This window comes from Domibacillus sp. 8LH (assembly GCF_038806185.1).
Classification (GTDB): Bacteria; Bacillota; Bacilli; order Bacillales; family Domibacillaceae; genus Domibacillus; species Domibacillus indicus_A.
In genome coordinates this window covers 57672-111733 of the sequence record NZ_JAVJNG010000013.1, presented here as the reverse complement: position 1 = coordinate 111733, position 54062 = coordinate 57672, and the positions used below count along the sequence as shown (strand labels likewise).

Annotated in this window: 48 protein-coding genes, 1 pseudogene and 1 riboswitch (1 of these 50 only partly in view); of the genes and pseudogenes, 33 read left to right on the top strand and 16 right to left on the bottom strand. The window is 45.6% G+C overall.

Annotated elements, in window-relative coordinates:
* The 7 genes and pseudogenes from RG959_RS15265 to RG959_RS15235 all read left to right on the top strand — a co-directional run.
* A pseudogene (locus RG959_RS15265) lies at positions 1 to 822 on the top strand (hypothetical protein); the annotation flags it as partial.
* A 1078-nt stretch (positions 823 to 1900) separates the two neighbouring features.
* The gene (locus tag RG959_RS15260; protein WP_342797842.1) at positions 1901 to 3652 is read left to right on the top strand and encodes an ABC transporter ATP-binding protein; all 1752 of its coding nucleotides are present in this window, start codon (positions 1901 to 1903) and stop codon (positions 3650 to 3652) included.
* The gene (locus RG959_RS15255; protein ID WP_342797841.1) at positions 3653 to 5434 is read left to right on the top strand and encodes an ABC transporter ATP-binding protein; all 1782 of its coding nucleotides are present in this window, start codon (positions 3653 to 3655) and stop codon (positions 5432 to 5434) included.
* A 135-nt stretch (positions 5435 to 5569) separates the two neighbouring features.
* Positions 5570 to 6103, top strand: coding sequence for a glycoside hydrolase family protein (locus RG959_RS15250; RefSeq protein ID WP_342797840.1), 534 nt, complete (start codon positions 5570 to 5572; stop codon positions 6101 to 6103).
* Positions 6096 to 6395, top strand: a complete 300-nt coding sequence (locus tag RG959_RS15245; protein ID WP_342797839.1) for a glycoside hydrolase family protein — start codon at positions 6096 to 6098, stop codon at positions 6393 to 6395. Before RG959_RS15250 ends, RG959_RS15245 begins: the two co-directional genes overlap by 8 nt.
* Positions 6396 to 6397: 2 nt before the next feature.
* Positions 6398 to 7258: a glycoside hydrolase family 43 protein gene (locus RG959_RS15240; RefSeq protein ID WP_342797838.1), complete on the top strand. Its 861-nt coding sequence runs from the start codon at positions 6398 to 6400 to the stop codon at positions 7256 to 7258.
* Between the two features lie 87 nt (positions 7259 to 7345).
* Positions 7346 to 7969 (top strand): SGNH/GDSL hydrolase family protein, encoded by a 624-nt coding sequence (locus RG959_RS15235; RefSeq protein ID WP_342797837.1) that lies wholly within the window; start codon positions 7346 to 7348, stop codon positions 7967 to 7969.
* Between the two features lie 38 nt (positions 7970 to 8007).
* Here RG959_RS15235 and RG959_RS15230 read toward each other — a convergent pair whose 3' ends face one another.
* Together RG959_RS15230 and RG959_RS15225 are read right to left on the bottom strand one after the other, a co-directional pair.
* Positions 8008 to 8775 carry an endonuclease/exonuclease/phosphatase family protein gene (locus tag RG959_RS15230; RefSeq protein ID WP_342797836.1) on the bottom strand — a complete coding sequence of 256 codons (768 nt, stop codon included), beginning with the start codon at positions 8773 to 8775 and terminating at the stop codon, positions 8008 to 8010.
* Positions 8776 to 8778: 3 nt separating this feature from the next.
* Positions 8779 to 10425: a PTS transporter subunit IIBC gene (locus tag RG959_RS15225; RefSeq protein ID WP_342797835.1), complete on the bottom strand. Its 1647-nt coding sequence runs from the start codon at positions 10423 to 10425 to the stop codon at positions 8779 to 8781.
* A gap of 349 nt (positions 10426 to 10774) precedes the next feature.
* Between RG959_RS15225 and RG959_RS15220 the strand changes: the two genes are divergently transcribed.
* On the top strand, positions 10775 to 12439 hold the full coding sequence (locus tag RG959_RS15220) for an alpha-glucosidase (protein WP_342797834.1): 1665 nt from the start codon (positions 10775 to 10777) through the stop codon (positions 12437 to 12439).
* 119 nt (positions 12440 to 12558) lie between these two features.
* On the opposite strand, the gene RG959_RS15215 is transcribed toward RG959_RS15220, so the two are convergent.
* The gene (locus RG959_RS15215; protein ID WP_342797833.1) at positions 12559 to 13464 is read right to left on the bottom strand and encodes a helix-turn-helix transcriptional regulator; all 906 of its coding nucleotides are present in this window, start codon (positions 13462 to 13464) and stop codon (positions 12559 to 12561) included.
* Between the two features lie 204 nt (positions 13465 to 13668).
* Here RG959_RS15215 and RG959_RS15210 point away from each other — a divergent pair, with 204 nt between their 5' ends.
* Positions 13669 to 15609, top strand: coding sequence for a glycoside hydrolase family 127 protein (locus tag RG959_RS15210; RefSeq protein ID WP_342797832.1), 1941 nt, complete (start codon positions 13669 to 13671; stop codon positions 15607 to 15609).
* Between the two features lie 64 nt (positions 15610 to 15673).
* Here RG959_RS15210 and RG959_RS15205 read toward each other — a convergent pair whose 3' ends face one another.
* Both RG959_RS15205 and RG959_RS15200 read right to left on the bottom strand, forming a co-directional pair.
* On the bottom strand, positions 15674 to 17011 hold the full coding sequence (locus RG959_RS15205; protein ID WP_342797831.1) for a 5'-deoxyadenosine deaminase: 1338 nt from the start codon (positions 17009 to 17011) through the stop codon (positions 15674 to 15676).
* A 42-nt stretch (positions 17012 to 17053) separates the two neighbouring features.
* Positions 17054 to 17153: riboswitch (purine riboswitch) on the bottom strand.
* A gap of 276 nt (positions 17154 to 17429) precedes the next feature.
* Positions 17430 to 19046: a PucR family transcriptional regulator gene (locus RG959_RS15200; RefSeq protein WP_342797830.1), complete on the bottom strand. Its 1617-nt coding sequence runs from the start codon at positions 19044 to 19046 to the stop codon at positions 17430 to 17432.
* Positions 19047 to 19243: 197 nt separating this feature from the next.
* Here RG959_RS15200 and uraD point away from each other — a divergent pair, with 197 nt between their 5' ends.
* From uraD to RG959_RS15155, 9 genes are all read left to right on the top strand, one after another.
* A complete protein-coding gene (gene uraD / locus RG959_RS15195; RefSeq protein WP_342797852.1) occupies positions 19244 to 19750 on the top strand; it encodes a 2-oxo-4-hydroxy-4-carboxy-5-ureidoimidazoline decarboxylase in 507 nt (168 codons plus the stop codon).
* Positions 19751 to 19903: 153 nt separating this feature from the next.
* The gene (locus tag RG959_RS15190) at positions 19904 to 20908 is read left to right on the top strand and encodes an XdhC family protein (protein WP_342797829.1); all 1005 of its coding nucleotides are present in this window, start codon (positions 19904 to 19906) and stop codon (positions 20906 to 20908) included.
* Positions 20905 to 21600, top strand: a complete 696-nt coding sequence (locus RG959_RS15185; protein ID WP_342797828.1) for an NTP transferase domain-containing protein — start codon at positions 20905 to 20907, stop codon at positions 21598 to 21600. Before RG959_RS15190 ends, RG959_RS15185 begins: the two co-directional genes overlap by 4 nt.
* The gene (locus RG959_RS15180; protein ID WP_342797827.1) at positions 21518 to 22372 is read left to right on the top strand and encodes an FAD binding domain-containing protein; all 855 of its coding nucleotides are present in this window, start codon (positions 21518 to 21520) and stop codon (positions 22370 to 22372) included. The genes RG959_RS15185 and RG959_RS15180 overlap by 83 nt, the downstream gene beginning before the upstream one ends.
* Before the next feature lie 21 nt (positions 22373 to 22393).
* Complete coding sequence (gene pucD, locus RG959_RS15175; RefSeq protein WP_342797826.1) at positions 22394 to 24628, top strand: xanthine dehydrogenase subunit D; 2235 nt, start codon at positions 22394 to 22396, stop codon at positions 24626 to 24628.
* Positions 24612 to 25103 (top strand): (2Fe-2S)-binding protein, encoded by a 492-nt coding sequence (locus tag RG959_RS15170; RefSeq protein WP_342797825.1) that lies wholly within the window; start codon positions 24612 to 24614, stop codon positions 25101 to 25103. Before pucD ends, RG959_RS15170 begins: the two co-directional genes overlap by 17 nt.
* A gap of 175 nt (positions 25104 to 25278) precedes the next feature.
* On the top strand, positions 25279 to 26070 hold the full coding sequence (locus tag RG959_RS15165) for an ABC transporter ATP-binding protein (RefSeq protein WP_342797824.1): 792 nt from the start codon (positions 25279 to 25281) through the stop codon (positions 26068 to 26070).
* Complete coding sequence (locus RG959_RS15160) at positions 26071 to 26931, top strand: ABC transporter permease (RefSeq protein ID WP_342797823.1); 861 nt, start codon at positions 26071 to 26073, stop codon at positions 26929 to 26931.
* 19 nt (positions 26932 to 26950) lie between these two features.
* Entirely contained in the window at positions 26951 to 27970 is a 1020-nt protein-coding gene (locus RG959_RS15155; protein ID WP_342797822.1) for an ABC transporter substrate-binding protein, read from the top strand.
* 79 nt (positions 27971 to 28049) lie between these two features.
* On the opposite strand, the gene RG959_RS15150 is transcribed toward RG959_RS15155, so the two are convergent.
* Positions 28050 to 28901: an STAS domain-containing protein gene (locus RG959_RS15150; protein WP_342797821.1), complete on the bottom strand. Its 852-nt coding sequence runs from the start codon at positions 28899 to 28901 to the stop codon at positions 28050 to 28052.
* 173 nt (positions 28902 to 29074) lie between these two features.
* Between RG959_RS15150 and RG959_RS15145 the strand changes: the two genes are divergently transcribed.
* Both RG959_RS15145 and RG959_RS15140 read left to right on the top strand, forming a co-directional pair.
* Positions 29075 to 30661, top strand: coding sequence for an ATP-binding protein (locus tag RG959_RS15145; RefSeq protein WP_342797820.1), 1587 nt, complete (start codon positions 29075 to 29077; stop codon positions 30659 to 30661).
* A gap of 20 nt (positions 30662 to 30681) precedes the next feature.
* Positions 30682 to 31377, top strand: a complete 696-nt coding sequence (locus RG959_RS15140; protein WP_251273449.1) for a response regulator — start codon at positions 30682 to 30684, stop codon at positions 31375 to 31377.
* A 32-nt stretch (positions 31378 to 31409) separates the two neighbouring features.
* Here RG959_RS15140 and RG959_RS15135 read toward each other — a convergent pair whose 3' ends face one another.
* Complete coding sequence (locus tag RG959_RS15135) at positions 31410 to 32192, bottom strand: class I SAM-dependent methyltransferase (RefSeq protein WP_342797819.1); 783 nt, start codon at positions 32190 to 32192, stop codon at positions 31410 to 31412.
* A 30-nt stretch (positions 32193 to 32222) separates the two neighbouring features.
* Entirely contained in the window at positions 32223 to 33263 is a 1041-nt protein-coding gene (locus RG959_RS15130; RefSeq protein WP_342797818.1) for a tripartite tricarboxylate transporter substrate binding protein, read from the bottom strand.
* A gap of 258 nt (positions 33264 to 33521) precedes the next feature.
* Between RG959_RS15130 and RG959_RS15125 the strand changes: the two genes are divergently transcribed.
* The 3 genes from RG959_RS15125 to RG959_RS15115 are packed head-to-tail and all read left to right on the top strand — an operon-like array spanning position 33522 to position 35779.
* The gene (locus RG959_RS15125) at positions 33522 to 33968 is read left to right on the top strand and encodes a tripartite tricarboxylate transporter TctB family protein (RefSeq protein ID WP_342797817.1); all 447 of its coding nucleotides are present in this window, start codon (positions 33522 to 33524) and stop codon (positions 33966 to 33968) included.
* A 20-nt stretch (positions 33969 to 33988) separates the two neighbouring features.
* Positions 33989 to 35515 (top strand): tripartite tricarboxylate transporter permease, encoded by a 1527-nt coding sequence (locus RG959_RS15120; RefSeq protein WP_342797816.1) that lies wholly within the window; start codon positions 33989 to 33991, stop codon positions 35513 to 35515.
* Between the two features lie 12 nt (positions 35516 to 35527).
* On the top strand, positions 35528 to 35779 hold the full coding sequence (locus RG959_RS15115) for an HPr family phosphocarrier protein (protein WP_242234835.1): 252 nt from the start codon (positions 35528 to 35530) through the stop codon (positions 35777 to 35779).
* Between the two features lie 126 nt (positions 35780 to 35905).
* On the opposite strand, the gene RG959_RS15110 is transcribed toward RG959_RS15115, so the two are convergent.
* Positions 35906 to 37048 (bottom strand): zinc-dependent alcohol dehydrogenase, encoded by a 1143-nt coding sequence (locus RG959_RS15110; RefSeq protein ID WP_342797815.1) that lies wholly within the window; start codon positions 37046 to 37048, stop codon positions 35906 to 35908.
* A gap of 154 nt (positions 37049 to 37202) precedes the next feature.
* Between RG959_RS15110 and RG959_RS15105 the strand changes: the two genes are divergently transcribed.
* Positions 37203 to 37676: a DinB family protein gene (locus tag RG959_RS15105; RefSeq protein WP_342797814.1), complete on the top strand. Its 474-nt coding sequence runs from the start codon at positions 37203 to 37205 to the stop codon at positions 37674 to 37676.
* Positions 37677 to 37717: 41 nt separating this feature from the next.
* Here RG959_RS15105 and hxlB read toward each other — a convergent pair whose 3' ends face one another.
* The 3 genes from hxlB to RG959_RS15090 form a co-directional block, all read right to left on the bottom strand.
* A complete protein-coding gene (gene hxlB, locus RG959_RS15100; RefSeq protein WP_342797813.1) occupies positions 37718 to 38263 on the bottom strand; it encodes a 6-phospho-3-hexuloisomerase in 546 nt (181 codons plus the stop codon).
* Positions 38263 to 38904, bottom strand: a complete 642-nt coding sequence (gene hxlA / locus RG959_RS15095; protein ID WP_342797812.1) for a 3-hexulose-6-phosphate synthase — start codon at positions 38902 to 38904, stop codon at positions 38263 to 38265. The genes hxlB and hxlA overlap by 1 nt, the downstream gene beginning before the upstream one ends.
* 139 nt (positions 38905 to 39043) lie before the next feature.
* Entirely contained in the window at positions 39044 to 39418 is a 375-nt protein-coding gene (locus RG959_RS15090; RefSeq protein ID WP_342797811.1) for a winged helix-turn-helix transcriptional regulator, read from the bottom strand.
* Between the two features lie 146 nt (positions 39419 to 39564).
* Between RG959_RS15090 and RG959_RS15085 the strand changes: the two genes are divergently transcribed.
* Positions 39565 to 40530, top strand: a complete 966-nt coding sequence (locus RG959_RS15085; RefSeq protein ID WP_342797810.1) for a Gfo/Idh/MocA family protein — start codon at positions 39565 to 39567, stop codon at positions 40528 to 40530.
* 12 nt (positions 40531 to 40542) lie between these two features.
* Here RG959_RS15085 and RG959_RS15080 read toward each other — a convergent pair whose 3' ends face one another.
* Complete coding sequence (locus RG959_RS15080) at positions 40543 to 41268, bottom strand: YqjF family protein (RefSeq protein WP_342797809.1); 726 nt, start codon at positions 41266 to 41268, stop codon at positions 40543 to 40545.
* A gap of 16 nt (positions 41269 to 41284) precedes the next feature.
* The gene (locus RG959_RS15075) at positions 41285 to 41749 is read right to left on the bottom strand and encodes a hypothetical protein (protein ID WP_342797808.1); all 465 of its coding nucleotides are present in this window, start codon (positions 41747 to 41749) and stop codon (positions 41285 to 41287) included.
* 119 nt (positions 41750 to 41868) lie between these two features.
* Here RG959_RS15075 and RG959_RS15070 point away from each other — a divergent pair, with 119 nt between their 5' ends.
* Positions 41869 to 42315, top strand: coding sequence for a DUF4385 domain-containing protein (locus tag RG959_RS15070; protein ID WP_342797807.1), 447 nt, complete (start codon positions 41869 to 41871; stop codon positions 42313 to 42315).
* Between the two features lie 53 nt (positions 42316 to 42368).
* Here RG959_RS15070 and alaP read toward each other — a convergent pair whose 3' ends face one another.
* The gene (gene alaP, locus RG959_RS15065) at positions 42369 to 43766 is read right to left on the bottom strand and encodes an alanine permease AlaP (protein ID WP_342797806.1); all 1398 of its coding nucleotides are present in this window, start codon (positions 43764 to 43766) and stop codon (positions 42369 to 42371) included.
* Positions 43767 to 44208: 442 nt separating this feature from the next.
* Positions 44209 to 45159 (bottom strand): magnesium/cobalt transporter CorA, encoded by a 951-nt coding sequence (corA, locus tag RG959_RS15060; RefSeq protein ID WP_342797805.1) that lies wholly within the window; start codon positions 45157 to 45159, stop codon positions 44209 to 44211.
* A 341-nt stretch (positions 45160 to 45500) separates the two neighbouring features.
* Between corA and RG959_RS15055 the strand changes: the two genes are divergently transcribed.
* From RG959_RS15055 to RG959_RS15025, 7 genes are all read left to right on the top strand, one after another.
* The gene (locus RG959_RS15055) at positions 45501 to 46850 is read left to right on the top strand and encodes an MATE family efflux transporter (RefSeq protein ID WP_342797851.1); all 1350 of its coding nucleotides are present in this window, start codon (positions 45501 to 45503) and stop codon (positions 46848 to 46850) included.
* A 50-nt stretch (positions 46851 to 46900) separates the two neighbouring features.
* Positions 46901 to 47803: a catalase family peroxidase gene (locus tag RG959_RS15050; RefSeq protein ID WP_342797804.1), complete on the top strand. Its 903-nt coding sequence runs from the start codon at positions 46901 to 46903 to the stop codon at positions 47801 to 47803.
* Positions 47804 to 47903: 100 nt separating this feature from the next.
* Complete coding sequence (locus RG959_RS15045) at positions 47904 to 49301, top strand: N-acetylmuramoyl-L-alanine amidase (protein WP_342797803.1); 1398 nt, start codon at positions 47904 to 47906, stop codon at positions 49299 to 49301.
* A 51-nt stretch (positions 49302 to 49352) separates the two neighbouring features.
* Positions 49353 to 50063 carry an MBL fold metallo-hydrolase gene (locus RG959_RS15040; protein ID WP_342797802.1) on the top strand — a complete coding sequence of 237 codons (711 nt, stop codon included), beginning with the start codon at positions 49353 to 49355 and terminating at the stop codon, positions 50061 to 50063.
* Between the two features lie 111 nt (positions 50064 to 50174).
* Positions 50175 to 52319 (top strand): type IA DNA topoisomerase, encoded by a 2145-nt coding sequence (locus RG959_RS15035; RefSeq protein ID WP_342797801.1) that lies wholly within the window; start codon positions 50175 to 50177, stop codon positions 52317 to 52319.
* A 76-nt stretch (positions 52320 to 52395) separates the two neighbouring features.
* Positions 52396 to 53457 carry a GGDEF domain-containing protein gene (locus RG959_RS15030; RefSeq protein WP_342797800.1) on the top strand — a complete coding sequence of 354 codons (1062 nt, stop codon included), beginning with the start codon at positions 52396 to 52398 and terminating at the stop codon, positions 53455 to 53457.
* A gap of 216 nt (positions 53458 to 53673) precedes the next feature.
* Positions 53674 to 54062, top strand: the 5' portion of a protein-coding gene (locus RG959_RS15025) for a class I SAM-dependent rRNA methyltransferase (RefSeq protein WP_342797799.1). It continues 811 nt past the right edge of the window; only the first 389 of its 1200 coding nucleotides appear in the window; its start codon is at positions 53674 to 53676; the stop codon falls past the right edge of the window.

The window sequence follows — 54062 nt, the reverse complement described above, 5'->3', positions numbered from 1 at the left end:
GAACAGAAAGAGGAGGAAGAAGAACCCTTCGCTCAGATGGAAGAACAGAAAGAAATAAATGAAGAGGAAGCCTTCTCTAACAGCTGGGAAGAACAGAAAGAGGAGGAAGAAGAACCTTTTGCTCAGATGGAAGAACAGAAAGAAATAAATGAAGAGGAAGCCTTCTCAAACAGCTGGGAAGAACAGAAAGAGGAGGAAGAAGAACCCTTCGCTCAGATGGAAGAACAGAAAGAAATAAATGAAGAGGAAGCCTTCTCAAACAGCTGGGAAGAACAGAAAGAGCAGGAAGAAGAACCTGTCACTCAGATGAAAAGACAAAATGAAATAAATGAAAACGAAGCATCTTTCAAAGGAAAAGAAGTTGAAGTGCAGAGAAAGAGACACCTAAAACAAATACAAGAAGCAAGAAACCCTGCAAGACAACAAATTGCTGCTAATCAGGAAGAAGAGGAAATATGGACTAGAGGAAAGACGACCAAGGATATGTCTGCCGATAAAGAAAGAGAAAACATTATTAATAGTTCTCTAGAAGATTCTTCGTTTAATCAGACGCATATTCAAAGAAACCGGGAGGGAAAGAGGTTCAAAGCAAGCAAAATAAAAAAGGAAAAATGTATTGATTCCAGACTAGGTCAGTCAAGTACTTGTCTTCCTTTGAACATTCCAATAGAAGAAAAAGAAGAAGCATGGGTGCCTGTTATTACAACTGAAGAAACAGAAAAATATCTTGAATCTCAATATTATTCTCTCATGAAGCAGGCGGAAAAAAAGTATAAAGCATTGCGGGAAAAAAGAATGGAACGGGAAATGATGAAAAAGTAATCTGCCGCTCTTTTGCAGAAAGAAAGAGCGGATATGGGGAAGACGTTTTTTATATAGCCACTTGAGGCTATTTTTGTTTTTCTATATATAAACTGGCATCAAATCAAGTTTCCTGTTTCTTACTCTAAGGATGCTTGTCCATACGAGTTCAAACTTCTACAATCGCCTGCTTCAGCTGTTAGCCCCGTCTACTTTTAAAAATCATCTTGCAAAATGAAAAGATTCTTTTACTCCATGTCATTTAATGAGCCGCTTTAAGAAAACGCCTAAAGTACAAGAGTTGTTTTCTAAGAACCCGGACCGCAGTATGTCGTTCCCAGGTGCAGACAGCCCTTTATGCAAAGAATTAATCAAAGTTAATAATTTTTATCAAAATAACGATCGGTAGATGGCTCTTTTGAAAGAGCTGTTTTTTTTTGCAGTGCTGCTGGGTTTTTCAGTGCTTCTGTCATGTTTATTGCGTGCTGAATTAAAAAAGAACAACAAAGATTTTTGCGAATGTATTGGTAAACATGCTTTTCTATTTTCTAAGATAGGTATGATACCATCTGCATATCACAATATTTAAAAAAGCCCAGCTCGGTTCTGCTGATACGGTCTTATTTGGAGGGAAACACGTGTATACCCATGCTAAAGCACATTTCTGTTAGGAAATCACTAAAAAAATAGCAGTGTGACGCTAAAAGCAGATGATTAGGACTGGCCGGATGAACCCTGCTCTGCTTAGCGGAAGGACTTCTTATTATTCTTTCATAAATGGACAGTGGCTATATGCTGGTTAAAGGAGTATTCATTTCATCAGATGAATGATAAGAATGAAGAAAACGAGTTCGTTATCTTTAGTTTTTGTGTCGAAAAACAGCAGATCTTCATCTGTTTTTTCTTGATTTTTTGAAGATTTGTTCAATAAACAGAGAATTTTTTCTTTTTAAGTAAAAAGAATGGATACGTGAGGCTCGAAGGAATAAAATGAACGTATTTCAATTCCACTGTATGGAAGGGGTCCTTATTTTCATCAAAGATCGATTGTCACCATAACAGGCCATGATGAAAATACGCGGAAAGAAGGGAATGGAACGTGCATAGTTTAAGATGGATTTGGACGTATATGAGGGACTACAAATCCGGCCTTTTTTGGGGGTTTTCACTTGTACTTCTTGTTGCAGGATTGAACATGCTGAATCCGTATTTTTCAGGACGAATTGTCGATGACGTAGTGTACGGAGGAAAGATGGAGCTGCTTTGGGTACTGCTCGGTTTTATGATAGCGGTTACGATGGTGAAAACCGTTATCCGCTACAGCTTTCAGCTCCTGTTTGAGCGTACTTCCCAGCGGGTGATTTTTACGCTTCGCGAGCAGTTGTACGCCAGACTGAATGAGCTGGATTTTCGTTTTTATGACCGGACAAAAACGGGCGACATTATGGCGCGGATGACAGGTGATATGGAAGCAGTGCGCCATTTTACTGCCTGGACAACGTATATGATTGTGGAAAACGTATGTGTACTGTTGTTTGCCATTGTTTTTATGTTTACCATTCATGCGCCGCTGACACTGGCAATGATCGCTGTAACACCGGTGATCGCCTTTTTTGCTTATCGAATGAGCAGTGAGGTCCGGCCGACATTCTCAGAAATTCGGGCACAGTTCGCGCGTTTAAACTCCGTTGTACAGGAAAACATCAGCGGCAACCGGGTTGTCAAAGCCTTCGCCAAGGAAGACCATGAGATTGGTAAGTTTTCAGCTGAAAACAAAGCTTTTAAAGAAAAGAATATTCAATCGGCACGTGTATGGGAAAAGTATCTTCCTGTGCTTGATTCGCTGGCGGGGGTGCTGCTTGTTGTCATGATCTTAGCCGGCGGGTTTATGGTCATTCAAGGGTCACTGACTATTGGGGAGCTTGTCGTGTTCAATTCTCTTATTTGGGCGCTGAACAACCCGATGCGAATGGCGGGCTGGCTGATTAATGACGTTCAGCGGTTTATCGCATCCGCTGAAAAGATTGAAGATTTGCTTAATGAGCAGCCGGGCATTGCCAATACATCATCGAAAAAGGCACCGGCTGGCAGCGAACTGTCTGTTCAGTTTCAGGATGTAACGTTCCGCTATGAAGATGAACCGGTTTTATCCAATATTACATTTGGGGTGAAGCCAGGCCAGACTGTCGCGATAGTCGGTCCAACAGGTGCTGGGAAATCGACGATCGTCAATCTGCTTTGCCGCTTTTATGATGCAGACAGCGGTGAAGTGAAAGTGGAAGGAATGAATGTGAAGGAATGGGATATCCGGTCTCTGCGCCGGCATACCGCTATGGTTATGCAGGATATCTTTTTATTCTCCGACACGATTGAAGGAAATATTGCGTATGGAATGCCAGACGCGACGATGGAGCAAGTGAAGATGGCAGCAGAAAAAGCGGAAGCACATGCGTTTATATCCAAGCTTCCGGAAGGGTACGACACGATTATCGGTGAGCGCGGCGTCGGTTTGTCAGGCGGACAGCGGCAGCGGATTTCTCTGGCGAGAGCACTGCTTTTGGATGCGCCCATTTTAATTTTAGACGATACGACGTCCGCGGTTGATTTAGAAACGGAGATGCGCATTCAAAAAACGCTCCGGTCCATTTTGCAGAAAAAAACGTGCTTTATTATCGCCCACCGCATTTCCTCCGTTAAAGAAGCAGATCTGATTTTGGTGTTAGAGGACGGGCAGATTGTAGAGCGCGGCCGGCATGAAGACTTGTTGAAGCGTAAAGGCCGTTACTTTAATGTATTCAAAAATCAATTTGGTGACTTTGACAGCCGCCAATTTGGCGAGGAAGTGATGTAAGTGGCACGTAATAAATTTGATGTAGATGAAGAGCTGGAGTCTGCCTTTGATATAAACCAGTTAAAACGGATGGTTCAGTATTTAAAGCCGTTTAAAGGAAAAATCATACTTACTGTTCTCCTGATGCTTTTGGCGAGCGGGGCAACGTTGACCGGTCCATATTTAATTAAAACGGCGATCGACGACAAAATCCCAAACGGAGACGTGGGCGGACTTGCACTGCTTGCCGGATTTTATTTAGCGGCTATCACGGTCACAGGCTTTTGCTTAAAATATCGAATCCGAATGATGTCTCAAATCGGGCAGAGTGTCATTTTACAATTGCGGAAAGACTTGTTTGCTCATTTGCAGACGCTGTCGTTTTCGTACTACGACAGCCGGCCTCACGGCAAAATTTTAGTGCGTGTCGTAAACTATGTAAACTCACTCAGCGACCTTTTATCCAACGGTATTATTAACGTTATTACAGATTTGTTCAGCGTTCTGGTCATTGTCGGCTTTATGCTGGCGATTGACGTGAAAATGACACTGGCTGCCATGGCAGGCTTCCCATTTTTGATCGGGTTTATCTTTTTTATTAAAACAGCTCAGCGTAAAGCGTGGCAGCAGCTCAGCAACAAGCAGTCTAATATGAATGCGTATATTCATGAAAGCTTAAATGGAATTAAAGTGACACAGGCCTTTGCGCGTGAGGAAGAAAACGAGCAAATATTTCGTGAAGTATCCAACAGCTACCGTTCCGCCTGGATGAAGGGAGTGAAAATTCAATTTCTTTTATGGCCTGTCATTGAAAATATTTCGGTGATTACCGTTTCGTTCGTTTATGTTACCGGTATTTTTTGGCTGAACGGAAGTGTCACAGCGGGGGAATTGGTCGCATTTGTCGGTTACATTTGGATGTTCTGGCAGCCGCTTGCGAATATCGGCAATTTCTATAATGCCATTATTAATGCGATGGCGTATTTAGAGCGCATTTTTGAGACGATCGATGAAGAACCGACCATTCAAAATGCGCCAAATGCTGGTGTACTGCCGCCTGTACGCGGTGAGGTAACGTTCGATCATGTCGTGTTCGGCTACGAAGGAGAGAAAAACATTCTTGAGGACGTGAACTTTACGGTAAATCCGGGAGACACGATCGCGCTTGTTGGGGCGACCGGCTCTGGAAAAACGACGATCATCAATTTAATCAGCCGGTTTTATGATACGAAGAGCGGCAGTGTACGAGTGGACGGAACAAACATTAAAACGGTCACGCTTTCGTCGCTGCGCAGCCAGATGGGTGTCATGCTGCAGGATTCGTTTATTTTTTCCGGCACGATCATGGACAATATCCGGTATGGCCGCCTTGATGCGACGGATGAAGAAGTGATTGAAGCATCAAAAGCGGTTCAGGCACACCGTTTTATTAGCGAAATGGAAGAAGGGTACGAAACAGAGGTGAATGAGCGCGGCACACGTCTTTCATCTGGCCAGCGCCAGCTTATTTCGTTTGCACGGGCTCTTCTGGCGGACCCGAAAATTTTAATTTTGGACGAAGCAACATCAAGCATTGATACCGAAACGGAAATGGCTCTTCAAAAAGGATTGGAGCAGCTGCTTGAAGGGCGAACTTCTTTTATTATTGCGCACCGTCTGTCCACGATTCAAAACGCTGATCGTATTTTCTTTATTGACGGCGGTCGAATTATGGAGCAGGGAACGCATAATGAACTAATGAAAAAAGGCGGCGCGTACTCAAAGCTTTATTTATCGCAGCGCCGTGCTTTAGAGGCTGGATAATACAATCAAAACGCGGGCCCGGCGATGCCGGGCTTTTTAAAGGAGGGAGACTATGCCGAAAGCGCCGCTTTTTCGTGATCCTATTTATGATGGCGCTGCAGATCCGGTTCTTATTTGGAACCGGGAAGAAAGGGAATGGTGGATCGTTTACACAAGCGGATGGCTTCAGTCGAAGGGCCGGGCGTTGCCTGGGTGCACGGCACAAACCTTGGTGTTGCTTCGTCACAGGACGGAGGAGAAACATGGACGTACCAGGGTGTTCTTCAAGGACTTGAATTTGAACAGGGTCAAAACACGTTTTGGGCACCGGAAATTCTCTGGCACGACGGCTTGTACCATATGTATGTGAGCTACATCCGGGGCGTTCCGTCTGAATGGGCTGGACACCGAAGGGATATTGTTCACTATACGAGCCGAAACCTATGGACTTGGACATTCCAATCTGTTTTGAAGCTGAGCTCTGATTACGTGATTGACGCATGCATTCATCCAATGCCCGATGGCAGATGGCGCATGTGGTATAAGGATGAAGCAGCCGATTCTGCCACATACGCCGCTGACAGTGACGATTTATACCAGTGGAAGCCTGTAGGTGCTGTTTTAGCCCATCAGCCGCATGAAGGGCCAAACGTCTTTTTCACGGAATACATACTGGCTCATTATGGATGAATGGTCGGGCCTGGCTGTTTATGAGTCAGAAAACGGTGAGGATTGGCGCCGTAACGGAAAGATTTTGCACGGGTCCGGTACGTGTGAGGATGACGGAACAATCGGTCTGCATGCGGATGTGCATGTAAGCGGTGGGGAGGCCTATATTTTTTACTTTACACATCCAGACCGCAGCCGTCATCCCCAGTCGAAAAGATCTTCTTTACAGGCAGCAAAGCTTGAGCTGCAAGACGGGGTACTTACCTGTGATCGGAATGCTTTATTTTCATTTTGCCTGCGGGAAGAAACATAAGCATGAGAACAAGTGATATTCGGATTCGGGATCCATTTGTGGTGGCGGATCAGCAAGCAAAAACTTATTATCTTTACGGAACAACGGATGAAAATGTGTGGACAGGCCCTGCTTCCGGTTTTCAAGTGTATCAAAGCGGGGATTTACAGGAGTGGAAAGGGCCGTTTCAGGCTTTTCAGCCGCCGCCCCGTTTTTGGGCGGATCAGCACTTTTGGGCGCCGGAAGTGTATGAATGGGAGAACGCTTATTATATGCTGGCTACGTTCAAATCAGATAAACGGTGCCGGGGCACACAGATTTTAAAAGCTCAATCTGCGCTCGGTCCTTTTAAGCCGCTGACGGAGGGGCCGATTACACCGAAAGAATGGGAATGCCTTGACGGAACTTTGTTTATGGATAAAAAGGGCATTCCCTGGATGGTTTTTTGCCGTGAATGGATTCAAGTAAAAGACGGAGAGATGTATGCCCTGAGGTTATTCGAAGATTTTCAGGCTGTACACGGCGAACCGGTTTTATTATTCACGGCTTCCCAGGCGCCATGGACAAAGCCGGTGAGGGAAGCCAATTACATTACAGATGGTCCGTTTCTTTACGAAACAGAAAACGGAGAGCTTGAAATGATTTGGTCGAGTTATAGTGAAAAAGGCTATGCAGTCGGTATTGCCCGGTCCCTATCAGGAGCTGTTGAGGGACCGTGGATTCATGAGGCAGAACCGCTGCTTGATCAAGACGGCGGCCATGGAATGATTTTTCGGGATTTTATCGGCAAGAGGCGGCTGGCTATTCATGCGCCGAATCAGTCACCCCATGAACGGGCTGTTTTTCTGAATATGGAAGAGCTGATGGGGGAAAGACCGGTATGAGTGGAACGGGCGAATTCAGCTCAAAGCATGCGGGCATCTTAATAAAAGTGAGCTGGAAAAAGCAGTTTTGTTAAAGGAGGAATAGAAATGTTGACGAAGGAAGACCGGATTGTATTTATTGGAGACAGCATTACCGATTCCGGACGCCGGGCAGAGCCGGAAGAGCTGGGGGATGGGTATGTAAGGATGATTCGTGATCAGCTTATTTGCGAGTCGCCTGTGAACGCACCTGTCATTATTAATAAAGGGGTTGGCGGCAATCGGGTAACCGATCTGGCAGAGCGGTGGGAGCAGGATGTGTTAAACGAACGGCCAACAGTCCTGTCCATATCAATCGGAATCAACGATGTATGGCGGCAGCTTGATTCAAAAGAAGTGAATCAAATATTACCCGGGAAATTTGAACAGGTATACCGTAGTTTACTTGAACAATCTGAGAGCATCCGGCTTGTGTTAATGGAACCGACGATTATTGAAGAAGATCTGCGCTCCGAAGGCAACGAGCTTCTAAAGCCGTATGTTGAGATTGTTCAAAAGCTGGCCGGCGAATATGGTGCTGTGCTTGTGCCGATGCACCAGGCTTTCATCGAGTATGTAAGTGCGGAAGGTGAGCATAAGCTGACGACAGACGGGGTTCACATGAACTCAACAGGAAATACACTGATGGCGCGGACCTGGCTGCAAGCCATACGCGAAAAAGGACTGTCATAAGAAAAAGGCGTTCTCCCCGCAGGAGAACGCCTTTCTTTTTAGCGGATGACCACTTCAACGCCGAAGTGATCGGATACAACCGGTTTATGGATACCATTAAAAATCACTTTGGATGATATGACCTCGATGGGCTTATTCACAAAGATATAATCAATTCGCAGATCTTTTTTGTTTCCATCCCAGCCGTCAATCTTTCCTTTAACGGTGTATCCCTCATCTTTCTCGGAAGCAAGGGTGTACGTGTCCCAAAACCCGGCTGCTAACAAATAATCGTAATTTTCATTTCGCACAGCGGTATCCCCGTTAAAGTCACCCATTAAAAAGGTAAGCTCTTTGGATGCAGCCCTGGCTAGGAGGCGGTCAAGCTGTTTTTTTGCGGGTTCCTCCTCGTCCTGCCACCAGCCGAGGTGACAGGAGAAAAAAGAGGCAGGCTCACCGTTGATATCGATCACAGCTTGAACAATTTTACGTGTTTTCCAGTTATCCATGTCGTGCTGGTCTGTAATAAAAAAAGAATCATGGCTTTTTACAGGATGCTTCGTAATAATGGCCAGGCCTTCTTCATAAATCTCATAGCCGAAGTGCGACATATCCCAAATAAATGTGTAATCCATTTCACCAAGGTCATGCAGCTTTTGCACAAGCAGCTCTGCGTAATTCGCGTGCCCGGCTTTATCCGACTTGCTTACCTCCTGAAGCGCTACAACATCGTATGATTTTTCGGCAATCGTTTGAGCGAGTTCCGTTAGCTTTTGGAGGGTGTTTTCTTCCTGCCAGGAATGACAGTTTAATGTGAGTAAATTCATGTTTTACACTCCTAAGTAATCCTGTACATCGGATTTGATTACATCAGCTTTAGGGCCGTAAATGGCCTGCACGCCTTTATCTTTTAAAATTAAACCGAGCGCCCCGGTTTTTTTCCACTCTGCTTCTCCCGATACTTTGTCCACATCTTTAACGGTCACGCGAAGCCGTGTCATACAAGCATCCACATCTTCAATGTTGTCAGTACCGCCCAGCAGCCGGATGATGGCAGCGGCCGCTGTTCCTTCTGCCGCCGGCGCAGCGCTTTCGGCTTTGGCGTTTGTTTCTTCATCATCTGTGTAATTGCCGGCCCGGCCTGGCGTCGGAAAGTTAAACTTTTTGATCAGGAAGTTCGCGATCGTAAAGTTTAAAGCGAAAAACACAGAGCATGTAATAACAAAGTTAAAAATATCACGTGTCAGTCCTGCTTTTGCCGCCATAGGCATGCGTGTTAAAAACTCTATCAGCCCGAATGAATGAAGACGAAGGTTGATCAGATCAGCCGCAGCAAAGCTCAAACCGGTTAAAATCGCATATACCACATATAAAAGAGGGGCAGCAAACATAAACATAAATTCAATCGGTTCTGTTACACCTGTTAAAAAAACAGCGAGTCCGGCAGATAAAAACATCGGCTTGTATTTAGCACGTTTGTCTTTGTCCACATTTTTATACATGGCCAGCGCAATTCCAATAAGTGAGGCAGTAGAAATAATCATTTGGCCCACTTTAAAGCGGGCAGGCGTTACCTCGTTCAACAGTGCTTGATAAGCCGTCATATCGCCAGTTGCTTTTAAATTGTTTAAATCTGCCGCCCAGGCAAGCCAAAGCGGGTCCTGTCCGGCTACAACCTGCCCGGCCGAAGAGCCGGTCAACATCGTATACGTGCCGCCAAGTGACGTGTAGTTAATCGGAACCGTCAGCATATGATGCAGGCCAAAAGGCAGAAGCAGACGTTCAAGTGTACCGAATACAAAAGGCGCAATAATCGGTGCCGTATCTTTTGAAGTGGCAATCCATTTTCCAAACTCGTTCAAGGCGCCTTGAATAAACGGCCAGACGGCCGCCAGCAAAACGGCTATGACAACGGACCAGGCAATGACCACAAAAGGCACAAACCGTTTTCCGTTGAAAAAAGCAAGAGAAGCCGGCAATTTGCTGAAGTTATAATATTTATTAAAAATCACGGCTCCGGCAAAACCGGAAATAATACCAATAAACACGCCCATATTAAGCGCTGGAGCACCGAGCACAGAAGTAAAATAATCGCTTACAATTAACTCGCTGCCAAAAAAAGATGAGACAGATGCTTTTGGATCACTAAGCATATCACTATTTAAACCAAATAAAGCACCGGTTACCCGGTTAATCAGAACAAAAGCTAAAAGGGCCGCAAATGCACCGCCGGCCCGTTCCTTTGCCCAGGAGCCTCCGATGGCAACCGCAAATAAAATATGTAAATTGCCGATAATGGCCCAGCCGATATCTTCCATCACGTGTGCTCCTGTTTGCACAAAGCTGATATCGCCGCTCATCATGGCAATCAGTTTGCCGACGGATATCATAATCCCGGCTGCGGGCATCACTGCAACGACGACGAGCAGCGCTTTTCCGAGTTTTTGCCAAAAATCAAAAGACGTTAACTTTTTCATACCCCATTCTCTCCTTGATTAGATGTAATAGTGAACTGTAACGAAAACGTTTGCATGGACCTTATTCTAATAAATGCGCTTTCATTTAGCAAGAATAATTTTTAAAGAACGAATTTCTTTTATGTATTTCGCTTGTTTTAACAGAAAGATAAGTATTCACCAAAGAATATTGAATTTATTTTTCGTGAAAACGATTGCATTGGTTTTTCGTCTAGTTTATACTAGGGCGTATCAAACAGCAAAAACAAAAAAGAAGGATCAAAGGGAAGCGGGATATTCTCACATGTTTTTCCGTTTTCCATGCTAAAATACACGTAAGAAGCATACGAGAGGATACGGGGGTCGTCATATGAACAAAGTGTGGTGGAAAGAAGCGGTCGCATATCAAATTTATCCGCGCAGCTTCATGGATTCGAACGGAGATGGAATTGGAGATATTAAAGGGGTGATCTCCAAACTGGACTACTTAAAGGATCTTGGCATTGATGTAATCTGGATCTGTCCGATGTTTGAATCGCCGAATGATGATAATGGATATGATATTAGCGATTACAAAGAAATTATGAATGAGTTTGGGACGATGGGTGATTTTGACGAGCTTCTGGAAGCTGTACATGAACGGGGAATGAAGCTGATTCTTGACCTCGTGATCAACCATACGAGTGACGAACATCCATGGTTTATTGAATCCCGTTCCTCTAAGGACAATCCAAAACGCGACTGGTACATTTGGCGCGATGGCAAAAGTGGAGGGGAGCCGAATAACTGGGAAAGTATTTTTGGCGATTCGGCGTGGGAATATGATCGGATCACAGACCAGTTTTTCCTGCACCTGTTTTCAAAAAAGCAGCCGGACTTAAACTGGGAAAATCCCGAAGTGCGCCAGGCCCTTTACGAAACTGTTAACTGGTGGCTCGACAAAGGGATCGACGGCTTCCGGGTTGACGCGATCAGCCATATTAAGAAAAAAGCAGGACTGCCTGATTTGCCGAATCCGAAGGAAATGAAGTATGTGCCTTCTTACGATTACCACATGAATGTAGAAGGCATTCAGCCGTTTCTTGAAGAATTAAAAGCCGAAACATTCGCTAAGTACGACATTATGACAGTCGGTGAAGCAAACGGTGTAACAGCGGAAGACGTCAATGAATGGGTCGGTGAAGAAAAAGGGAAATTTAATATGATTTTTCAATTTGAACATCTTGAGCTTTGGAATGCTGAAAAAGAAACGGGTCTGGATATTCCAGGGTACAAGAAAGTGATGACAAAGTGGCAAAAAGCGCTCGAAAACAAAGGCTGGAATGCGCTGTTCATTGAAAATCATGATAAAGCGCGCGTGGTTTCCACATGGGGTAACGACCGGGAATACTGGTATGAAAGTGCTACGGCTTTTGCAGCGGTGTACTTTTTAATGCAGGGAACGCCTTTTATTTACCAGGGGCAGGAAATTGGCATGACCAATGTAAAATACGAAAGCATTGAAGATTATAACGATGTTCGTACGAAAAACATGTACCGGCTTGGCACTGCAGCGGGCATTCACCATGATGAGATGATGCAAATTATTTGGAACTCAAGCCGTGACAACTCACGCACGCCGATGCAGTGGTCGGCCGAGAGCAATGCCGGCTTTACGACGGGAACGCCGTGGATCAAACTGAATGACAACTATACGCGCATTAACGTAGAAGCGCAGCAGCAGGATGAACGCTCTATTTTACATTTTTACAAACGAATGATTCGAATGAAAAAAGCGCACGACGTGTTTACGTACGGTGCTTACAAAGAAGTGATCGAGGAAAGCGAACGCTTATTTGCATACACACGCACTCTCGGAAGCGACCGGGTAATCGTGCTTGCTAACTTGTCAGATCAGCCAGTACCGGTTCCGAAGCAGGAAGGTGTCTCTTATGATGCCGCTCAGCTGCTGCTGCACAATTATAGAGTGCAGGAAGACAGTCCGGCTCGTGAATTGGTGCTGCATCCATATGAAACACGTGTGTACCGCCTCTAATAGTAATGAAAACCGGCTTAAACCTTACCGTTTAAGCCGGTTTTGTTTTTGGTGGAGCGGCAAAGAAAAATCATGGTCTGAAAGGTTTAGATTCTGCTCAAGCTGGTTCTGCCCATCTTTTATTCTTTATTGAGTTGAATACGATGGTAAGCTTTGCGGTATTCGGAGGGCGTTAGTTTTTCATATTGTTTAAACAGCCTCATAAAATACCGTTCATCTGAAATGCCAACTGTCCGGGCGATGCTTCCAATGCTTTCATCCGAAAGAGTAAGTAAATCCTTCGCTTTGGAAAGCTTCAACATATGAATGTACGACTGCACCGTCCAGCCCGTTTCTTTTTTAAAAAAGCGGCATAAATAGTCACGGTTATAGTTGAACTGATCGGCTATCATGCCGGTTGACAGCTTTTCAAGCGAATGAAGGCGGATCCATTCCAAAATAGAAGCGATTTTTCTGTCTGTACTCGTTTGTTCAGCAGTAAGGTGAAAATTTTTAACCGTCTGCTCAGACAATTCAATCAGAAGGGAGGTAGCCAGATAGTCAGCCGCCCGGCTGTGACCGTAATGTCCGTTTGCTACATCAAGAAGCTGGGTGAACAAAATGGTCAGCCGCTCAATTTGTTTGGGCGTAGAGAAAAACGGAAGAAAGATGTCTGTATCTCCGTGCTGGAGCCTTGGTTTTGTTTGACGCGTTTTAATGTGCTGGTCCAGCTCCTGCTCGTTTATCCCGGGCGCTTCTCTTTCGTCTGGAAACAAGAAGTGAAACCAGTAAAAAGAGGTTCCAGGCGGGCATTCGTGAAAGCCCTGATGTATTTTATCGGGCGGCAAAAGAAGCGCATCACCCGGCTGTACTTCAAATTGGGTGGATTCACATTCAATATACAGCGTTTCATGAAGAGCGATAATGAGCTCGTAATCGCCCATTGAGCGTTTCATATGTGTCCAGGGGATATCCGTAACAAATTTTCCGCCCAGCCTGTATCGAACTGGCTGTTGGATTGATGCATGTATATATTCCTTCAGCATTTTTATCCCTCTTTTTTGAATCGAAATATAGTCAGTTTCGTCCACAAATTATGCGCTTTCATTTACTGATTTTTATTGTATCAATATGCTATTCTTTGAACAAGATTTCTATTGAAAGCGCTTTTTAAACAAAAGGGAAGAATGGATAAGGTCAGTTTTAGCTAATCATTGAACCAAACGCGGTACAAAAATGGGGGATGAAAAATGGCGCATACAAAAATTAAAAATGATGTATCTGTTCAATTAACAGATTCGTTCTGGAAGCGGTATATGGATGTGGTCCGGAGGGAAGTTCTCCCTTATCAGTGGGAAGCATTAAACGATCGGATTCCGGGTGCTGTGCCGAGCCGCGCAATCCAAAACTTTAAAATCGCCGCGGGAGAAGCAGCGGGCGAGTTTCACGGTTTCGTTTTTCAAGACAGTGATGTAGCGAAATGGCTTGAAGCAGCAGCATTCTGTTTGGAAAATGAACGGGATGAAGCACTGGAGCAGGCGGCAGACGAGGTCATTGCTTTAATTGGCCGGGCACAGCAAAAAGATGGCTACTTGAACACATATTTTACGGTAAAGGAGCCAGATGGGCGCTGGAGCAATCTGCGGGACCAGCATGAGCTTTATTGTGCCGGCCATATGATGGAAGCAGCCGTAGCTTATTACCGGGCGACTGGAAAAAAAGCCTTTTTGGATATGATGTGCCGATTTGCCGATTATATTGACGAAACGTTTGGCCGGGAAGAGAGCAAAATCCGCGGGTACGACGGGCACCAGGAAATCGAGCTGGCGCTTGTGAAGCTGTATGATGTGACAGGTGATCAAAAGTATTTGAATTTAAGCCGCTATTTTATTGACGAACGCGGGCAGCAGCCGCACTTTTTTGATGTGGAAAGAGAAAAACGAGGGGATGATCGTCCGTTTTTTTGGAATGAAAGCTATGGTTACCATCAAGCCCATGTGCCGGTCCGGGAGCAAAAAAAAGCGGTTGGTCATGCTGTCCGGGCGATGTATATGTACACGGCGATGGCAGACCTTGCGCTCAGACTGAATGATGAAACATTAAAAAAAGCGTGTGAGGATTTATGGGAGAATGTCACGACGAAACAAATGTACATTACTGCCGGCATTGGATCAATGGAATTTGGCGAAGCATTTTCAACTGACTATGACCTGCCGAACGGAACCGCTTATACGGAAACGTGCGCGTCGATTGGCCTCGTTTTCTGGGCAAAGAGAATGCTTGAACTTCAGGCGGACGCAAAGTATGCCGATGTGATGGAGCGGGCTCTTTACAACGGAACGATCAGCGGAATGGACTTGGATGGGAAAAAGTTTTTTTATGTGAATCCGCTGGAGGTAAAGCCGGAGACAAGCCGTTATCGCCAGGATCACCATCACGTTAAAACCATCCGGCAAAAATGGTTCAGCTGTGCATGCTGTCCACCTAATTTGGCGCGCTTGCTTTCATCGATTGGCCAATATATGTATACAGTCCAGCAGGATGAATTGCACGTACACCTGTATGCAGGCAATAAAGCGGCTGTTGAACTGAATGGACAGCAGGTCGCGATCCATCAGGAAACAAGCTATCCGTGGGATGAAACCGTGAAGCTGACAGTTATGCCTGATGAGGAGGGGACTTTTACCGTTGCGCTTCGCATTCCGGGCTGGTGTAAACAAGCTGAACTCCGAGTAAATGGTGAAAAAATAGATTATGAGGCTTTTGTAAAAAGAGGTTATGCATATTTGAAGCGTAAGTGGATGCAGGGAGATCAAATTGAGCTTCTGTTTCCTATGCCGGTAGAAAAGATTCGGGCGAATCCAAAAGTAAAAGAAAACGCCGGGAAAGCCGCTTTGCAGCGTGGACCGATCGTATATTGCCTGGAGGAAGCAGATAACGGAAAAGAGCTGTCTTCGATTAAAATAAATAAGCATTCCGTGTTTTCTGCTGCGTTCAAGCCGGATGTACTGGGCGGAGTCGTTGTGATCGAGGGAGAAGGTGTCCGGGAAAGGGAAGAGTTATGGGGAGAGGCATTATATCAGCCCGTTCATAAGCACTCTGTCGGTGTTTCTATCAAAGCGATTCCTTACTTTGCCTGGTGCAACCGCGAGCCGGGTGAAATGGCCGTGTGGATTCGCGAGGAGGGCTGACTCGTTCTAACAGGCAAAAAGCGGTTCGGCCGAAATCTTTGGCTGAACCGCTTTTTGGATGAGTTTAATGCATGATTGTTGTTTTTTTGAGCAGCCGTTTAATTGATGCATCTGCTTCTCTTAGCACAGTCGTTTTGTCGATCGTTTTCATCATGCCGTTTTCCATGACAATTTGCCCGTCGACAATGGTCGTTTCCACATCTGCACGGGTAGCCGAATAAACGATGCGTGAGATGGGATCTATATCGTAAGAAGGGAAGGTATGGAAATGATTTAAGTTTAACATCACCAGGTCTGCCCTTTTTCCGGCTTCAATACTGCCAATTTCATGCCCCATTCCAACAGCCCGGGCGCCGCCGATTGTAGCTATGCGGAAAACGGTGCGGGCGTTCATGCTGGTCGGACCGTGGATCGGTTTTTGAATCAAGGCGGCAAGACGCATTTCATTGAACATATCGAGGTTGTTGTTGCACGGAGCACCGTCTGCTCCAAGGCTTACGGATGAACCGGCATCAAGCAGCTCAGGAACATCGGCAATACCGGATGCAAGCTTTAAGTTCGAGCCCGGACAATGGCTGACATGCACACCTTTCTCCCGGATAATCCGCTTTTCTTCTTCGTCCAGCCAGATGCAGTGGGCCAGGATAAGCCGTTCGTTGGCAAGACCGAGATGATCGAGATATATAACATTGCGCATCCCGGTTTCCTGCTCAACAATAGCGATTTCCCCCCTGTTTTCGGAAGCATGGGTATGCACATGGACGTTGTAGTGGACGGACAGTTTTTGTACCTCTTTCAATAATTCCTCTGTACAGGAAACGACAAAGCGCGGTGAAAAAGCATATTGGATGCGCCCGCTGTCGTACATATGCCATTTCTCCAGCAGGTCCACGCTTTCCTGGATGGATACTGCTGTGTTTTCCTGCAGGGCAAGCGGCACTTCACTGCCTTTATCCATCATAACTTTACCGGAGAGCGCACGAATACCGCTTTGAGCAATCGCACGAAATGCAGATTCGGTATGATGAACGGTTTCCATATCGACAATCGTCGTTGTGCCGCTTTGCAGAAGCTCGCCGATCCCAAGCATCGCCGAATAATAAACAGATTCTTCATCATGGGACGCTTCAAGCGGCCAAATCCGCTTTTTCAGCCAGTCCATCAATTCAAGATCATCACCTTTGCCGCGAAACAGTGTTTGGCATAGGTGCACATGAGTTTGAACAAAGCCGGGGATCACGGTTCGGCCTGAAGCGTCAATCACACGGTCAGCCGGCGTTTCGTCCAAAGCCGGCCCGACTGCTTCAATCCGGCTGTCCCTAATGAGAATATCTCCGTTTATAATCTCTTCCTGCGCATTCATCGTTACGATTTGGGCATTTTTAATAAGTAAACTTCCCATCTCCATCCCTCCCAGTCAATAAAAAAAGCCACGAAAAAACCAGCGCCCATGCTGATTTTTCGTAGCCTGGAATTTACGGTCCCAAGTAGAGACCCCCAGCCCGTATCGCTGGGGATATACGAAAAAGGTATCTTATCATTAGAATAAGAGGAAGCGGGAGACGCTTCAACTAAAGTGGAAGAAAACCTTACATTGTTTTTTTCTGTTACTCGGAAAACGTGATTCATTCAGGTGAATGATTGGGGAGGAAGTACATTCGTAAGCGGCTTTGAAAAAAGCCGGTTCCTCTATGAATGTAAAAAATCATTTAGAGAGCGTGCTCAATGCCATTGTTGTCCGGTGGATGAGTATTTCACTTTCTTTGGATGAGGTTGGAATTCCGGCATATAAAAAAGCCTGGGACAGCTCCCGGGCTTTTTTAAGCATTCAGCAGGTGTTTGATACGGAGGGCGAGGCGGACCTGCAGGGAAAAATCGGGGTCTTTCAATGAAATACCGAGCAGCTCTTCACATTTCTCCAGCCGGTACACAACTGTGTTACGGTGGACAAACAGCCGCTTGGCCGTTTCGGAAATATGGCAATGGCTTTCCATATAAACAAACAGTGTCTCCAGCAGTGACCTTTCTTCTTCTAGATTATTCAGCTTTAAGTGCTCGACTGTGTGTTTATAAAACTGGCTTAAGTCTTTTGGCGGGAGCATCCGCAGCAGCTCGTTTACATCCTTTGTCCGGTGGAAGTGAATGGAGGAGGGGCCGCTGGACAGCCGGTTTGTTTTTAAGGCATCGCGCGCTTCTTTATACCCCTGCCGGACAAATAGGAGAGACGAGCATAGATGACTGACACCAAAAGAAATGGTCATGTTATGTTCCCGACTGAGCCGGCTTTGCAGCTTTTCTAAAAAAGAAGCCGTAAATAACTGGGTGTCTTTCATATGATCGGGTACTTTTGACAGAATGATTACGGTGTCTCCTTTTGTAAATAAATCGCAGGGAATATCCATTGTGTGCAGTTCTTTTTCGAAAAAATAATAGACTTCATCCAGTTCCTTCTGGTTCGTGTAATAAGACCATTCTTCTTCCGGTGCATCGATTCGGCCAACCGCGCACACGTATTTTTGTTTTAAAGGCAGGTCGAATTCTTTTGCACGGCTGATCGTTTCCTCTTCGCTTGAAAAAGCGTCATCTAAAAAATTGGAGAAAAACTCATTGCGAATACGGCGGGTAGACTGTTTTACGGCTTCTTCTTTCAACAGCTCAAATGAGATCACATTGAGTGCCTGTTCGATCGTAAGAAGTTTCACCTGCTCTGTTGGATAAACAAAGCCTTTGAGCAAAAGCAGGGCAGCCTTTTTCTCGTGTGTGTAAACGGGAAACAGTGTGTAGCTCTCTTTCTGGTCCAGCGTGCTGAACATGGTAAAAGCAGAGCCGGCCGGCAGAAAAGAGCCGTGCTTAGACGCCCATTTCTTAAACGGCAAAAAAGCTTCGGCCAGCGAATGATCACCGGCAATGGCAGAAAAGTACACTGTCGATAAAAAAGCCTGGTGGCCGGTAAGCTCTGTTAAGTTTGCAAGCAGCGCATTTAATCCTTTTCCGCTTATGATATGGCTTGAAAACAGCTTGTGCGTTTCGATTGCGCCCCGAAGCTCGCTCGTTCTCTTATCTAAAATAATATTAAGCATTTGATTGACGGTTTCACCGAGTGACCAGTTTTCAGGAATTTCAACAATCGGAAACCCAAGCTGATCTGCGAGCTGGATTGCTTCTTTTGGAAGGCGGCCGAAAAAACGCTTTGTTTTAATAAAAAGGGCAGCGCAGTTTTTCTGGGCCATTTGCTCAATCAAGCTGATCAGCTCGCCTGGCTTATCTTTAACGTGATAACCGGTTGTCACGAGCAGGTCGTTCGACTTTAAATAAGGGAGAATATCCGGAGCATCCATCATCGTCACATTCGTAATATCATTTGCCATCCCTCTGGCGCCCGCAGCTAATGGAATATCTTGAAAAGGAGCGTGGGCAAGCAAGGTTTGTAATTTCAATTGAAACACTCCCTAAAAATTTATATTGTGTAATATTATATAACACAAATTATTAATAAATTGTGAAAAAGAAGAAAAAAATCTAATATTTTGGTCATTTAAGCCAGTGACAATACATAATTTTCCTTGTAAACTAATCATATGTTATTATTTATTACACATTTAGGTTAGGAAAGGGCGTGAGTGAAGTGCTGACTATGAAAGCAGTAAACGAAATGAAAAAAGTGATGTTCGTCCAGCACTTCGGCAGCGTATTTGAACATTCACTTTGGGTAGCGGAACAGGCGGTGCGGGATCGTCCATTTGAGTCTGTGCAGACTCTATGTGATAAGATGACCGCTGTTGTTCAGGAAGCGTCTTGTTCCGATCAGCTGGCTCTGCTTCGAAACCATCCGAATCTTGGGGCGAATATGAAAATGACCGACGCTTCTGTGAAAGAGCAGAAAGCTGCCGGGCTGACTTCTTTGTCCAAAGAGGAATTTAATCAGTTTTCTCTGTTAAATGAGGCATACACCCAAAAGTTCTCTTTTCCTTTTATCATGGCAGTGCAAGGCAAAACAAAAGAAGAAATCTGCGTTCAGATGAAGCAGCGTCTTCAAAACGATAAGGAAACGGAATTTGAAACAGCCTTAGCAGAAGTGTTTAAAATAGCCAGATTCCGAATTGAAGACATTGTCATCCAGGAAGAACCGAGCGCATGCTAGCCGTGACCATCCGGGTTTTAAATGAAACTCAAGGGCGGCTGGGCGGACCCGCTTCTTTCATCAGCCCAATTTAAGAATAGAAGAAGTGAGAAGGGGGCTGTGATTTTTTTGAACCAGTGCCCTTTTTTGGACTATACACTGGAGGGAAACGATATGGAAGATATTCATGAATTGCTTGATGCCATGGATGCCTCCACTGTTGGTGGTGTAATGGCGGCGGTCGTTAAAGTCGCAGGCTCTGCTTATAAAAAAGAAGGGGCAGCGATGCTGTTTAAACCGGATGGCACGCAGGTCGGCCTGCTTAGTGCGGGCTGCCTGGAAGAAGATTTGAATGAACGGCTGAAAACAGTGGATCAGCCGTACGGCGAATTTGTATACGATATGCGCGGTGAGGATGATTTTTCCTGGGGAGAGGGCTCGGGCTGCAACGGGGTTATTCATGTATGGACAGAACGGCTGGATGAAGAGTATACGGCCCACCTATTGCAGTTAAAAGAAGTGCTGAGGTCCGGACAGTCCGTTTTTATGATTAAAAAGCGCGGCGTCCGTCCCGGTTACCTTTTTATTCCCGATTCGGGACGTGCGTTTGGTCAGTGGGAGGGAGAAGTGCCAGACGACTGCCGGGTTATTGAGCGTGGCATGTTTTTTAGTAAAGCGCTCGACAGTGAAGTGTATGTACACAAAATTCGTCCAAAGCGAAGGCTTGTTGTATTTGGGGCAGGGCCAGATGCACGGCCGCTCGTTTCGTTCGCAGCGGCCGCTGGATTTTCAGTTACCGTTTCCGACTGGCGCCCGGCGTTTTGTTCGGCTTTTCATTTTCCTGATGCTGAAAAACACATGGTCGGTTTTCCGAACGAAGTGCTTTCTTCTATCGCTTTAAAACCAGAAGACTGTGTAGTCGTGATGACGCATAACTTTAAACGGGACCGGGAGCTGCTCGAGGCATTAAGGGAGCAGGAGCTTCGGTATTTTGGTATTCTCGGTTCCCGAAAAAGAACAGCCCGCTTGTTTGGGGCTGATGCCATTCCTTCACGGATTGCTTCTCCGGCCGGCTTGTCAATTGGAGCGCAAGGAGCCGAAGAAATTGCGATTAGTATTGTCGCTCAGCTGATTCAAGTAAGCCATTCCATTGGGCTGCGGGAAGCAGCTTGTTTATGAGCAGGCCGATTGTTGGTATTTTGCTTGCTGCCGGAAATAGTGTCCGGATGGGGTGCGATAAGCTGGCGCTGCCGCTTGGCAGTACCACGATTGGCAGTGCTTCACTGAATGCGGCTCTTTCCTCTGCGCTGGATCATGTTATTGTGGCAGGGAAAAGAGAGAGCCGGGCCGGCTGGATTGGGCCCGCTTTTTTTAAAAAAGAGAATTGGTCGTATGGCGTCTGTGATGAAGCTAGCCGCGGGCAGGCGCATACACTTTCATTTGGCTTGAGGGCCGCAGAACAAATGAATGCGCAGGCAGCGGTAATTCTTTTGGCAGACCAGCCGTTTACGAGGGTGGAATTAATCAATCAAATCGTCCGCGCATACAAAAAAACAAAGGCTCCTTTTGTGGCGGCTTGTCTGGATGGTATTCCGCGCCCGCCTGTTCTTTTCTCGAACGGCTGTTTCCCTGTGCTGCAGGAGTTAAAGGGAGACCGGGGAGCGGGCAGTTTGCTGAAGCAGCCTTCTTTTGCGCGGCACGGACGAATGATTGATTGCCAAGAATCCCGTTCTTTTTTTGATATTGATACGATGCAGGACTATAAACAAGTGGCTGGGAGGGGATGGAATGACAATGCAAATGCCGGTGCCAACATCTGTCTGGCAGCCACAGAGTCTGGAGGAAGCGAGGTCTTTAAAGAAAGAGCTTGACGGAATATCGCGGTTTATTGCGGGTGGAACACTTATGCAAATGCAGCGGGAGCAGGGCCTATCCTTTCCTCCTCATTTAATCAGCCTGGAAGGGATTCGGGAACTCGCAGACATTGAGGAAACGGTCGACGGTTCGATCAGAATAGGGGCGCTGACAGACTTGGAAACGTGCCGGAATCATCCGCTTGTAAAAGAAAAGTGCCCGGTTTTATCAGAAGCGATCAGCACCATTGCCTCGCCAGCTGTGCGTAACCGGGGTACGATCGGCGGCAATATCCTTTATGGCGTCGGTGATGCCATTCCGGTCTTACTGGCACTTGATGCGCGCCTTTCGTGGTTTTGTGAAAACGGCATTCGGTCTGAATGGATATATGATTATGTAAGTGAGCAGGAATCTCCGTCAGCATCCGCCATTTTAACGGACATTACGGTTTCTTCTCCTATAAAAGGGCGCTGTTTTTTTCGGAAAGTCGGACGGAGAGAAGCGTTTATTCCATCTGTTGTGACGGTTGCCATGTACAGAGAAATGACAGATGAGCAGACCATCAAAAAAATTCGGATGGTGGCGGGCGGCGGAGTAAACACACCGCGTCGTTTGAAGATGTGTGAGAGAGAGCTCGTTGGAAAGGAACTGACGGATGGTGTGCTGGCGTCACTGTCAGAAAGCATCAAAGAAGAATCGGCTTTGATCGGTGATGTGTTCGCCTCAGTGGATTACCGTCGCACCGTCGCAGCCAATCTGCTGTTAGCCGCTTTGCAATCTGACCAATAAAAACGGGGGAGGAGATTAGCTATGAAGAAAAAAATCCGGCCGGACGGCAAAGAGAAAGTAACAGGCCACTTAAAATATTTAACGGATCTTACATTTCCAGAGATGCTCTGGGCAAAAGTGCTAAGAAGCGCTTACCCTCATGCCCGTATCCTCTCCCTCTCCACAGAGAAAGCCTGTCAGCTGCCAGGTGTACAGGCGGTTATTACCCATGAAGACGTGCCTGCCTTAAACGGATTTGGTATCGTTACCCCGGATCAGCCGGTTTTATGTAAAGATACAGTTCGATATGTGGGAGATGCGGTTGCAGCTGTTGCTGCAGAGTCGGCAGAAATTGCTGCGCAAGCGCTTGAACTGATCGAGGTGCACTATGAACCGCTTCCTGTAGTGGACAGTCCAGAAAAAGCATTGGCCAAGTCGGCTCCTCTTCTTCATCCAGGCGGCAATATCCTTCACCGTGCCGGCTTTCAAAAAGGCGATATCCAAACAGCGTTTTCGCGATGCGTAAACATTGTAGAAGAAACATATGAAGTTCCCCGGCAGCTTCATGCTTATATGGAAACAGAAGGCGGCGTTATCGTGCCTGAAAAAGACGGGACGCTGACAGTATATGTCGGTACGCAGCACGGTTTTAAAGACCGGTTTCAATTATCTCGTATTTTAGGCATGCCGGAAGAAAAAATTCGGATTATTTCCAGTCCGATGGGCGGCTCATTCGGTGGAAAAGATGAATTGAATATTCAGCCGTATGGGGCGCTGCTTGCGCTTGCAACAGGCAGACCGGTGAAAATTCACCAAACAAGGCAGGAATCTATGCGTTCAAGCATTAAACGGCACCCGATGAGCATTACGATGAAAACCGGCGTGGATCAAAATGGGCGGCTGCTTGCTCATCAAACAACGATTACAGCCGATACAGGCGCCTACGCCACATTAGGACCGGCGATTTTAGACTTCGCTGTTGAGCACGCATGTGGCCCGTACATGATTGAGGCGGTAGATACAAAGGGTGTCTCTGTTTTTACAAACAACGGTGTTTCCGGGGAGTTTCGTGGATTTGGAGGCAATCAAATTACTTTTGCGTTGGAAGGGCAGATGGACCGGCTGGCTGCCGCAATCGGGATGGATGCCCTGGAGCTGCGGCGGCTTAATATCCGCCGTGAACAGGATCCTGGACCGCTCGGGCAGCGGATTGTCCAGACAAATGGTGCTTTAGAGGTATTAGAGTCGGCTGCTCAGGTATACCGAGTTAAAAAGCAGCAAATGCCGAAAGCGAGCGAGTGGAAGCGGACCGGCGTCGGCATGGCTGTGACGATGCACGGCGGCGGGCTTGGCTTCGGAAGAATAGATCCTGCCGGCGGTCGGCTTTCATTAAAAGAAAATGGAAAGGTTGAAATTGCCTTTGGATTTGAGGAAGCGGGGCAGGGAATTCTGGCTGTGATTGAAGCGGTGACAACAGAAGAATTAGGGTGCCAAAAAGAAGACCTTTCTATTGTGATTGGAGATACGGCTCTCGTTCCTTCGTCCGGTTCCACTACCGCTTCACGCGGAACTAGTATGGTCTGGCATTCGCTGCAGCGGCTAAAAGGGTCTTTTGTAAAGCAGGTGCTCACACGGGCCGCAAAGAAAACAGGCATAGAAGAGAAGGTGCTGTCGATTGGGTCGGGCGGTGTTTGGGGAAATGGAAAATGTGTGCTTTCCTTTGAATCTCTTGTGGCCGGCGAAGAGCCGATTGTGGTTTCCACCGAGTTTGATTTTCCGGTTTCGCCGGACGAAATTGACTCGGCTCACTACTTATACACATACAGCGGTGTAGTGGCCCAGACAGAGGTTGATCTTTTAACCGGAAGAATAAAAGTAACCGGGCTGCACCAGTCTACAGCAGCCGGCCCGGTCGTAAACGAAATGGGCTATAGGGGACAAATTGAGGGCGGCGGCGTGATGGCGCTTGGCTACACTTTAATGGAAGATGTGGTGATGACAGAAGGGCAGTATGCGACAGAAAACTTCGATTCTTATTTAGTTCCAGGCATTCAAGATGTACCGTTTGACCTGGAGCTTGAAGCGATTGAGACGCTTCCTCCTGGAGATCATTACGGCCCGCGGGGTGTTGGCGAAATTGGAACGGTAGCCGTAGCGCCGGCAATTGCCAATGCCATCTACGATGCAATCGGCTTTCGGGTCAGCCGACTGCCGGTAAAGCCGGAGGCTGTGCTGCAGTCGATGGAAAGGGGTGTCCTGTATGAGAACCAATCCTGAAAAAGCAGGCGCTGGAGTGATAGAGCTGTCCTTTCAGTTAAACGGTAAGCCTATTCAATTAACCGTTCCTCCTGTTATGAGAGCTGTTGATTTAATCCGAAATGAGCTTGGTCAAACCGGCACAAAAATTTCATGCGGCATCGGACGCTGTGGAGCCTGTTCGGTTTTGATCAATGGTAAGCTGGCTGTTTCGTGCCTGACACTCGCTTATCAGCTTGAAGGAGCTTCGGTGGAAACGATTGAAGGGCTTTCTGATCAAAATGATGTGCATCCTATTCAAGAAGCATTTCTGGAAGAAGGCGGCTTTCAATGCGGTTATTGCACACCGGGCATGGTCATGGCGGCAAAATGCCTGCTTGACTCAAATCCAAAGCCGAATGAAGCGGCGATTCAGGAAGCCTTTTCGGGCAATCTTTGCCGGTGCACAGGGTACGGCGGCATCATCCGGTCTGTTCAGCGGGCTTGTTCTTCATAAATTATGTTAGATAATCTGACGCAAAAGAGTGTAATCATATTGGGGTTACACTCTTTTTTTCTTTTATTTCTAACTAACCTTGTTAAGTTTAGTCATCATACACATTGAAATTGGCTATTTCTCTTATTATGATGTCAATAGATGTTACATGAATAGATCGAAAGGAGAGAGTGACATGGCGATGGACCAAAAGCAGGCAGTTTATTTTAAGCGTGTCAGTAAAGTGTATAACACAGGCACGGTTGCTCTTCATCATTTTGATTTTCCGGTAAAAGAAGGGGAGTTTATCAGTTTTCTCGGACCATCGGGCTGCGGTAAATCTACAGCACTGCGTATGGTGGCCGGGCTCGGTGCCCCCACCTCAGGAGAAGTATCCGTTTTCGGAAAGCCTCCAGAAGAATTGATTAAACATACAAATGACATTGCTTTTGTTTTTCAAGATGCAAACCTGCTTCCGTGGCGGAGTGTGCTGGACAATGTGCTGCTGCCTCTTGAACTGCGTGGAGGCAGCAAAAAAGAAAAAAGAGAAACCGCTCAAAGAGTGCTTGAGATGGTGGGCTTAAAAGACCATTTAACTTCTTATCCACGCCAGCTGTCAGGCGGTATGAGAATGCGCGTGTCGATTGCGCGGGCACTCGCTGCGAAGCCGAAGCTTCTTCTCATGGATGAACCGTTCGCGGCTCTTGATGAAATGACCCGCCAGACGCTTCAAATGGAATTGCTTGATATCTGGAAAAAAGAAAAGATGACTGTTTTGTTTGTGACCCACAATGTGTATGAGGCCGTTTTTTTGTCTTCTAAAATTGCCGTAATGTCCGCCCGGCCAGGCAGGCTTTCCTCTGTCATCAATGTGGATCTTCCTTACCCGCGTGAGCTTGGCATGAGAACAGACCCGGCTTTTTCAAAGTATGTGGAGACCGCTTCAGTCAGCCTTGAATCTCATGAATCCCGAAAGGAGACAGTATAAATGGCCATGCCTGAAATGGAAATAACAAAGCAGCAAAACGTGCTCGCGGCTGTGCCTAAGAGAAAGCGACCGTTTGCTTCAACCTTTAAAGAGCTTTATCTCGGGCCTATGATCGCGTTTATTTTGTTTCTTACACTCTGGCAGGCCATCCCTTTAGCGCTCGGGTTGCCGCATTATATTTTGCCGAAGCCGACGGATGTATGGGAAGCGACCGTTTCGGACTGGGCTTTGCTGTCGGAAGCCATTCGCATTACCGTTTTTGAATCCGTTATTGGCTTTTTGCTAAGTGCGGTTATTGGCATAGGGGTATCAGTGTTTTTAGCCAGCTCGAAAATATTAGAGCGGAGTATTTACCCGTACGCTATTATTTTGCAGACCATCCCGGTTGTGGCTGTTGCCCCGATCGTTGTGATCTGGTTTGGGGCCGGCTTCAATTCTATTGTGGTCATTTCTTTTTTAATCGGATTTTTCCCTGTGATCTCCAATACGTTGATGGGGCTTAATTCGGTTGATAAAAATATGGATGAGCTCTTTACTCTTTACAATGCCTCGAAATGGCAGCGTATGTGGAAGCTGCGTATTCCCGCGGCCATGCCGTATATCATGACAGGATTGAAAATTTCATGCACGCTGTCGATTGTCGGCGCCATTGTTGGAGAGTATGTAGCGGGTATTGGCGGCGGAAACGGAGGTCTTGGTTATGCGATTACAGTCGCCGCCATTCAAGTAAAGACATCCTTTTTATTTTCATGCGGCATTGCCGCTGCTATTCTTGGCATCGGATTTTACCTTGTTGTCAGCTTGTTCTCGAATATGCTTCTTGGCAGCTGGCATGAATCAGCGATGAAATCAGAAAAATAAACGGCAAGGGGGAAGAAAAATGGAGAACGTAAAATGGAAGACAAGAGGGGTTCTAGCTTCTGTATTAGCCATGGGGCTGCTGCTTTCAGCGTGCGGATCAGAGGGGGCAACCGAAACCGAGAGTGAAGCAGCCGATACAAGCGGGGGAACAGAAGATGTGAAGCTTGTTCTAAACTGGTTCCCGAAATCACAGCACGGCGGTGTATACAGCGCTCTTGAAAAAGGAACCTTTGAAGAAAACGGGCTGAATGTAGAAGTAGAACCGGGCGGACCGCAAGTATCGCCTGTTCAAATTGTTGCAGCCGGTGATGCCCAATTTGGTCTGGCCCATGCCGACCAAATGCTGATTGCCCGTAATCAAGGCATTGAGCTTGTGGCAGTGGCCGCCACCATGCAGGGCAGTCCGCAGGCATTTATGTACCATAAGGGAGAAGACATTCAGAACTTTGAAGATTTAAATGGGCGGGAAGTGTTTGTTCAGCCGGGCATTACGTATTGGGATTTCCTAAAAAACAAATATGACCTCAGCAAGGTAACTGAACTTGGCTATAACGGCCAGCATGTTAATTTTATCGACAATAAAACATCGGTGACCCAGTCGTTTGTGACGTCCGAGCCGTTTTTTATGGAACAAGAAAAAGTGCAGGTGGAAACAATGCTTGTTTCCGAGTCAGGATATGACCCCTATAACGTAGTGCTTTTTGTGACAAAAGATTATTTGGAAAGCCATAAGGAAACCGTCCAGAAATTTGTTTCCTCTTATATAAAAGGCTGGCAGTCTTATGAACAATCTTCAGATGAGATCAATCAAGTCATTGTTGGAGAAAACCCGAATATCGCGCTGGAAGCTTTGGATTTTGAAACGAAAACGCAGCATGAATATATTTACGGCAAGGATGCCGCCGAGCATGGCATTGGCTATATGACAGAAGAGCGCTGGGATACATTAAAAAAACAGCTGCTTGAGATTGGCCTCTTGAAAGAAGATTTTAAAACAAGTGAGATGTTTACAACTGAATTTTTACCTGCGCATGAATAAAAAAGAAAGGCTGTCTCATTCCATTGAGGCAGCCTTTTTAACTTAACCGGATGATCAAAAAAAGGAATTCGATTGCTTGTTAAGAAGAAAACAAATGGGCGGACTGCTGCAAATCTTTTAATGCCGCTTCCAAATTTGCTTTTACATCCAATTCGCCCACATGAATACCAATCGTCACCATTGTTTGGGCCACTTCAGGACGAATACCGATAAGTGATGCTTTTACGCCGAGCAGGGACAAGGCCTCGATCACCTTGAAAATTTGATCGGCAACCATCGTATCAACCGTTACGACACCAGACAGGTCAAGAAGAAGGTGGGAAAGCTTAAGCTGGGCAGCTTTTTGCAGCACTTCCTCCATCAGAAGGGCTGCCCGTTCCGTGTTCATGCTGCCAATCAGCGGAAGTACAGCTACTCCTTTTGTGATCGGCACAACCGGCACAGAAAGTTCCAAAAGTGCCTGAGCCGATTGCTCAAGTGCTTCTCGATGAAACTTCACATAAGTGATACTTAACGCATAAACGGCTTGATCAAGCAGCGGATCGATAAGGGCGATGCTGTCAAAAACAGTTTCAACAGACATTTGCTTCTGCTTCATTTCCTTCCTTAATACATCCCAAATAGCCGTCCGGTATATCGTTGTCGTCTGTAGTACATCATCCATTGGCGCATTCAGGCTGCAGGCGATCTCTCCAGTTTTCGCTCCCCATTTGCTAAAGCGTTTTAAAGAAAGTTCGTAATCAGGCTGTTCGATTAAAGTGTCTGCGAACATTTGAATAAATTGGGCACGGTGTTCGATTGCCCGTTCTTTCTCCCAGCCGGCTTTTTCTTGAATACTTGTTATATGCGAAAGGCTTTGATGAATTTCCTGGGCAATTTCATATTTTACCTCAGACAGTTTCTTTCCAAGAATTCGAATTTCGTTATTCATTTTAACGGCCCCCAGAAAATAGATGCTATACGTACAAAGATACACCGTTTTTCTCTGATTTGGAATGCGAAAATCATAAAAAGCCGTGAACAAAATGAACAAAATATTGACAATGTTCTAGAGATTGAGATAAATAAAAGAAAGAGTTTTTCCATTAGAAAGCGGGAGGGTACATGTTAATTCTTTGGAGGCGGCCTAAGCTGCTCGGCCAGATGATTGGTCTTATTTCTATGGTCGTTTTTTTAACGATTCTTTTTGTAAGCGCTATCTTCTTTACTATTATGGGAGATTTGGCTGAAAAGTCACTGGGCAGCCAGGCGATGACAGTGGCTAAAATGGCTGCTCAAAATGAGATGATTATCCAGGCATTTGATGATCCAAATCCGCCTCTGCGCATTCAGCCTATTGCTGAAAGCATCAGACAATCAACTGGCGCAGGATATGTCGTGATCGGCAATAAACATAACGTCCGTTATTCCCATCACATAACAAAACATATCGGTAAAAAAATGGGGACGAGCAGCAGGGAAAGTCTCTCAGCAGGAAAATCTGTCGTGTACAAAGGGACAGGTATCTCGGGTTCAGCCATTAAAGCGAAAGCCCCTATTTACAACAAAAAGGGAGAAATCATTGGAGTGGCTTCCGTCGGTTTTTTAACAACAGAAGTAGATAAAGCGAGAAATGCCTATTGGTTAAAGCTGTTATGTTTCACCCTGTTTATTAGTTTATTTGGCATAACAGGAGCTGTTACGATAGCGAAACGGGTGAAAAAATTGATTTTTAATTTAGAACCGGAAGAAATTTCTTTTTTATTTAAAGAAAAAGAAGCGACCCTTGAATCTATTCGGGATGCAACCATTGCAGTAAATAACGATCATCACATAACGTCTATCAACAAAAGAGCGAGAAATCTGCTGGAGGGGCAAATTAGCGAGAAAGGAAAAATAACAAACAGCCGCCTCGTTGGGATGGCTGAATCGATCATCGTCCAAAAGACAAGCATTGTGCGGCAGCGGTTTTTGTTTGGGCATCAGCTTTATGTAGCGGATGGCGCGCCGATTTGGCAGAATAATCAAACAAAGGGGGCGGTTTTAACGATCCGCCCTGTATCAGAAATCGAGAAAATAGAGGAGGAAATGTCAGCGGTCAAAAGCATTACCGACAACATCCGGGCACAAAATCATGAGTATTTAAATAAATTAAACACCATCTATGGATTGATAGTGTTAGAGCAATATGAGGAAGCAAGGTCATTTATAGCGGACGAAGTAAAAGAGCGGCAGGATGTCGTTGTGTTTTTAACTTCCTCTGTAAAGGATCCGTATATTGCGGCTTGTCTTCTTGGCAAAATCCACCGCTCCAAAGAAATGAAAGTCCATTTTCAGATAGACGAAGACAGCAACTTATCCGTTGTGCCGTCTTCTTTTGACACCAAGCTGTTTGTAACGGTGTTAGGAAATATGATTGATAATGCAATGGAGGCGGCCGTACGGTTAAGGGGAGAAGAAGCGGTAGTCCGTGTTTCGTTTACTGATATTGGCCATGAACTCATTTTTGATATTGAAGACAACGGTCCGGGTATTCCGCTTGAAGAGCAGGACCGGATTTTTGAAGAAGGATTTACGACAAAGGATGGGGACAATCACGGAATTGGACTGGCGATTGTGAAAAATACACTGCAGAAGCTAAAAGGGGATCTTTATCTTTCAAAAAGCTCCTTTGGCGGTGCGCAATTTACCATTACCATTCCAAAGAAGTAAACAAAGGGGGAACCACTTTTATGGCACCGATTAAAGTAATGATTATCGAAGACGATGAGACTACAATCAATATTTATAAAAAGTTTGTGCAAAAGGTAGATGGATTCGAAATTGTAGCATCTGCAAGCCTGGGAAAGCAGGCGTTGGAATTATTAAACGTATTTACACCGGATCTTATTTTGCTTGATGTTTACCTGCCTGATATGAACGGGACTGATTTGTTGTGGGAAATCCGTAAAGAAGTGCGGAGTGTGGATGTCATTATGATTACGGCTGCCAATGATGTTCGAACCGTTAGTGAAGCCATTCGGGGCGGTGCGTACAGTTATATGCTGAAGCCTATTATGATCAACCAGTTTTTATCTACGCTCGAGCAGTACAAAGAAACAAAAAAGAAACTGTCTCAATCTGCTCTTATTGAGCAGGGAGAAGTCAATCGTTTTTTTGGCATCATGAGCCAGGCGGCCGGAGCCGAATATGTAGAGCAAACGGACCAGCTGCCAAAAGGAATTGATAAACATACGTTGAAAAAAGTACGTACGCACTTACATGAAGCTTCTTCAAGCATTAATGCGGAAGAAACAGCACGCGCGACTGGTGCCAGCAATTCCACTGTGCGAAGATACTTAGAATATCTCGTGGCAGCTGAAGAAGCAGAAGTGGAAATTATGTATGGAACGATTGGCCGTCCGGAACGAAGGTATCGAAAAAAGTAAAAAGGTGCCCCACATATGTGGAACACCAGCGCTTAATTTCGTTGAACCATGGCCATCCATTCATCAATTTGAAAGGATGCAATGCTTTCACCCTGCATTTTTACTGAAAAATACGTGGCGACAGACGTGTCTGAAGAGAGAAGGTGAGCATCCACTTCCTGAACCTGCGCAGGAGAAGCGGTCGTGCGGTGGACCCATTCCGGATAGCCGAGTTCTTTTTTTCGCACCTGCTCCTTTACCAGGCTGAATCCGGCTTCTTGAAACCAGCCCTTCCACTCAGGAATGGTATAACTGCGCACATGGCTATGGTCACGCAGAGATTCAAGCCGATTCACAAAAGCATCCAGGGCCGGGTCTTCAGGTGCAATATTATCAATTAAAACGAAGCGTCCGCCCGGCTTTAGCACGCGGGCCGCTTCCTGTACAAACAGACGTGGATTTGGAAAGTGATGAGCAGCAATCCGGCAGGTAACTGCATCAAACGTATGCGGCAAAAACGGAAGTGCTTCTGCATCTGCTGCGACGTAAAAGATATTATTGGCGGATGACGCCAAATGCTTTTGGGCAGCTTCAAGCATCGGTACGGTTAAATCAGTGGCAAACACATGAGCAGCATGAGGGGCCAGCGCTTTCGCTGCATGGCCGCCTCCTGTTGCAATATCAAGGACAAGAGAATCGGGACCAATCTCCAGCCATTCGGGGAGAAGGGCAAGATCCGTTCCTGTTGAATGGGTACTGCTTGTAACGTAGTGCTCGGCTGATTTTCCAAACTGGCTTTTCACCCGCTGCTTGGCTGTTTCTGTTGATTCTTGCAAAAAGATTCCTCCTCCTCGAGCAGAATAAGCTTATTTTTGCATATTAAGCGATTCTAAAATCTCCTGTACCAATTTCTCTTGTTCTTCTAGGAAAGCCGTGAATTCCTCAGAATTTTTATAGCCGTCTTCCCATCCGTTTGTTTCAAGAACTTTTTGCCATTCTGGTGTTTTCACCATTTCTGAAAGTTTTTTGTTCCAGTAATCAACCGCGTAGTCCGGCATTTCTTTCGGCCCAAACAAACCGCGCCAAATCGTAAATTCCGCATCAATTCCGGCTTCCTTATATGTTGGAATATCGGCATATGTGCCTTTTAACCTCTCTGGAGAAGATACGCCAAGAACACGAACTTTTCCTGCTTTTAAATATTCCCCTGTGCCGGAAATATCTGTAGCAAGCACATCGGCATTGCCGCCGATCAGAGCAGTCATTGCTTCTCCTCCGCCATCATAAGAAACATATTTGATTTTCGCAGCGTCAACACCCGCTTTTACAGCAGGGAGCATGGCAACCAAATGATCCTGAGAACCCGGAGACGAGCCGCCTGCCAGTGTTAAACTGTCCGGTTTTGCTTTTAAGTCCTTAAACAGCGATTCTAAGTCTTTGTACTTGGAATCTGCCGGAACGACAATCGCTCCGTAATCTTTCGTAAGCTGGGCAATTGGCGTCAAGTCTTTATAGGAATGCGGGCTGTTTCCTTCTTTTTTCAAATTGTTAATAAGCAGTGGAACAGAAGGAAGAAACAGCCGGTAAGGGTCTTTAGGATCCTGGCTGATAAAATCCGCAAGTCCGACTGCCTGTCCGCCGCCTGGCTTGTTTTCAACGGTCATGGATTGCTCTGTTAATCCCGTTTCATTTAATACTTTCGTTAAAGCGCGTGCAGTTGTATCAAGCCCGCCGCCTGCTCCAGATGGCGCATTAATGACAATCGGCTTTTCCGGATAAGCAGCGTTTTCTTCTTTGCTTCCTCCAGAGGAAGAAGAAGTAGAATTGCTGCACGCTGCTAAACTAAGTGCAAGCGCACCGGCCGTAATCAGACTGCCCCACTTTTTTACCTTGAACGTCACACTCATTGAAATGCCCCCTTTATTTTGGTAACGCTTTCATTTACGAATAGTACCACCAACGAATGAACAGGAATAGTTTCTGTTCATTCATCTCATAAAGATCATTAAACGGCATTAACGTCATATTTTTCACGGAAAATAAATGCTGCGTTGAAAATATGATCGTTATTCAAGTTATGGAGAAAAACTTCTATCAGCGGGCAGAAGCTGATATTTTTTAAGAAAGCGTTTACATTAAACGAAACAAATGCGGGGGTGTATAAAATGAGCAGGACATTCGATCGTTATGCCAGCATTATCTTTTTATTAATAGGCGTCTTTTTTATCACAGAAAGCCGCAAAATTGCTGCCACTTCTTATGGAAGCAACGTGGGACCGGATATTTTTCCAATTGGACTCGGCATTTTACTCATTTTATTAAGCATCAAGCTTTTTATCGAAGCCGTAAAAAATAAACAGGACGGAAGAGGAGGAGAAAAGCCGGACTACAAGAGGTTCTTCATTATCTTTGCAGCCGCCATTCTTTACATTGTGCTGCTGGAGCCGCTTGGTTATGTGATTACAACCTTTTTATTTTTACTGATTGGATTTCAAGTGCTGGAAAGGGGCGGCTGGCTGAAAAGCATTGTGATCGCCGCGGCGTTTTCTTTTGGGGTTTACTATATTTTTGTCGGTCTTTTACAAGGCTCGCTGCCAGGATTTCCGGTTTAAATTAAAGGAGGTGCTTACACATGGATACAATACAATTTTTAATGAATGGGTTCGGGGTTGCCATGCAGTGGCAAAACTTATTGTTTGCTTTTTGTGGTGTCCTGATTGGAACGGCGGTAGGTGTGCTGCCGGGAATTGGGCCTATGAGCGGCGTGGCTCTTTTAATTCCGATTACCGCCACGCTTACATCGGGTCTTGACCCGCAAAGCGCTGCCGCCAGTTCGATTATTTTGCTTGCAGGTGTATATTATGGAGCCATGTATGGGGGATCAACCACTTCGATTTTATTAAATACGCCGGGAGAATCTTCTTCAGTTGTAACGGCGCTGGATGGTTACCAAATGGCAAAGCAGGGACGGGCTGGAGCAGCACTTTCTATTTCTGCTATCGGCTCATTTGTAGCAGGGATTGTCTCGCTTCTAGGCTTAACCTTGCTGGCGAAGCCGCTGTCCGAATTAGCTCTTTCATTCGGGCCGGCTGAGTATTTTTCGCTGATGCTTCTCGGCTTGTGTGCGGTCAGCGGACTGGCAGGAAGCTCGATTACAAAAGCACTTATTATGACAGTCGCCGGCCTGCTTTTAGCGACCATCGGAATGGATAATGTATCCGGTGTTTCCCGCTTTACGTACAATAACCCTTATTTATATTCAGGACTCGAATTTTTAACAGTAGCAGTAGGTTTATTCGCGCTTGGTGAAGTGTTCCGGACAATCTTAGACCGTGACAATGGGGACGGCAAAACAGCGAAAGTGGGGCGGATTTTGCCGACAAAGCAGGATATGAAAGAAAGCACCGGGCCTATTTTCCGGGGCTCACTGCTCGGCTTTTTTATTGGTGTGCTTCCAGGGGCAGGGGCGACGCTTGCCTCTTTCTTTTCTTATATTGCCGAGAAGAAAATAAGCAAACGTCCGGAAACATTCGGCCATGGAGCGATTGCAGGAGTAGCTGCACCTGAGTCTGCCAACAATGGAGCATCGGGCGGCGCCATGATCCCGCTCCTGACAATGGGTATTCCGGGCTCCGGCACAACCGCTATTTTGATGGGAGCCCTTATTATGTACAACGTACAGCCGGGACCGCTATTGTTTGAAGATAATCCGCAGGTAGCATGGGGTTTGATTGCCAGTATGTTTATCGGTAATGTAATGCTGCTTGTTTTAAACATGCCGCTTGTAAAAGTGTTTGCCAAAGTGATTGATACGCCGGCCAAATACTTGCTACCGATTATTGTGGCGATTTCCATCTTCGGTGTGTATGCCGTACAATTTAACATTTTTGATTTAGCTTTACTGCTTGCCTGCGGACTGCTCGGTTACTTTTTAACGAAAAATGACTATCCGGTCGCGCCACTCGTTTTAGCGCTGGTGCTTGGTCCAATGATTGAAAATAATATGCGCCGCGCCCTTACTTCTTCCAATGGTGATTTTTCTGTTTTTGTCACAAGTCCGGTGTCACTCTTGTTCCTGCTGATTGGCGCGTTATGGATCAGTATTCCGCTTATTATGAAAATGCGTGGCCGTTCCGTCATTATTAATGAAGAAGATTAAGGGGGGGCCGATATGGAACTAGGAGGGACATTTGCTCGTTTCGTGGTGGAATTAAACAAAGCGGCTCAGCCGTTTCAATCGAGCATCGTGTTAAAAACAGATCATCGCAGCATTGATGTAAAAAGTATTTTAGGACTGACGCATTCCGTTTTAACTTCCAAAACATTTCAGCTTGAGATTCACGGGCCGGATGAAGAAGAGGCGAAGCAGGAAATGGTAAAAGTATTTCACCAGTTTCATATGCCGGTAGAAGTGAATGAATGAATAAATAAGGAGGGGTCCATACGGGACCGCTCTTTTTCTTTTGTTTTTTGAATCGTATACTTTTGACTAGTGGCTGTTTCTATATAAAAAAATAAAATCCGCCCTATAAGAGGCGGATGTTTCATTTTATGGTTTTAGAACTACTTTAATACATTCATCTGCGTGATCGTTAAACATTTGATAAGCCTCGCCCGCCTGCTCAAGCGGCACTTTGTGGGTAATGATTTCCGTCGGGTCAATCTCGCCGGCTGTGATTTTCTCAAACAGCTCCGGCATGTAGTGAATCACAGGTGCCTGGCCCATTTTTACGGTAATATTCCGCTCAAATAAATAGCCAAGCGGGAACATGTTATACAAAGAACCGTAAACGCCAGTGAGCTGGATTGTTCCGAACTTGCGAACCGCTCTCAAGGCAATTTGGATCGCACTTAATGTGCCGCCCTGCAGCTTGAGTTTTTGCTCGATCGCTTCAACCGGCGATTTTTTTCCATCCATGCCGACACAGTCAATGACAATATCCGCGCCGCCATTGGTGATTTCTTTTAAATGATCACCCATGTTTTTGTATTCTGAGAAATTAAATACTTCAACGTTATTCATCTTCTTGGCATGAGCCAGGCGATACGGAACGTGATCCACGGCAATGACCCGCTTTGCGCCTTTCATCCAGGCAAACTTCTGTGTTAATAAGCCAACTGGTCCGCAGCCAAGTACAACGACCGTGTCTCCTGCTTTCACGCCGGAATTTTCAACGCTCCAATAAGCAGTCGGTAAAATATCGGATAGGAATAAAACCGATTCATCCTCAAGCTCGCATGATTCCGGAATCACAAAAGGCATGAAGTTTCCGTATGGCACGCGCAGATATTCTGCCTGGCCGCCGGGGAAGTTTCCGTAGCGCTGTGTAAAGCCGAAATAACCACCCGAATCGATATGAGGGTTGGCGTTAGAGTTGTCGCACTGGCTCTCCATATCGTGGTTACAATAGAAGCACTGGCCGCAGGAAACGTTAAACGGCAGTACCACACGGTCGCCTTTTTTAACTTTTGTGACGTCCGGCCCGACTTCCTCTACAATCCCCATCGGTTCATGGCCGATGACATAGTCGTCTTCTGCCGGCGGCAGGGCACCCTGGTAAATGTGCAAATCAGAGCCGCAAATGGCTGTTGAGGTAACACGGACAATAATGTCTTCCCGCTTTTGAATCGTTGGATCCGCTACATTCTTCACCTGCATGTTCTTAATGCCTTGATACGTAACTGCGCGCATGAAAAAACCTCCTGATTTTTAGAATAGTTTTCTTTTACCCGCATGACGGAATATTATGCTGAAAAAACGCGTATTCCTTTTTAAATGGTACAGGGTTTGTTTCCTGTTATAGTAGAAACAAGGAATCTTTAAAGCAAAGAAAGGCGGATCACAAATGAATCAGTTATATGATTATCATGTATGGGCGAACGAACGAATGCTGGATCATCTGGCTTCGTACCCTTCTGTTTTTACAAAACCGATGGCAGGGCCGTTTTCCTCTATCGCTCGGACATTTGAGCATATTTATGACGTAGACCGGATATGGTTTTCAAGGATGAAAGAATCCAGTGAACCGGCAGGCGGCGAAACAACCTTTTCGACTGCGGCAGAAGCGAAAAAAGCTTTTACGGATCTCGGAAAAGAAATGAGCGGGTTTTTACGGGAGGCACGAAGCGGTGATACAATGATTAACTATCGAACGAAAGAAGGGGTGCTCTTTCAAAATACGTTATCTGAACTTGTGACCCATGTGGTCAATCACGGCACTTCCCACCGTGGAAATGTGGTGGCGATGCTGAGAACAGCAGGATATGGGAGCTGCCCGACTGATTTTATTTATTTTTTGCGGGACAATCCATCTACATAAAGTAAAAAAAGGCCGCTTTAAATAAGCGGCCTTTTTCACAGCTATTCTAAATTGGCATGGCGCCCGTACATACGACCGGAATCCATCCCGCGTTTTTCCATGATCGTTAAAATAAGCGAATCATAAAACAGCAATAAGCTTTGTTCAAACAAAGAACCCATCGGCTGAATCGATTTATTGTTTGTACCGGTTTTTGTCTGAGCAGGAATCTCAATGACGATGTCTGCAATTCGGCCGATCGATGAATCCGGCACGATTGTAATAGCCGCTACATCCGCGCCGATCGACTTGGCTTTCTCCGCCATCGCCACAAGGCTTTTGGTTTCACCCGAACCGGAACCGACGATAAACAAATCGCCTTCTTCTACATTCGGCGTGATCGTTTCGCCCACAACGTACGGATCTAAGCCGACATGCATCATGCGCATCGCGAAGGATTTTGCCATAAACCCGGAACGTCCTGCGCCCGCTACAAAGATTTTTTTCGCTTCGAGGATGTGGTTCACAAGCTGTGCCGCGTCTTCATCACGGATAAGATGAGCGGCTGTGTGAACCTCCCGCAGAATGCGTTCAAGCTGCTTGGTCATTAAACCGTAACCGCTTCTTTGACAAGCTTCTGCATTTCGGCAGCTGCTGCTTTTTTATCGTCTTGGCTTGTGATCCCGCCTCCGACGATAACAAGATCCGGCTGTTCTTTAATCACTTCTGGAAGTGTTTCAAGCTTAATCCCGCCGGCAATCGCTGTTTTCGCATTTTTTACGACACCTTTAATTGTGTGCAGGTCTTCAAAGGAGTTTTTACCGACTGCCTGCAAATCATAGCCCGTATGGACGCAGATATAATCAACACCAAGAGCGTCAAGTTCCTGCGCGCGTGTTTTAATGTCTTTGACCGCGATCATATCCACAAGAATTTGTTTGCCTTGTTTTTTCGCTTCTTCTACGGCGCCTTTGATGGATGCATCTTCCGCCTGGCCAAGGATGGTCACAATGTCCGCACCTGCTGCTGAAGCTTGGGACACTTCGTGGCCGGCTGCATCCATAATTTTAAGATCCGCCAGCACGTCCAGGTTCGGGAACGCTTCTTTCATAGCTTTAACCGCGTGAAGTCCTTCATTAATGATAACAGGCGTGCCAATTTCAACGATGTCAACGTGGTCCTGTACTTCCTTCACAAGCTCGATACCTTCTGGGATGTTTACAAGGTCTAACGCTAATTGTAATTTCATAATACATGCTCCTTTTTTGTTTGATGTTGTTCATTGTAAAGTTAAGCTGAGCAAAAAAGAAGTACGCACTTTAAACTCATATAGTGCTGAAAAGTATACTGTCCAATAAAAAAAGAGCGTGCTCCGCACACTCTCTTGATTATTTATTATGTCCAATTTCTACAGCAGGTTCGTCCACTTGTTCTTCAATAAATTCCTTATATTTCTTGCCCCAATCGTACATCGATTCAAGAATGGGCATTAAAGTCCGGCCCTGGTCCGTCAAGGAATATTCTACTTTTGGAGGCACAACCGGATACACTTCACGGTGAACGATAAAATCCGATTCAAGCTCACGCAGCTGATTCACAAGCATACGCTGCGTAATGCCGGGCATTAACGATTTTAATTCGTTGAACCGTTTTGTTCCTTCATTCCCTAAATACCAAAGAATCAGCATTTTCCATTTCCCGCCGATCACCGCCAGCGTCAGTTCTTTTTCACAGTTGAATTCTCTTGCGCATACATGTCCCACTTGTAAGCCCCCCTTTTCGAACAGTATACAATATTTATGTACAGTTCAAAAAGGAACTTGTTTGGCCGGCAGTTGATCTTGAAGCGTTTTGCTGAGAAAATAACAAAGAACAGCGGCTAGTATTTTGGATAAGAGAGGGATTACATATGAACATTGCAACGATTGGTACAAGCATGATTACAGAGCGGTTTATTGAGGCTGTCAGTAAAACAGATGCATTGACGTTTGCCGGCGCTTTCTCCCGTTCGGTCGAAAAAGCAAAGGGGCTGGGAGCACCGCGCGTTTTCACAGACCTTGCGGAGCTGGCGTCTGATGAAACTATTGATCTTGTATACATCGCTTCGCCTAATTCACTTCACTTTGAGCAGGCGCTTTTTTTAATGAAGCATAAAAAGCATATTATTTGCGAAAAACCAATGTTTTCAACGGCTGACCAGTGCAGAGAAGCCTTTCAAACAGCGGAAGAAAACGGCGTATTTTTATTTGAAGCGTTCCGCAATTTGTATACGCCAAACCATGCACGCTTAAAAGAGGTGGTTGAAAAAGTCGGTCCGATCCGTCATTCATTTTTGCAGTATATGAAATACTCGTCCCGCTACGACAATGTACTGGCTGGGGAAGAACCGAATATTTTCTCACCGAAGTTTTCCGGCGGTGCGCTTGTTGACTTAGGCGTATATCCGATCAGCCTGGCTGTTTCCTTGTTTGGCAAGCCAGAGCGTATCAGCGCCCATGTGACGATGCTGCCGACAGGTGTGGATGGAAGCGGTTCGGTTGTTCTGGATTACGGCACACATGTGTGTACCACAATGTTCTCGAAAATAACGGATTCGTTCCTGCCAGGTGAAATCAGCGGCGAAAACGGCACGATCAGCATTGATCATGTGGCACCAATTGCAAGCATCCAGTTTACGGACCGTCTTTCAGGGGAGCAGGAACAACTTGCCGTTGCAGAAGAAGAAAACGATATGATGTATGAAGCAGAAGCGATTGCAAAAGCGATTCAGTCAAATGACCGCAACCTGTATGAGCACTACCGGAACATAAGCGAAATTGTGATCGAGATCACGGAAGAAGCGCGCAGACAGGTCGGCGTCGTCTTTACTTCATAAGAAAAAACGTGTTTACCTGGCGATTTGTAACGGCCAGGCAAACACGTTTTTTTTATGGGCAAAATGAGCGAGCGGCTTTTGCTCAAAAACGGCATCCGGCAAAAAAGAAAGGGGCGGCGGATCCAAAACCGTACAGCACGCTTCCGCCACACGCCACCGGTCATGGTGAATATCTCCGCGGAAAACAAAGCCGCCTTTTTGATCAAACAGGCAATAGCGTTCAAGCAGCCAAAAGTCTATACTGCCTTCCTGTGGAATAAAGACAGAGGAAGAAGGGAAATAAACGGCACGAAAAGGATGTTTGCTTCCTGATTGAAAGTCCACCGTTTGATTGCGCACAAGCAGATTCATTTGAGCATGGTAATACGGAAGAAGAGAAGCGGCCCGTGCCCCCAAAACGACCGGCCATTTATCGACAGCAAGGCTGAAAAAGTAAACACCAGGAACGCCTTTATACGTGACGTAAGTGCGTATATTGATTTCTAAATAGGAATGATAAAAAGGAAAAGGCGGCAGGCCGCGCAGGCGGGTGCCGCGGGCTAAAAAAGGCACAATGCTGACCCAGGCGCTGCCGCCGAACAAATCAAGAGAAAGAGCGGCTGGGATATGCGGTTCGAGTTTCTTGGCTGAAACAGGCCAGTGAAGAAAAAGCATAAAATCCCATTGCTGTGCTGCGATCCAGGGAGAAGAAGGGAGCGCAAAAGGACGCTGGCTCGTTTCACTGAAAGTGTTGGCCATTTCACGGGACTCCTTTCTATTTCTGTTCTGTGTCTAACCCATCTTCTTCTTTTTTAGGAGCGGATGCTTTTTCTAAAAGAGCTGTTAATTTGTCGTTGGCATCTTTCACCCATGGTTTCATTTTTTGAAGATCAGGACTGTCTTTTTGTGCTTCGGCTATAAGCGGGTAAAGGCTTTTTTCAATAGCTGTGTATTCTTCTGGATATTGCTCTTCCACTTCAGCTTCAGCTAAATCCCAATGTTCTTCCAGGCTTTCTCCGGCTTTTTGAAGCTCCTCACCGCTTTCAGAAGATTTAATATGGGTGTTTACGCGGTCAAGCATACTTTGTACATTTTGAATTTTACTTGGCAGATCACGCGCCTGTTCCTCAATGGTATCGGTTTCGGTATCCAGTACAGGCTGTTCACTTTCGTCCGTTCCGCATCCAGCTGTCAGCATCCCTGCCAGGAAAAAAGAAGCAGCATAGTAGTTTTTTTTCATGACGATCCCCTTTTCATCTTTTTTACTACTATTTACAAATGACACCCTTTTAAACGCTTTTTTTGCTTCGTTTGTCTCTTAAAAGTACGGGTAAAAAAAGAAAAAAGGAGAGAAGCATGATGGCATTTGATTATTCGCTTGACTTTGACCATATTGACTTTCGAAAAGAACCCGAAAAATACCGTGTCGGCCGGGGTGAGCAGGGGGTACTGCTTGTGGAGCCCTACAAAAGTGAAATTTTGCCGCACTGGCGCTTTAAAACACCGGATATTGCCCGGGAATCATCAGAAAAGATTTACAGCATGTTTTTGGAATACAAAGAAAAAAATGATTTTGTCGGCATGGATATGGCACGCAAGTTTTTGCAGATGGGCTATACGCGGGCACGCCGTTACACAAACTACAAAGGCGGCCGCAAATATAATAAAGAAGGAAAGGTAAACGAGCGGAATCTTGATGAAGAAAAAGCGCAGTCAGCAGCGATTTTTCAGATGAAATGGAAAGCTGTGCGCGAAGATCAGGATTACTTAAAATTGAAAAAAGAACATCAGAAAAAATACGGCTGATCGTCAAAAAGAACCGGCCTGCTCAGGGCAGGACCGGTCCGTTAAAAGAGCTCTTATGCATTTTTGCGGTGAAAACCTTTGGCATAATATACAACCGTTAATGAAAGCAGCCAAAGCGGACCGACAATCAGGGCAATTCTTGTGTCCGCACTAAAGCCCATTACAACAATGACGCCTGCTAGAAACGCAAGAGAGATGTATGAAGTAAAAGGAAATAGCGGAACCTTGTATTTAAGTCCTTGCTGCTGTTGCGGGTTCAAGCTTTTTCGGTAGCGAATTTGTGAAAGCAAAATAACCGCCCATGTCCAAATCGCTCCGAATGTTGCAATGCTCGTTACCCATGTGAAAACTTTAGCAGGTACAAGGTAGTTCAACAAAACGCCAATGAGCAGCACGCCAGCAGAAGCAATAATCGCTTTGCCCGGAACACCGTTTCGAGTCAGCGTTTGATAAGAAGAAGGTGCTTCCCCGTGTTCTGCCAGATTAAACAGCATGCGTCCTGTACTGAAAATACCGCTGTTGCAAGATGAAAGAGCGGCCGTTAGGACAACAAAGTTGATAATGCCGGCTGCTGCTGGAATACCCACTTTTTCAAATGTCAGGACAAACGGGCTTCCTTGTGTGCCAATTTCGGTCCACGGATAAATAGACATAATGACGAATAAAGCGCCCACATAAAAAATTAAAATCCGCCAAAATACAGAGTCAATCGCTCTGGATAATGACTTTTCCGGGTTTTTTACTTCCCCGGCCGTAACACCGATTAATTCAATGCCCAAATAAGCGAACATAACCATCTGCAAGGATAACAGAAGTCCTTTTGCACCATTCGGGAAAAAGCCGCCGTTCTCCCAAAGATTGCTGATTCCGGTTGCAATACCACCGTTTCCGATTCCGAAAGCGATCATCAACACACCGATTACAATCATGGAAATAATTGCAACAATTTTGATGAGAGCAAACCAAAACTCTAATTCCCCATATGCTTTTACCGCTAAAAAGTTAACGGTTGTCATAATGACCAAGGCGGCTAATGCCCAAATCCAGGCTGGAACATCTGGATACCAGAAGCCCATATAAACGCCGACTGCGGTAATTTCCGCCATACAGGTTACAACCCATAAAAACCAATAGTTCCATCCAGTTATAAATCCGGCCAGCGGGCCAAGATAATCACGTGCGTATTTACTAAATGAACCGGCAACAGGCTTTTCAATCGCCATTTCACCAAGCGCGCGCATAATAAAAAACATCACCATGCCACTCACAGCATAAGCAAGCAAGATTCCTGGACCGGCCATTTTAATCGCGGTAGCGGAACCTAAAAAAAGCCCGACGCCGATGGCTGCGCCGAGTGACATAAGTGTAATATGCCTTTCTTCTAATCCACGGTGCAGTTCATTGCTGTTGTTTGGCTGAGGCGCTATTTTCTTTGACTCTAGTTGTGCCATTTGTGTTCTTCCTTTCCTTAAAATAGGCTCCAAAATGGAAAAAAATTCTCTGAGATGCTTCAAGAAATTAACGCACTTTCTCATTGTATCCCTGTGCTGTTTCGGTTGGCAAGAAAAATAAGCAAGAAACATAACCTCCTTTTTTGCCAAAACAGGGAAGCTGGTGAAGAATGAATCAAGAGAATCCTTGATGCGACTTATTTGATACCGCTTACAATATGGAGCGTATGCCCATTTTAACATTGATTGATAGAAAAATTGTTTGTGGAGAAATAAAAATTTTTTTCGCTTGTTTGGGAATATAAACAAAAAGAAGAGGAAGAGTTTCGTGAAAAAAGAGTCCGTTTTTAGTTAGATACATTTTATTTTTCCCTGCTCTTTAAAAAAGAAACAGCTGGAAAAAATGGAAAAAGCACCGGTGCTTTTCACCAGTGCTTTTTCATTAATGATCCTGTCGGAACCAGCCTTTTCTCCAGAAAAAGACAAACATGGACAGGGAAATGCCAGCCATGACACCAAGAACGATAAAATAACCGTAGTGCCAGTGTAATTCCGGCATATGATCAAAATTCATTCCGTAAATGCCGGCAATAAACGTAAGCGGCATGAAAATCGTTGTGATGACTGTTAATGTCATCATAATGCTGTTCATACGATTTGAGTTCACCGAAAGATAGCTGTCACGCATATCTTTTGTGAGTTCCCGGTTTGATTCAACGATTTCTGTCAGCATTAAAAGATGATCATAAATATCTTTAAAATATAGTTTACTTTTTTTACCCATTTGAATCCGGTCTGAATTCAGTACACGGTATAACAATTCCCGCATCGGAAAAATAATCCGGCGCAGCTTCAGCAGCTCTTTTCGAATATCAAATAAATCATCTGTGCTCGCCTGGTCTGCATCCTCTGCTTCGAGCTGGATTAAGCTGTCCTCAATCTGATAGACGCTCGGGAAAAAGTGGTCGACTACTTTGTCAACAAGATGGTATAAAACTTGAACTGGGTTTAAGTTTTTTATTTTTTTAGCATCTAGCAGGCGTTCCCATACTGTGTCAATTTCAACAGATTTTTTCCGATGAAAAGTTACAATATAGTTTGCACACCAAAAAATATCAATCTCTTCCGGATCAAGCGTTTTTTGATTGATGGATTGAATAATCATAAAGTTGTGATCTTCATAGTAATCCAGCTTTGGCCGTTGAATAAAATGCAGGCAGTCTTCAATCGCCAGCGGGTGAAACGCGAAAAAATCCTGTAAAATCGTCGTTTCTTCGTTTGTCGGCTGGTCAAGGTCCACCCAGTACCAAAGGATATTGTCCCCGCGAAGGTCTTCAAGCGGGATGTTATGCAACACAGCTTGATCAGCCGTAATTGCAGCCGTTCGGATCATGCGCATCACCTTCTTCTTGTAGTAAGCCCTTAACAGTATACAGCATATCCGCATGTTTGTAAGGAGAGAAGGGAGGGAACAGGGAGCAGACGAAACAGATTTCTGATTCACGAAAAGGAATGTTCTATTTTTAAATCAGTAACTACACGCTCCTGTATGAGACAGGCGCTTTTCTTCGTTTTAAATCGTAATAATGACGATTTACACCATAGGAGCAATATGCTACCATGATGTCAGCGTAATCAGCCGAAATACATACTGATGTACAAGTGGCTGCAGGTGTTCTTTATTTATGAAGAAATGCATTAATGAATGTTTTGAATTGTAAGGAGGAAACAATGCTGACTCATCGGATTTACCTGGCGCTTGCCATCCCGCTCATTTTTTCAACTGTTACAACGCCGCTGCTTGGCGCAGTTGACACAGCGGTTGTCGGGTGGCTTCCTGATCCGGCTTACATTGGCGGTGTAGCGATCGCCAGCATGATTTTTAATACAATGTACTGGCTGTTTGGTTTTCTTCGTGTCAGTACATCCGGTTTTACGGCTCAAGCTGATGGCGCCCGGGATTCTCAAGCTATGAAACTAGCGCTGATGAGGCCTTTTTTTGTGGCGCTGTCGATCGGCTGTTTGTTTATACTGCTTCAATGGCCTATTAAAACGACTTTCTTCTCTATCATGAGTCCGGATCAGGCCGTTCTTGCGGCGGCGTCAGACTATTTTACGGTTCGAATTTGGGGAGCACCTTTTGTGCTGATGAATTATGTGATACTTGGGTGGATGATGGGCAGATCATTCATTAAAGCATCTTTCTGGCTTCAGGTGTGGATGAACGTTTCAAATATCATCCTTGATATTGTGTTTGTTAAAGGATTTTCGTTCGGGATTGCAGGCGTAGCAGCTGCAACGCTTATTTCTGAAATATCGGTGTTTTTGATCGGGCTGTTTATGATCTGGAAGTCGGCAGGAATCCGGCTGAGAGATATAAAAGAGCCCCGCTTGTTTGAAGCGGCTCCTTTTTTAAAAATGATGGCTGTAAACCGCGATTTAATGATTCGAACGGTCTGCCTTTTAGCTGTGTTTAATGCGTTTACCGCCCAGGGTGCTTCATTTGGGACTGATGTTCTGGCGGCAAATGCCATCTTAATTCAAGTTCATTATATTATGGCGTATTTTTTTGATGGCTTTGCCAATGCCTCGAGCATTTTAACCGGCCGGGCGGTTGGCGCAGACGATAAAGACATGTACAAAAAAACGGTTTCTTTGTCGATTCAATGGTCTGTTGCTGCAGCAGTGCTGCTGACGGCGGCGTATTTCTTTTTACGGGAGCCGGTTATTGGACTGTTTACAAATCTGCCTCAAGTGTTGGAGCTGGCCAATTCTTACAGTGTCTGGCTGCTTCTGTTTCCGGCAAGCGGCGCATTAGGCCTTGTGCTGTACGGTGTCTTTACCGGTGCTTCACAGGCGGCTCCTGTCCGCAACTCTATTGCAGCAGCACTGGGGATGTATCTTCTAATTCAATGGGCAGGTGTCCCGGCTTTTGAGAATCACGGTCTTTGGCTCGCTTTTATAAGCTTTACACTGGCTCGTTCTGTTCTTCTTGTTTTTTATATGCCGGCGCTTGGACGCCGACTGTTTCCGCCTGAGAGGGACAGGGACATGGATAAGAAAGCCTTTGCTGATCAAACTTGAATCAGCAAAGGCTTTTTTGGGTATGGATGAATAGAAAAGGAGGCAGCGATATGAACGAAAAGTACACGGGCTTAGCCGAAACGGCGATCCAGTCCATTGAAAGAATTGCAGGCACTCATCCAGGCTTCCGGAGGGCGCATGCAAAAGGCTGCTTTTATCAAGCTGTTTTTGTTCCAAATGGGGAGGCTGCACCGTATACAAAAGCCGCGCATTTGCAGAAAAGACCGGTGCCGGCAGTCGTCCGTTTTTCAGACAGCTCACCAAATCCAAATATGATCGACAGTCTATCACCAGTAAAAGGCATGTCTGTTCAGTTTCACCTGCCCAATGGAGAAGAAACCTATTTGGTTAGTGTAAATGTCCCGGTTTTTTTAACGAAAACACCGGAAGCGTTTGTGGAAATGATGAGGCTTACCGCAGAAGGGCCGGGACCAAGAGATTTAATGAAATTGTTTATCGACTATCCGGAAAGCAAAGCGGCTTTTCAGATTTTAAAACAAATGAAGCCGTTCGTCAGCTATTCAACGAGCCGCTATTTTCCTATTCATACATTTTACTTTGTTAACGAAGCAGGCGACAGGCAGCCTGTAAAATATGAATGGATACCAGAGAAATCGTTTAGCGCAGAAGCAAAAAAAGAAGCTGTTACCCATCCCGCGGATTACTTAGAAAAAGAATTGGAAGATGAGCTGCCTGTCAGCTTTACACTTTCTATTATTCTAGGAAAATCGGGAGATGCCACGGACGATTCAACCGTACTTTGGCCTGAAGACCGGCCGCGTATTTCTGTTGGTCGTCTGGAAATAAGAGAGAAAATTCTCCAGCCAAATGACCGGGTCATTTTCGATCCAACTGTGCTTCCGGATGGGATAGAGTGTTCGAATGACCCGGTTTTACATGCCCGCCATGCTATTTATGCCGCTTCTTCTTTACGTCGTTTTAACGGTCTGTAACAGAAATGAAATACAATTGACCCAAAAAAAACGTTAAAATGAAATAAATAGAAACGATATATAGGTTAAAAGCGGCATATTTTTGAATGGAGGCAACAAAGTGAAAAAATGGACGATGTTTATCACGGCATTATGCCTGGTTCTTTCTCTGCTGGGCATTCAAGCACCTGTTCAGGCAGCGGGATTTAACGATGTTCCATCGCGTGCAGTTAAGGAAGTAAATTACTTAACGCAAGGAAAAATTATTTACGGTGTTACTCCGTCATCATTCGCTCCAGGAGCAACATTGACGCGGGCGCAAGTGGCCATTTTTGTCGGCCGGACCCTGCAGCTTAATGGACAGCAGCGGGCTACTCGTTTTTCCGACGTGGGAAAAGGAAACACGGCGTCCGGCTATATTGAAGCCATGGCCGATAAAGGCATTATGCTCGGTGCACCAGACAATCAATTTTTCCCTTCTAAAGCCGTTACACGCGGTGACATGGCCATTATTTTACAAAGAGCATTCGGTTATTCCGGAAATGCTGAACAGACTCTTTTAAAGCTTGGGATTGCCAGCGGAATGGAAGACGGCACATTTGGCACAAAGAAAACTATTACCCGCGCGGATTTTGCGGTGTTTCTTGCGCGTGCTGTGAATCCATCTTTTCGCTTGAAACAGTCAGCTTCTTTTGAGTCAGCATTTGTGTCAACCACAAACAACTTAAATATTCGGACTGGTCCATCAACGGATTACACGTCTATCGGCAAAATTTCAGCCAACACAAAAGTATCGGGTGCCCATTCTGTAGGTGGCTGGACTTATGTAAAAGCAGGGTCTCTGACCGGATTTATCAGTTCTTCTTATTTGCGCTCATCGTCAGGAAGTACAGCGCCTGATGCACCGGCTCCAGCTCCGTCACCAAATACGGATTCTGCTTTGGCCGGGCAAACGATTATTTTAGATCCGGGCCATGGGGGCAAAGATTCCGGCGCGGTCGGCAATGGCTTAAAAGAAAAAGACGTTGTGCTCAAAGCCGGCCTGCAAGTAAGCAGCCTTTTAAAAGGAACACCGTTTACGGTAAAAATGACCCGGTCTTCGGATGTCTTTATTGAACTACTTGACCGTTCTGCGTTTGCGAAAAATGAAGACGGAGATATTTTTGTCAGTATCCATGCAAATGCTGCAACACCTGCAGCAACAGGTACAGAAGCGTATTATTATTCAGCCGGCAACCAGCATGCAGCCGACAGTAAGCTTCTTGGCGAAAAGATTCATGCACGTATGCTTGCCGCATGGGGCCTTCGCGACCGCGGTACGAAACCGGGCAATTACTCGGTTCTTCGGGAAAACAGCATGCCAGCCACATTGCTTGAGCTTGGTTTTATCACAAATGCAGGAGACGCTGCCAAGATGGCGTCTGATGCTCAAATGAATAAAATGTCTATTGCGATTTACAATGGGATCCTTGATTATTACAAAGCAAAAGGATTTAGCGTAGATGCGTATTACAAATAAAAAGTGGCTTCCGTTTTGAACGGAAGCCACTTTTCATCGGAGGAGATTGTCATGGTCCGCATTCAAAAAACAGGAAGTTTGTATCAGATCTCTTTTATGCCATCCCTGTTTCCGGTTAACTGCTATATGGTTGAGGAAGAAAGATTTCTTACGTTGATTGATGCAGCGCTTCCGTTTAGTGCAGCCGCCATTATGAATATGGTGAAACAATTGGGCAAGCCGATTGAACACATTGTACTTACGCATGCTCACGAAGACCATATTGGCTCAGTCGATCGATTAAAAGTGTTTATACCTGATGTGCCCGTTTATATATCTGCACGCGACGCGCGGATTTTAAAAGGGGATTTGACGGTTGATGCGGGTGAAGCACAAAAGCCTATTAAAGGCGGCGTTCCGAAAAGAATGAGCACAAAACCGGATGTAGAACTGAATGAAGGAGATCGAATTGGCTCGCTCGAAGCCGTGTTTACGCCAGGCCATACGCCGGGCTCCATGTCGTTTTGGGAGACCCGGAACAAGCACCTGATTGTTGGAGATGCTTTTCAAACACATGGAGGAATGGCGGTTGCCGGTACGTTTAAACCGCTGTTCCCTTTTCCAGCATTTGGAACATGGGATAAAGAGACCGCGATCGAAAGTGCCAAACGGATTCAGGCGCTTCAGCCAGCGCTTCTTGCGGCGGGTCACGGCAAGATGATGCCGAATCCAGAGAGAGCCATACGCCAGGCAATTGGCGAAGCAGAGAGAAAACTGAGCTAAAAAAAGAGCGAAGCCCAGAGCCGGCTTCGCTTTTTTGCGTTTGCGAAAATGAAATTGCCCCTTTATAATGAGGGTATCGAACGTTTGTTTTTGTAGATAGGAGGAAAAGCCATGCAGGCGATCATTGCTGAAAAAGCATCACAGGCCGAGGCGCTTGCCGCTCCATTCCGCCATGCGAAAAAAGGAACACACATTGAGATTGCACCGTGTGAAACATTTCCAGATGGTGCGCTGCTCGCCTGGTGCAGCGGCCACTTGTTTGAAATTGTACCGCCGCATGAGATGGACCCTAAATTAAAGAGATGGCACCTTGAAACACTGCCAATGATTCCAGAAACATTTAAATATAAAATCATTCCAGCTAAAACGAGCCGGTTCAAAGCAGTCAAGGAAATTATTCGAAATCCGGCCGTAACCGAAATTATCTCCGCGGGGGACCCGGCACGTGAGGGAGAGCTCATTGTGCAGCTCGTTGTCCGCATGTCTGGTGTTAATAAACCGATGCGGCGCCTTTGGGTAAGCAGTTTAACACCGAGAGCCGTGGAGCAGGCTTTTGCTAATCTGCGGCCCATTGAAGAGACGATGCCGCTTTACCACGAAGCGATGGCCCGCAGCTATGCAGACTGGCTCATCGGCATGAATGCGAGCCGTGCTTATACGCTCTTAATTCAGTCTAAAACAAAAGGAGCGGGGCGGGATGTATATGCTGTCGGGCGCGTGCAGACTCCTACGCTTGCTCTTGTCGTCAAGCGGGAAAAAGAGATTCTTACCTTTGTATCCAAGCCATTTTATGAAGTAGTGGCGTCTTTTAACATGGATGGAGCTTTATATGAAGGAAAATGGATAAAAGAAAAAGAAACGCGCTTTTATGAACGGGAGAATGCAGAAGCAATCCGGGACGAGTGCATGGGAAAAGAAGCGGAAGCAGTGGAAGTAAAAACGGAAAACAAACCGGTGCTGCCGCCTGCTTTTCACAGTTTATCCACGCTGCAGGCACTTGCGAACAAGCGGTTTAATTTTTCGCCAAAGAAAACATTGGAGGTGACGCAGTCTCTTTATGAACGGTCTTACGTGACCTATCCCCGGACCGACAGCAATCATGTAAATCCAGAAGAAGCTGCGGCTTTTCCAGCTATCTTAAGGAAGTTATCCCAGCTCGAGCCGTACAAACAATGGGCCGCCGGGACGACACGTTCCATCCTACCGGATAAACGGTACGTAGACTCGAAAAAAGTAAGCGATCATTATGCCATCATTCCAACAGAAAAAGTTCCGGCTCTTCATTCATTAAGCGGTGATGAGCGAAAGGTTTATGATCTGATTGCTCGTTCATTGATTGCTGCCCATTATAACCCGGCTCTGTTTGCACATTCGACTATCCGAACAGCGGTCGGGCCGCACATCTTTGTGACGAACGGAAAGCGGCTGATTGAGCCCGGGTGGCGCCCGGTTTTTTTTGAAAAGGAAAAAGAGGATGTGCTGCTGCCGAATGTGAAAGAAGGACAAAAAGGCATAGCAGAGGACGTAAAAGTCGTCGAAGGAAAAACCGTCCCGCCGAAACGGTACACAGAAGGGGAACTTATTACCGCTATGAAAAATGTCGGTTACACAGTGGAGGATAAAGAGCTTGGCAATGTATTAAAATCGGTTTCCGGCCTTGGAGAGGAAAGTACACGCTCTAATATTATCGAGCGCCTGAAGCAGCTTGACTATATGAAGATAGAAGAGCACCGCGTGGTACCGATGGCCAAGGCATTCGTCTTGATTGATGCTGTGGAAAATACGCTGCTCGCTTCACCGGAATTAACAGGCAGATGGGAGCAGCGCTTAAAAGAAATCGGCAAAGGACAAGCGCCGGCCAATGTGTTTATTGAACAGTCAAAGCGGCTCGCCCAAAAAATTGTGCAGGATGCCATAGAGCACTCTGCCGGCTGGTCATTTGATGCGCCGTCTAAACCGGCCGCGCAAGATAATCAGCCGCTCGGTGCATGCCCAAAATGCGGAAGCGCTGTTGTCGATAAAGGGAAATTTTACGGCTGTTCCGCTTACCAATCATCGAAATGCGGGTTTATACTCGGCAAAAAAATGCTCGGCAAGTCAATCAGTGCAGCGAATGTAAAAAAGCTTCTTGATAAAGGGAAAACGAACTTAATCAAGGGCTTTAAAGGAAAGCGGCCATTTGACGCCTATCTCGTTTGGAACGATAAAAGTGAAGGCACCGTTCAATTTGAATTTAAAGCTCGGAAAAACCAGTAGTCATATATACCCACTTCCTATATACTATCAATAAAGAAGAGCTCCAATGCCAAGGCACTCAGGAAGGCGGATCAATATGGCACAAAAAGTTTCCTCGGATGCAAACTACATGGTTATTTTACAACAGTCGGTGTATATGGCTTTTATCATTCATTTTGTGTGGGCTTTGCTTTTTATATGGCTGGAGGTGCCGTTTTTAGTGGCAGCCAATATTGCAAGCTGCTTCCTCTATATAGTGAATTATTTTCTTGTTAAAAACGAAGCATACCGCTTGTATTTTATTTTAGCATTATCAGAAATTTCCATTCATGCCTGCCTGTCCACTTTCACTTTTGGATGGGAAGCAGGCTTTCACTATTACGGCATTATTCCTGTGTACGGTGCTTTCTTTTTTCCAAAAATGAGTAAAAGTTATAAATGTACCGCTGCTATACTGAGCATTTTTCTTTATATCGGATTGTACTTTATTAGTGATCGGGCAATCATTTCTCTTTCTGCCCATATGATTGATTTCCTCTATGTGTTAAATATAGCGGCGGCTTTTCTTATTATTGCACTTCTTGGCTCATTTTTTCGAAGTTCCGTTGACCGGATGATTGATCATTTAAATGAAACAAATGAAAAACTCAACATCATGGCCAGTACAGATTCGTTAACCGGCTTGTTTACAAGAAGGAAAATGTATACTTGTCTTGATAAAGGGATTAGAGGGCAGTTTCCGTTTTTTGTTTTGCTGCTGGATATCGATTATTTTAAACAATTTAATGACCGCTACGGTCATGAGTGCGGAGACAAAGCGCTTGTAACGTGCGCGAAGGTGATTGAGCAGCTGGCCGGTGAAACAGGCTCTGTATCCCGTTGGGGCGGCGAGGAATTTTTGATCATGCTGCGAAGCGAAACAAAAGAAGAAGCGGCAGCACTGGCAGAAAAAATACGGCGTTCCATTGCACAGCAGCCGGTCGTTAACCGGGATCGCACACTTTTTATTTCGGTTACGATCGGCCTGGCTGAATGGCGGATAGGAAAAGAAATTGAACACATCATTTATGAAGCAGATTGTGCCTTATATGAAGGGAAAAAGAAGGGACGCAATTGCGTCGTTTTATATAATGATCAAACAGCGGCTCTGCATCCATAAAAAGAGCCGCTGTTTTATTATGGAAGGCGGGCAAAACGTAACCATAGCAATGAGCAAAGCCTTAAAAAAACGTCCCTTTACAGAGCCCCTGCCACTATTTTTATCGTGGTGTAAAAATCTACCCCAAACTCTTTTTCATTGTACCATCATAGTTAAAACATGCTGTTTGCACACAAGTTCTGATAAGATAAAGAAAAAAGCGCTCAGGGGGCTGGAATGAAAACACTGATCAATATAAAGGTAAACAAAAAAGCGGCAGCAAAGCTTCGCGCGGGATACCCTCTTCTTGAAAAAGAAGCGATTGAAAACCCGAAAGCACTCAAAGAAGAAGGAGATATTCTTCGTATTTTAGATGATAAAAAAAACTATATCGGTACCGGCTATTACGGCGTACAAAATAAAGGCATCGGCTGGGTCATCACCCGGGAGCCGGAAGAATATATCGATGCCGCTTTTTTCGCTCGCAAAATAGAGGCGGCTTTTCAGCACCGTAAAGAGCTGATGAAAGACCCTGATACGACGGCTTTTCGCTTGTTTAATGGTGAAGGAGACGGAATTGGCGGGCTAATTATCGATTACTATGACGGTTTTTATGTTATTCACTG

Excerpts from the sequence above, each read along its gene's own strand:
- RG959_RS15215 (WP_342797833.1), bottom strand. The coding sequence starts at position 13,464 with ATGCTGAAGGAATATATACATGCATCAATCCAACAGCCAGTTCGATAC.
- RG959_RS15235 (WP_342797837.1), top strand. The coding sequence starts at position 7,346 with ATGTTGACGAAGGAAGACCGGATTGTATTTATTGGAGACAGCATTACC.
- hxlA (WP_342797812.1), bottom strand. The coding sequence starts at position 38,904 with ATGAAATTACAATTAGCGTTAGACCTTGTAAACATCCCAGAAGGTATC.
- RG959_RS15035 (WP_342797801.1), top strand. The coding sequence starts at position 50,175 with ATGCAGGCGATCATTGCTGAAAAAGCATCACAGGCCGAGGCGCTTGCC.
- RG959_RS15220 (WP_342797834.1), top strand. The coding sequence starts at position 10,775 with ATGAACAAAGTGTGGTGGAAAGAAGCGGTCGCATATCAAATTTATCCG.
- RG959_RS15180 (WP_342797827.1), top strand. The coding sequence starts at position 21,518 with ATGACAATGCAAATGCCGGTGCCAACATCTGTCTGGCAGCCACAGAGT.
- RG959_RS15165 (WP_342797824.1), top strand. The coding sequence starts at position 25,279 with ATGGCGATGGACCAAAAGCAGGCAGTTTATTTTAAGCGTGTCAGTAAA.
- hxlB (WP_342797813.1), bottom strand. The coding sequence starts at position 38,263 with ATGACCAAGCAGCTTGAACGCATTCTGCGGGAGGTTCACACAGCCGCT.
- RG959_RS15115 (WP_242234835.1), top strand. The coding sequence starts at position 35,528 with ATGGAACTAGGAGGGACATTTGCTCGTTTCGTGGTGGAATTAAACAAA.
- corA (WP_342797805.1), bottom strand. The coding sequence starts at position 45,159 with ATGATCCGAACGGCTGCAATTACGGCTGATCAAGCTGTGTTGCATAAC.
- RG959_RS15110 (WP_342797815.1), bottom strand. The coding sequence starts at position 37,048 with ATGCGCGCAGTTACGTATCAAGGCATTAAGAACATGCAGGTGAAGAAT.
- RG959_RS15240 (WP_342797838.1), top strand. The coding sequence starts at position 6,398 with ATGAGAACAAGTGATATTCGGATTCGGGATCCATTTGTGGTGGCGGAT.
- RG959_RS15155 (WP_342797822.1), top strand. The coding sequence starts at position 26,951 with ATGGAGAACGTAAAATGGAAGACAAGAGGGGTTCTAGCTTCTGTATTA.
- RG959_RS15210 (WP_342797832.1), top strand. The coding sequence starts at position 13,669 with ATGGCGCATACAAAAATTAAAAATGATGTATCTGTTCAATTAACAGAT.
- uraD (WP_342797852.1), top strand. The coding sequence starts at position 19,244 with ATGAAAGCAGTAAACGAAATGAAAAAAGTGATGTTCGTCCAGCACTTC.
- RG959_RS15125 (WP_342797817.1), top strand. The coding sequence starts at position 33,522 with ATGAGCAGGACATTCGATCGTTATGCCAGCATTATCTTTTTATTAATA.
- RG959_RS15075 (WP_342797808.1), bottom strand. The coding sequence starts at position 41,749 with ATGAAAAAAAACTACTATGCTGCTTCTTTTTTCCTGGCAGGGATGCTG.
- RG959_RS15245 (WP_342797839.1), top strand. The coding sequence starts at position 6,096 with ATGGATGAATGGTCGGGCCTGGCTGTTTATGAGTCAGAAAACGGTGAG.
- RG959_RS15120 (WP_342797816.1), top strand. The coding sequence starts at position 33,989 with ATGGATACAATACAATTTTTAATGAATGGGTTCGGGGTTGCCATGCAG.
- RG959_RS15080 (WP_342797809.1), bottom strand. The coding sequence starts at position 41,268 with ATGGCCAACACTTTCAGTGAAACGAGCCAGCGTCCTTTTGCGCTCCCT.
- RG959_RS15225 (WP_342797835.1), bottom strand. The coding sequence starts at position 10,425 with ATGAAAAAGTTAACGTCTTTTGATTTTTGGCAAAAACTCGGAAAAGCG.
- alaP (WP_342797806.1), bottom strand. The coding sequence starts at position 43,766 with ATGGCACAACTAGAGTCAAAGAAAATAGCGCCTCAGCCAAACAACAGC.
- RG959_RS15085 (WP_342797810.1), top strand. The coding sequence starts at position 39,565 with ATGAACATTGCAACGATTGGTACAAGCATGATTACAGAGCGGTTTATT.
- RG959_RS15130 (WP_342797818.1), bottom strand. The coding sequence starts at position 33,263 with ATGAGTGTGACGTTCAAGGTAAAAAAGTGGGGCAGTCTGATTACGGCC.
- RG959_RS15140 (WP_251273449.1), top strand. The coding sequence starts at position 30,682 with ATGGCACCGATTAAAGTAATGATTATCGAAGACGATGAGACTACAATC.
- RG959_RS15170 (WP_342797825.1), top strand. The coding sequence starts at position 24,612 with ATGAGAACCAATCCTGAAAAAGCAGGCGCTGGAGTGATAGAGCTGTCC.
- RG959_RS15185 (WP_342797828.1), top strand. The coding sequence starts at position 20,905 with ATGAGCAGGCCGATTGTTGGTATTTTGCTTGCTGCCGGAAATAGTGTC.
- RG959_RS15190 (WP_342797829.1), top strand. The coding sequence starts at position 19,904 with ATGGAAGATATTCATGAATTGCTTGATGCCATGGATGCCTCCACTGTT.
- RG959_RS15160 (WP_342797823.1), top strand. The coding sequence starts at position 26,071 with ATGGCCATGCCTGAAATGGAAATAACAAAGCAGCAAAACGTGCTCGCG.
- RG959_RS15105 (WP_342797814.1), top strand. The coding sequence starts at position 37,203 with ATGAATCAGTTATATGATTATCATGTATGGGCGAACGAACGAATGCTG.
- RG959_RS15070 (WP_342797807.1), top strand. The coding sequence starts at position 41,869 with ATGGCATTTGATTATTCGCTTGACTTTGACCATATTGACTTTCGAAAA.
- pucD (WP_342797826.1), top strand. The coding sequence starts at position 22,394 with ATGAAGAAAAAAATCCGGCCGGACGGCAAAGAGAAAGTAACAGGCCAC.
- RG959_RS15250 (WP_342797840.1), top strand. The coding sequence starts at position 5,570 with ATGGTGGATCGTTTACACAAGCGGATGGCTTCAGTCGAAGGGCCGGGC.
- RG959_RS15150 (WP_342797821.1), bottom strand. The coding sequence starts at position 28,901 with ATGAATAACGAAATTCGAATTCTTGGAAAGAAACTGTCTGAGGTAAAA.
- RG959_RS15050 (WP_342797804.1), top strand. The coding sequence starts at position 46,901 with ATGAACGAAAAGTACACGGGCTTAGCCGAAACGGCGATCCAGTCCATT.
- RG959_RS15040 (WP_342797802.1), top strand. The coding sequence starts at position 49,353 with ATGGTCCGCATTCAAAAAACAGGAAGTTTGTATCAGATCTCTTTTATG.
- RG959_RS15030 (WP_342797800.1), top strand. The coding sequence starts at position 52,396 with ATGGCACAAAAAGTTTCCTCGGATGCAAACTACATGGTTATTTTACAA.
- RG959_RS15145 (WP_342797820.1), top strand. The coding sequence starts at position 29,075 with ATGTTAATTCTTTGGAGGCGGCCTAAGCTGCTCGGCCAGATGATTGGT.
- RG959_RS15205 (WP_342797831.1), bottom strand. The coding sequence starts at position 17,011 with ATGGGAAGTTTACTTATTAAAAATGCCCAAATCGTAACGATGAATGCG.
- RG959_RS15230 (WP_342797836.1), bottom strand. The coding sequence starts at position 8,775 with ATGAATTTACTCACATTAAACTGTCATTCCTGGCAGGAAGAAAACACC.